A 43562-nucleotide genomic window follows, 5' to 3' on the forward strand; every position below is an offset into this window, starting at 1 on the left:
ATAATTTATTGAATAAATTAACTTTTATAGCTTTATTTTATTTTTATAATATTTCATTGGTGTATAATCTATCCCTTTTTCTTTTTAGCGTAGATTATTCTAAATAGATTGAATAAATTTCAATCCGAATCTTTTGATGAGAATTTATGTGTTTATTTTAAGGTGTTTTGTACGAGAAAATAGAAAAATGTTTACAAAAAAAAATCTGTTGAGAGAAGGCTTATTGCTTATCATATTTTTGCACGCCTATCTTGTGTCCGCTTCATATGGCTATAGCGGGGTCGATAAATTATTCTGCTCTAAAGTGGTTAAGGAACGGGATGATGCTGTTCAGATGTTAGATTCAGAAAAGTTTGAAAAAGAAAATGCGGAACGGGGATGGAACGATACAATGAAGTTATTGGGGGTAGCGGTAGAGGATTTGGAGAGAATAGCTTTTGAACAGCAGGAACTCTATTTGGTATTGCTAAAAAATATGCCAAACAACAAACTACTTAATTCTAAATATGAGATAACTCAAAAGCGAAACGCTGCAATTTTTGAGCGGATCGGAACGTTTTTTACGCTATTTGAACATGTTAAGAAAAGAACAGAAGCTTTTCGAGAGTTAGACAAAGCCAATAAGCTTAAAGATCAGTCTCAATCATTACATATTTTAGAAGTAATTTCTAGACATCATGGATATGTTGATGGACTCAATAAAGAAATTGAAAGGCTTAATCACGAAGTTGATCGTTTAAACAACAGGCTTCAAAATCTGAAGAAAATATCGCGATAAGGAAACAGAAAGTTGTTCATTGATGCAAATGGGAAAAAATGTATGAGATGATGAACAACGATTTCATTGAAAAAGGATTAAACGGTGGGATTTGCAATAGTATTCATCATATCTGTTACGGTTATTATAGGAACTCTTTGTTTTTTGTGTAACAGGAACTGTGAAAGAGCGGAAAAAGAGAGATGGAAAAGAGATGAAAACGCGCGAGAAATACGCTCCGAAAATGAAGGAAGAAAATGAGACCAGTATGACAATACAAGAAACACAATCATTGTGTGAGATACTTCAAAAACCGGATCATAAGCTTTCAGGAGTCTCTTCAGCATCTGACAAAGAATCTAACGTTTTAGCGTTTAAAGAAGCTATGGCGCTTTCATCGAAGGACTATAAAATAATCTTTTGCATATTTATTTATAAATATGACTTTAGGCTCTGTTATCCAAATGTTGGATGAGGATATAGAGAGTTTGATATCCTTACTCTTATGTGTATTTTGAGCCTATTTATTTCGATATGTTTTGGAATCGCTTCTCCGATTTATCTTCTGTTGAGATTAGCAAAAGTCTACACTTATTTGGTATGGAAGACAAAATCATGGAGCTCTTAGATTAAAAGAAGCCTATCTGTCTTGAAAGAATTCCACAATTAAACTTTCTAATTTGTTGTAACATAAAATTGTTATCTTGTTTATGAGCATTGTAAATGGTTTGACGCAAGAGAGTTTCCCAGCACTTAAAAAAATTATTAGAATTTTCCTAGAATATACTTTGTCGAGGCACGTTGGAAAAATTTATTTTCTCAATTTTATTCTGGTATCCCTTACATTAAAAACAACAAATTATATGCAATAAAAAAAGATTAGGCCGTTCTAGAGAGATTTTTTAAGATTTTGACTTTTTAAAAATGGATCCTCTTTGGGCAGTAGGATGGCAAAAAATATCTTGAAAAGAAGTCCAGATTCACAAAAATTAAGAGGTATGTTGGAAAGTCCTACCCCCTTATGTTTATTGGTATGACCCTTACATGAAAAAACGTGTGTAAAAAGAAGTTACTGTTAATATAAAGCTGAATGGTGCCCGGAAGAGGACTCGAACCTCCACGCCTTGCGGCACAGGTACCTGAAACCTGCGCGTCTACCAATTCCGCCATCTGGGCTTATAAAAGTCATCTAAGCGTGTGAAGCAATTCTGTCAATAAAATTATCTATACGACTATCAAAACATTGTTTTGGGGTACGGATAGTGGAAGCGCCCTTTATACATATCATGCATGCTTATTTTCATTTTTTATTAATCCGGTATAAAATAACGAAGTTAAACACAATATTGAAATTGGAACTGTGTGGAGAAACTTCAAAGACCATGAATAATTGCAAGAGAAACTCATCTGATGACAAATGGGAGAGAAAGTAGGAACATTGATCTTTCACGGTGAGGAGATGAGAAACCTATTCATTTTAAAGCAGAACAGCATTAGATTACATGCTCTAACTCCATTACATTTTCAAGAATTTAAGGTGTGATGATTGTCTTTGATGAAATGGTTGAATCGGGATTAAAGGTGTAAATAATAGGAATGCCGGTCGCTAATTCTTGAGATATAATTTCTTCGCTATTTAGACCTTCAAGTGCCATTATAAGAGCACGAAGAGAGTTTCCATGTGCTGCGATCAAAACAGTTTGAGAGCGCAAAATATGAGGCTGGATATGGTAAAGATAATAAGGCCAAATGCGTGCACCGGTATCGCGTAGGCTTTCTCCATTAGGAGGCGCAATCGTATAGGAACGGCGCCACATTTGAACTTGTTCTTCTCCCCATTGTTGACGGACTTCATCTTTATTTAAACCAGAAAGATCACCATAATTACGTTCATTCAAGGCGGAGCTTTTGATCATTTCTAAATCTGATTGTCCCATTTGCTCTAAAATGTGCTGAGCCGTTTTTTGGGCACGCTGTAAGGCAGATGTATAAACGATATCAAACTTTAAGCCAGTTTCTTTTAGTTTTTTTCCTGCTGCTATCGCTTCGCCATGACCTTTTTCTGTTAAATCAGGGTCTTTCCAACCGGTAAAAAGATTTTTGAGATTCCATTCGCTTTGTCCGTGACGGATGAGTACAAGTGTGCGTCCCATTATGAATTGCCTCTTTTGAGTGTTTAAAATTGATCGTTTAATCCCAAGACATCGAGCATTGAATAAAGACCATTTGCGTGGTTTTTTGCCCACAAAGCTGCTTTTAGTGCGCCATTGGCAAAGATGGAGCGTTCTTGGGCTGTATGTGAAAGAACAATGCGCTCATGGGAGCCGGCAAAAATAACACTATGTTCGCCAACAACCGTTCCACCCCGTGAACAAGAAAAGCCAATGGAGCCTTTTTTGCGTTTCCCTGTATAGCCATTGCGTTCGTTGATACCCACATCTTGCAGCATAACATGACGTCCTTCAGCCGCTGCTTGTCCAAGAAGAAGAGCGGTTCCAGAAGGCGCATCAACTTTGTTCGCGTGATGCATTTCATAAATTTCGATATCAAAATCATCGGCTTCTAATGTTTTGGCCGCTTTCTTTACAAGGTTGGCTAAAAGATTTATGCCAAGGCTCATATTTCCGGATTTGACAATTGTTGTATATTTCGCAAACTCTGCAATTTTGTCTTCTTCTGTTTTGCTAAATCCTGTGGTGCCGATAATATGGACAAGGTTTTTTTGAGCAGCGTAGTGCGCATAAAGAAGGCTGGCTTGGGGTTGTGAAAAATCAACGATACCTTCTGTGTTAGAAAAGGCATTTTCGGGATCATCAGTGATGCGAATTCCAAGAGAATCTGAGCCAATTAATATACTGGCATCTTTTCCTACAAAAGGTGAGCCTTTGCGCACAAGAACAGCACAAAGCTCTACATCTTTCCTCTGCCGGATTGCTGTAATGAGTTCTCGTCCCATTCTTCCATTTGCACCAACAACTGTAAGGCGCATTTTTATCTCCTTATAATACTTTATCACCCCGTAGTATAGGCAAATTCTCGCCTTCTTTCCAACCGTTCTTTTTCCTTTATAGAAAAAAATTTCCTACTTTAATTTATTCTTTTGTGCTGTAAAATTCTATCGTTGAGTAAGATTAAAAAATTTGCAGAGCAGATGTTTTTTGTTAAAGTGTGTGATGAATAGGGTGGGCTTTGTTTGTAAAGCCTCATGGAGATTGTACATTGCTTGGCGCTTTTATTTTTCTCGTTCTTGAGTAGGGTCCACATTCCTTATGTGAATCCTTCAAACAAAATACGCTTATGTTGCCAATTCATGCACTCATCTTAAAGAAATATGGCTCAATGTTCTAAACTCATTTCATGACAGTTCGCGTGGATGGTATAATGTTCATGAAGCATATAAGTCTATTCTGCATCACTACGCTTCATAAAAGCGCAAATTGGTATCATTATACGTTTTGCTAGCCTTTGCAACCCTTGGTATTTAAAATGATGCATAGGTATTTTATTCTTTTCTTATATAATTTTTTCATACACCAATTTCGTTTATGACGGAGTAAGAAAAAGATTTTAATTGATTCAAATGTGAGAAGGAGCATGTGTGGAAAGTATTTGAAACTTATGCTTCAATTTAAAAAATTATGATTTTAAATCAATGTGTTATTTATTAATAAAAACACATAAAAGAAATCAGAAACAGGAAAATGCTTGAAAAGTTGAATTGTTGACACACGAGCGTTGGTTGGATTCTTTATCTTTTAAGAAAGCTCATTGAAAAAATTGTTATTTTTTAAACGCATGATGGCGCTTTTTTATTAAGAGTAAATAATTATGCATGTCATGAAATGCGTTTTTTCATAGATTGGAAGAATGGAAGATAACATGGTATCGTTATTTGATTTTCCTAGCTTTTAATGGTGCTACAGCTCTTGTCTTTAAAGAGAGACTTTAAAATCCTTTGTGAAATATCTTTATCTCTATACGGATTTTTTTGTGATACGGCAAAAAAAGATTTTTTTAGGGGCATTAATAAGAGGGCTTGAAATAAGAAATGATGATGGGTTCTTATTTTTGTTTGTAAGAGGGGGCTAGAAATCAAGATCAGCATAGTGAGCACTGGCAACAATTCCGCGAACACGATCTGTTAAAAGAGAACGAAAAGAAGGTCGTGATTTGATCCGCATGTACCAGTCTTTGGCCGCAGGCGATTGTTCCCAATCAATTTCCCCTAGAAAGTCAAGGACGGAAACAGCGGCGGCTGCTGCTAGGTCAGCATAGGACAAAGTAGAACCCACTAAGCTATCGCGAGAGGCACAAAGCCAATTGAGATAGTTCATATGGGGTGGAATATTGGCCCGTGCATTGCGTAAAATTTGTGAATTGGGCGCTCCACCACCAATGGCGAGGGGCATTTCACGTTTATGGATTCGTTCTCGGACAATATGGCGCGTTGCTTCATTTTCAAATTTATTTAAAAACCAATCATTGAGGCGGCGTACTTCCGCACGATCTAAAGGATTTTCCGGAAAGAGTTTATTTTCTTGTCGTAAACTCCCATGGGTTTCATCTAAATATTCGCAGATAACAAAGGGACCTGATAATGGAACCTCGTGTTCATCAAGAAAAACAGGAACATGACCGGCGGGATTGAGCGCGAGAAATTCGTGTCTTCTAGCCCATTCATATTCTTCAATCAGTTGCGTGGCTACACCATATTCCCCAAGAATGAGGCGTATGAAGCGCGAAGCAGTGGATAGGGGAGAGTGAAAAAGTGTCAGCATAATTTACACTATCAAATAGAGTTTATAAAAATTCTTTCAAGTCATCTTTTTTATAAAGATGCTTGGCTAGAAGTACAAGATCATTACCAGCGGCTAGCAATTATGCTTAATAAATTGTTAATAATATGAATGTGTTTTTTTATGCAATGGTTTGCAAAATGGCAGTCCGTAATTCTTCTAAACCGCATGCTTTTTCTGAAGAGGTTGCAAGGATCTCAGGATAAGCTGCTGGGTGTTTGAGAAGTTTTGTTTGTGTGGTTATCATTAATTTTTCCAAGGCATTTGATTTGATTTTATCGCTTTTTGTCAAAACAATTTGGTAAGAAACAGCTGCTTTATCAAGGAGTGTAAGAACATCTTCATCATTATTTTTGATGCCGTGGCGTGAATCAATCAAGAGATATACACGTTTTAGCGTTGTACGCCCCCGTAAATAGCTAAAAATCAAATTTGTCCAAGCATCAACCAGATTTTTAGGAGCCGCAGCGAAACCATAACCCGGCATATCTACGAACGCGAAAGGGGGAAGGTCTCCTCGTTGCCCACTAAAGCCATCGGGGACGAAATAATTAAGCTCTTGAGTTCGTCCTGGTGTATTTGAGGTCCGTGCTAAACCTTTTTGCTGGACAAGGGCGTTGATTAAAGATGATTTACCAACATTGGAACGTCCTGCAAATGCGATTTCTGGTGGTCCTTCAGGGGGAAGAAAGCGTATTGCGGGAACACCACGAATAAAAACCCAATTGCGAGAAAAAATTCCAGAAAGGGAAGAATCTCTTGTCATTCTTGCACTTCTTTTGGGGACTGCTCTTCTTTTTTGGGGGCTTTTCTCCACATGGTTTTTAAATTATCAAAAAGCTCAATTTTGGCTCCTTGGCGCTTCATCATGATACCTTGCTGAATGATCGACAATATATTGTTCCATGCCCAGTAGATGACAAGACCAACAGGGAAAGAGGCAAGCATAAAAGTAAAGACGACAGGCATCCATGTGAAGATCATTGCTTGGGTTTGGTCTTGAGGAGCGGGATTCATACGCATTTGTAAAAACATCGTTATCCCCATAATCAAAGGCCATGCACCAATCATAAGAAATGCTGGCGTTGTATAGGGCAAGAGACCAAACAAGTTGAAAAGAGACGTTGGATCAGGGGCTGCTAAATCTTGAACCCAGCCAAAGAAAGGTGCATGGCGCATTTCAATGGTGATATAGAGAACTTTATAAAGCGCAAAGAATATTGGAAATTGAACCAACATTGGCCAACACCCTGCAAGGGGATTAATTTTTTCGGTTTTATAGAGTTCTATGATTGCTTGTTGTTGTTTGTTTTTGTCATCGGGATATTTTTCTTTTATCTCTAGCAAACGCGGTTGTAGCAGTTTCATGCGCGCCATAGATTGATAAGATTTATTGGCGAGAGGGAAAAGAAGTGTTTTTAAGAGCACTGTGACAAGAAGGATGGCAATACCAAAATTTCCTGTTTGCTTATAAAGAATGTCAATGAGGGCAAACATGGGTTTTGTGATGAAATCAAACCAACCCCAATCAATCAAGAGAGCAAACTTGTTGATTTTGAGGTCATTTTGATAGTGATTAATGATTTCAACTTGTTTTGCACCAGCAAAAAGACGATTTGTAACGGTTTTTGTTTCATTGGGGGCAATTGTTAAAAGCGATCCTAGCAAGTCAGATTGATAATGCGTTTGTAAACGATCAAAATAAATAAAACGGCTTGTATATTCTTTATCTTGTTGGGGAATAACCGCTACAGCCCAATATTTATCGGTAATACCAATCCAGCCTCCTGTCACTTTGGAAAAAGTCATGCTTTTTTGCCCATTATCAGGATTGGGATCAAGCTCTGCTAAGGTCTTATATTTTTCAGTTTTGAGCGCCCCCCCTGCAATACCGATCATCCCCTCATGAAGCAAATAGGTTGCATTTGTATGTTCTGGTGGTGCAGCACGGGCAACGCGGGCATAGGATGAGAGATATATCGGCTGATCACTTTCATTGCTGATAGAATCCTCAATGGTAAACATGTAATGATCATCAACAGAAAGGGTGCGGCGGAAGATTTGTCCTTGTCCATTATTATAAATCAAAGTGATGGGTGTTGTAGGGGTTAAGGTGGTATTGTTTCCCTCTATTTGCCATTGTGTATCGGATTGTGGCAAGGCTTTTGCTGGCAAAGATGCACTTGCAAAACCAAATTCAGCAAGGTAAGTCGTTTTGAATCCTTTAGGATTGAGCAAATCGATTTCCGGTGATTTTTTATCGACTGTTACACGATATTTCTTAAGGCGAAGATCATCAAATTGTGCACCAACAAGATTAATAGAGCCTTCCAGTTCATTGGTTTTGATCGCAACACGCTGTGTTTTGGCTAATACGACTTTCCGGACTTCAGGAGTCATTGGCTGTTCGATGATCGATGTTGCTTGATGCGTTGCGGTATCGTCAGAAAAATCCACTGTGGCAGTAGAAAGGGGTGATTGTTGTTTTGATAATTGCTGTTGCTGTGTGATGGCTTGTTGTTTTTGTAATTTTGCTTGTTTGGGAGCAACATGAAGAAACTGCCATGCGATGAGCACTAGGAAAGATAAGCCAATAGCGATAAAGAAATTGCGATTATATTCCATTCGTACACCCTTGTTGTCGTTGCTGATGTTTTGTTTTTGGTTTTATTCGTCGATTTAATTCATTAATCAAAGATGTGAAAGGCGCATGTAACGCATCACGATACGCTACAATGACATAGTCTGTTCCTGCTTCCATGTGGTTTGTTACACCAACTCGTACGGCTTCACGCAAACGCCTTTTGATACGATTACGTTTCACAGCATTACCATTTTTACGGGTGACAGTGAAGCCTACACGCGCAACAAGAGGAGATTTTCTTTCTGTTGTTTGTTCACGAGATTTAACTTCGAGTAAAAATAAAGGACCCCGTCGTTTTTCTCCTGTACGGACAGCCAAAAATTCTGCTCTTTTGCGAATACGGCAGGGATGTTTTTTCTTCATAAAAGAACATTTCGCAATTTCACTAAATGCTTAGCTGACCAAGCATTAGAGGTTCATAACAAAAGTTTCACAACGAAGAAATGATGAGCAATCCTCAACGGTTGTGAAAATTTAAAGGGTTAAGCAGAAAGCCGCTTACGTCCACGAGCACGTCTTGCAGCAATGACTTTACGTCCTCCAGCTGTAGCCATGCGTGCACGAAACCCATGGCGGCGTTTACGGACAAGTTTAGAGGGTTGATAAGTACGTTTCATTTATTTAAATACCGCGGAGTGCGGCCCTTCTTAATTTTCGTTTCATGAGCAGTTATGCGCGAGATGAATAATTGTATCCTATCAGACGGCTGTTAACCCATAAGAAAAAATGTAAAAAAAGTCAATCTTAGATTGTTTTTCTTACGCTTGAAAAAATATAAAGCACCTTATAACTGTTTATAACACTTTTTTATGATACATTTGAAAATGTCAGAAAATAGCGATTGAGTCTACACAAAATAAATGACGAGAGCGTTAAAGACTTAAAGGAAGTGTGACGGATTATTGTCTGCTCAATTTAAAAAATACTTTGATATTAAGAGTTTTTCTCAGTTTTGTTTTTTACAAAACCCTTATCAAAATATTCATTAAACTGTTGGCACACAGACGTGTTTGATAAGCTTTTACAGCAAATTTTGTGTCTGCGTTTTTTTATTTAAGGGTGGTTTCGTGTTTTTAAAGAGCTAAAATGTAAGTCATTTATACTTTATAATCTTTAAGTAAAGTAGAGATTTTAGGGTAATGAATCTGGTAGTATTTTTCGTTATTATGCTTGTATTTGCTTATTTGCTGGTATTTTATAGAGAGGAAAAAGCGTGGATCCTATTACAAATGAGGCTGTCCGCAACGTATTACGTAAAATCAAAGGGCCAGATCTTGAAAGCGATATTGTATCGTTGGGACTTCTTTCAGAAATATTAATTGCTGATGGCAAGGTTTTCTTTTCCATTACAGTTCCTGATGGACGTGTGCAAGAATGGGAATCATTGCGCCGTTCTGCTGAAGAGTTGGTGTGCGCTTTGGAGGGGGTGGAATCTGTTGTTGTCACGCTTACAGCAGAAAAAATAGCAAAGCGAGTGCTTCGACGCAGAGCAAGTCTCTTGCCTATAAAAATGCCCATAGAAGGTGTGCGTCATGTCATTGCTGTTGCTTCTGGAAAAGGAGGGGTGGGAAAATCGACGATGGCGATCAATATCGCCTTAGCTTTACAAGATGCAGGTTTCAAAACAGGGGTGATGGATGCAGATATCTATGGTCCGTCTTTGCCACGTTTGACAGGACTTGTTAACCAAAAACCACAACTCATGGGCGGAAAAAAGATTCAACCTCTTGAAAAATTCGATCTTAAATTGATGTCGATGGGATTTTTGGTGGAGGAAGAAAAGCCGGTGGTATGGCGTGGTCCTATGGTGATGGCCGCTGTAACGCAATTGTTACGCGATGTGCTATGGGGGCCTTTGGACGTTTTAGTTGTGGATATGCCGCCGGGTACAGGGGATGCACAATTAACGCTTGCGCAACAAGTACAATTAACAGGGGTGTTGGTTGTTTCTACGCCTCAGGATCTTGCTTTAATTGATGCACGTAAAGCGATAGAAATGTTCATGAAAGTCAATGTTCCTATTTTAGGACTGATTGAGAATATGAGTTATTTTATCGCTCCTGATACAGGAAAACGCTACGATATTTTTGGCCATGGTGGGGCGCGGGGTGAAGCAGAACGGCGCGGGGTTCCATTCTTAGCAGAAATACCGCTTGATGCAGCTTTACGATTTTCTTCCGATGAGGGGAACCCTATTTTTGTTGCTCAGCCTGATGGCGAACATGCGCAACTGTATCGTACAATTGTTGATCAAATAAAAAATAAACTCTTTTGAACATATGTTTGTTTAAGAGAGTTTGCTAAAATACACTTATGAAAGATATAAAAATAGTTGCCCTTTTGTAAGGGAAAATGAATTTTAATCCGGAGAAAATAATTTTCTATTATCATCTTTTCATTTGGTCTTTCTACGTTCAAAAGCATTGAAAGAAAGATCTTTAAAAAATGGAGATGACGTATTCTCTCATGTTTTCATTTTTCGCGGTTTTTATCGGGATAAGCTTTTTATGCAACAACAAAATTCTCAAGAATATATTTATGTTTATTATGCAAGTGCTTGTTTGAAAAGAGAATATTTCTTAATGTGTTTCATTCATTTCACGAGAGTGCTTGTGAATGATAGAACGTAAAAAATTCTGTGAACTGTAGAGATCTCATAGCATTTCTCCTTAAATAAAAAGAGAGAAGTCATATCCATTATGTTCTTTGCATCCTTAAAGTTTTCCTCTCTTTTTGCATAAAGTTGGCGAGCCTATTTGCGTTCTTTTTAAACGATTTTATCGCAATGTTTTTTCCTTTTTTAACAGACAAACAAACGTTTTTTTATTTTATGACAAGAGAAGGTACAATGGGAAAAGATTTTGTCAGTATTCTCATTTAAAATGTTAAAGGATGAATTATCTTTCTATAAGCAATTTTTATCTAAAAACATTTTGGGGCTTAACTGAGAGCTTTATCTCTATTCATTTCAATTAAAGAAATGGGTCAATTAAAGGGATAGGTATTTAAAAAAGTCCGTTTGTTCTATTCTTGAAAGATCGATTGCAGATAATTTTACCAATCCATCTTCACAAAGAGCTCAATCAATAGATCCATAATTCTTATTTTTGAGATGAGAAAAAATGTTGGTTAAGTCTTTTTAGAAGCATTCATTTTTTGTAAAGTCGCCTCAAGAGCCGTTGTTAGAGCACTTTTCCCCCCTTGATGAGAAAAATAATTTGACAAAAATTCATTTGTTCCCCCCTTTGTTGAAAACTCTTTTTCAAGCAATGCAAAATTAAGAGAGGTAGAACGATCTGTTGCTATAATTTTACGCATTTCATCTGTCAGATTTCCAAACATCATGGTAAGGAACTCTGCTGATTGTTGTTTGTTTAATCCTTGTGTTATAAACCATTGATGGGCTGTTTCGATAAAATTAAAATATACGCCCATAAGAGAACCAGCCGTCATAAAAAGATTAAACTGCTCTTCCTTATCGAGCACCAATGTGCCCCCCAATGCATCAAATAAAGTGCGTAAAAAGGGATGATCGGGATAAATGGGTGTCAAATTTTTGCATTCTGCGACAAAAGGTAACGGAACAGCACGATAAACTTTATGGTTGATCCACGCTTCTACTTCTGCAGCTTTTGCCATAGCAAGAACGGAGATAACCAGCTGGTCTGGACGAAAATGAAGAGAGCGCAAAACGCCTTCTGCAATTTGATTGGGTAAACAAAGAAAAACACAATCACTCATATCAAGCAATGCTTGGTTATTTTCAGCAATCATCACCTTATCATAAGTGCGTGAAAGATGCTCTGCTGTTTGTGCATTGCGCGGTGAAACAATAATGGAAGAAACATTAAAGGCGCTTGTCATAAGGCCATTCACCATGGAAGCACTGATTGTTCCTGTTCCCAAAAAGCCAAGTTTCATTTTTATTCCTCAGTTTTTCCTTTTAAAAGGAATCTCAACCAACACTTCAGGTATTTTAACGCACATAAATGCTAATTGAGGAAGCAACACAGAGCATTGCAAGAATAATCAACCCCAAATAGATTTTTGGCTTGTCAAACAGAACGGCAAAAGCAGAAAACCAACCAACAACAGCTGCGGCTAATGCAAATAAAAAACCTGGTTTATTCATCAGTACAATATGCATTGCCATTAAACCACCAATAATCAGCGCTCCAAAAACAATGAGCAAACCTGTTGCAAACTTTTCATAATCATCCATATTTCGCTCCTTATAGCGCTTAAATTGTTATAGACTTTTTAACGCATATACACATAAAGGCGAAATGTTTTTTATTGAGCATGGTTAAAACGGGGCCTCCTCTTATCGATCAGATGTAAAAAATGCGGGGATATGCTTTGGCCAACGCCAAGGTAAAATTGCAATCAAATCAAAGCGTACAGACAAAAGGGCATAATCTTTTTGCCGTGCGAGCCAAATATCAGCTGCTGCCTCAATTCGCTTTTCATTCATTCGGGAAACCGCTTCCATTGCTTCCATCAACGTTGAACGTGCTTTGACTTCAACAATTAATACTAAATTTCCACGTCGTGCAATTAAATCAATTTCCCCACACTTTGTTTTAAAACGCATTTCAGCTATGTGAAATCCTTTGAAACGCAGCCACCAAGCAGCCAATTTTTCTGCACGAACCCCTCGATAAAAAGACTTTTGTCTCTGTTTTTTTGGTATCGTCTTATGCATTATTTTACGTATTTTTTAAAGAAATTAATCGCTGGAAAAGTTCCTGCTTTTTCAAACCGGTCTTTTTTGCAACCAAAGCTGCTGTTTGAGCAGCAGAATGTGTCTGTGCGCCTTCTAATAACATTTCATCAACTTCTTGATCACTGATTACATTTAAAGAAGAAGATGATGATTCTCCAACAAGTACAACAATTTCTCCTCGAATTTGTGTCTGTTTTCTATAACTTTCCAACAAACTTCCTAAATTAGAAACGTCTACGGTTTCAAATTTTTTTGTTAATTCACGACAAATGGCGGCAGGTCGATCTGCCGAAAAAACAGTGACCATATCTTGTAAAGTTTCAATAAGACGATGTGGTGATTCATAAAAAATCAAAGTGGCTGGAATATCTTTTAATTGTTCTAATCGTTTTTGACGTTGCGCTTTGCGTGCACTTAAAAAACCTGCAAAGAAAAAGCTATCGGTCGGAAGCCCTGTTGGTATCAGAGCTGCTAAAAGAGCTGATGCTCCAGGGATAGGAATAATTTTATGACCCGCCTTACGGGCTTCTTCGACTAATCGAAATCCAGGGTCAGAAATAAGCGGTGTTCCCGCATCTGAAACAAGCGCTACCGTTTTGTTTTCCGCTAAAGCCGTTAAGAGCTTCGGACCTGCTTTTTGCGCATTATATTCATGATAGAGAAAAGTTTTTTTTCGAATACCGTAACGTTCCAACAAAACACGTGTTACCCGCGTATCCTCACACGCTAAAATATCAACGCCTGCCAACACTTGCAAAGCACGAAGCGTAATATCTGCAAGATTCCCGATCGGTGTTGCCACAAGATAAAGCCCTGGCTCTATGAGGGGGGCCGAATAAGCATGCGCACCTATAAAATATGCGTTCTCACACATGCCTTTTTCTCTTCATTAAATTCCCTTGACCCCAAGATCTTATCAAAATTTTATCCATACTCATAAGCTATTTTTTCTTAATTTTTATCAGGACATTTTTATCATGACAACGGCTTATTTACTCGGGTTGATTTGCTTAAATCGTTGGTTACTTTACAATAGGATAACTTTTTATATCGTGAAAGAGCAGCTATAAGGTGATTGATAGATTGCTGATCTGAGGGAAATATTTTTATCGATTGTGTTTTGTATATTGCAATTTTAGGAGAACAAACAATGATGAGGGGGGTTACATATTGGGATAGAAGGGACCCTCGCTGCCTTGCGGACAGATCCAAGTGATGTTTTGGTTGGGATCTTTAATGTCGCACGTTTTACAATGTATGCAATTTGAAGCGTTAATCACATAAGTGAGCTGATCTTTATGCTCTAGCCATTCGTAGACAGCGGCGGGGCAATAGCGTGTGGAAGGTCCTCCATAGACGGCATATTCGGAGTCCTTTTGCTTTTCTAATGAGGTTATTTTTAAATGACAAGGTTGATTTTCTTCATGGTGCGTATTGGAAAGGGCAACACTTGTAAGGCGGTCAAACGTTACAACACCATCGGGTTTTGGATAAGCTATGGGTTGAAATTTTTCTGCTGGTTCAAGACAAGCATAATCTTCCTTGCCATGGGGGAGTGTTTTAAATAAGGAAAATCCGAACAGTTGTTGCCACCACATATCAAAACCGGCAAGTTTAATTCCATATTTTGTCCCATATTTTTCCCAAAGCGGTTTGGCATTTCGCACTTTATAAAGATCTTTGCCAATGGGTCCTTTTCGCCATTGTTCTTCGATTTCTTTGACCTCATCATGGGTACGTCCTTGCGCAAGAGCGGTAGCAATTTTATCGGCGGCTAAGATGCCAGATAAGATGGCATTGTGTGATCCTTTGATGCGAGGAATATTAACAAAGCCAGCAGAACAGCCAATAAGCGCGCCACCAGGAAAGGTGAGCTTTGGTACAGATTGCCACCCTCCTTCACTGATAACACGGGCACCATAGGAAAGACGCTTTGCACCTTTGAAGGTTTCATAGAGTTTTGGATGTGTTTTAAAACGTTGAAATTCTTCAAAAGGAGAAAGATAAGGATTTTTGTAATCTAAGTGTACAACAAAACCGACAGAAATGACATTGTTTTCTTGATGATAAAGAAAACCACCACCGCCGGTATTATTGTCTAAGGGCCAACCGGCAAAATGTTGCACTAAACCGCGTTGGTGTTTTTGTGGTTCAATTTCCCAGAGTTCTTTAAGACCTAGGCCAAATTTTTGGGGTTCACGATTTTTACTAAGGTTGAAAGTTTGTATCAGTTGTTTTGCAATTGAGCCGCGTGCTCCTTCCGCAATCAGAGTATATTTTGCCAATAATGCTATACCAGGTATATAATTTTTTCCAGGGGTTCCATCTTTGTTAAGTCCCATATCACTGGTGAGAACACCAATGATGGCTCCATTCTCATTCTGGATGGGTTCTGTTGCGGCAAAACCGGGATAAATTTCAACACCGAGCGCCTCGGCTTTTTTGCTTAGCCAGCGGCAAACGCTTCCAAGTGAAACGATATAACACCCGTCATTAGATAAGATTTTTGGGTGCAAGATATTGGGCAACCGTGTCGCTTTGTGAGGCTTTAGAAAAAAAAACTGGTCACGGGTAACAGGGGTTTTAAAGGGGTGGTCGTGGTCACTTCTCCATTCCGGTAAGAGTGTATCGATACCGATGGGGTCAACAACGGCGCCAGAGAGAATATGAGCCCCAACTTCGGTTCCTTTTTCAACAATTGTGACAGAAAGATCGGGATTAATTTGTTTTAGACGAATGGCAGCAGAAAGTCCTGCGGGTCCTGCTCCAACAATGACGATGTCAAACGCCATACTTTCACGCTGATCATGCAGAGCTGCTTTCATGGCTTATAAAGCTTTCTCCAATTCTGGAACAATTTGGTGTGGATTGCCCACAAGAGATGAAACAACGGTTTGCATGGCAAAAAGTTCTCTTGGTGTTGGTTCTGTTTTAACAATGACTTTATTAAACTCTATCTTTTCGTGTTGAAGATGCAGAGGGGTATTCATCGCTTATAAAGCTTTCTCCAATTCTGGAATAATTTGATGGAGATCACCGACAAGGGCGTAATCGGCAATTTGCATGATGGGTGCTTCTTCATCTTTATTAATGGCAACAATAATTTGAGAATCCATTATACCGGCTAAATGTTGGATTGCACCGGAAATGCCAACGGCGATATAGAGTTTAGGGGCAACGACTTTTCCTGTTTGTCCAATTTGCCAATCATTGGGCGCATAGCCTGCGTCAACTGCTGCGCGGCTAGCCCCTAAAGCCGCATTTAATTTGTTTGCAAGAGGAAGAAGAAGGGCCATAAATTGTTCTTGTGAACCAAGACCACGCCCGCCTGATATAATAACACGTGCAGAGGTAAGATCAGGACGATCATTTTTGTTGGTTTCTGCTTTTACAAAAGAAGAAAGATTGGGATTGGGTGCTGGTGTTAGTGTTTTAATGGGCGCAGAATTATTTTGGGAAGGCGTTGGTGTGAAAGAAGCTGTGCGAACGGTTATAATCTTTTTGGGGTCATTGCTGCGGACAGTTTCAAGGGCATTGCCTGCATAAATGGGTCGTTTAAAGGTATCGGGAGAAAGAACGGCGGTAATATCTGAAATTTGCATAAGATCAAGAAGAGCCGCTACGCGCGGCATTACATTTTTTCCAGTGCTGCTGGATGGGGCCATGATCACATCATAATCATTTGCGAGTGAGATGATTGTATCGGCGATAGGTTCTGCGAGTTGATGGGCTAAATAGTCTGCCTCAGCAATAAGAACTTGCCGCACACCATTAAATTTAGCACTCTTTTCTGCTATCGTTTGAATGTCTTCTCCGCAAACCAAAATATCGATATCGCTCTTGAGTGCGTGTGCTGCGGTGAGCGCTTTTGCGGTTTCTTCTGTCTGATGTTCGGCTAATAAAAGAATTGCCATAAATTTTTACCCTTTTATATGCGTATTGCTTTTACTCTAGTACTCTAGAGAATATTAAATGCAGTTTTTTTGTTTTAGTGCACCGACAAGCTCTGCTACATTAGCAACTTTGATTCCAGATTGACGGGGGGTGGGCTCTTCAACACTTAAAATTGTGAGCCGTGCTTTCGTATCAATGCCAAGATCAGCTAGAGCTTTTTGTTCAATGATTTTCTTTTTTGCTTTCATGATATTGGGCAGAGAAGTATAACGCGGTTCATTGAGCCGGAGATCGGCAGTCATAACCATGGGAAGGGGAAGACGAAGGGTTTGTGTTCCATTATCGACCTCACGGGTAACTGTAGCATGTCCATTTTCTATGTTAAGATGTGAGGCAAAAGTTGCTTGCCCCCAACCAAGAAGAGCGGCGAGCATTTGTCCTGTTTGATTATTATCGTCATCAATCGCTTGTTTTCCTAAAAAGACCATATCGGGTTTTTCTTCATCAACAATGGCTTTGAGAACTTTAGCGATGCTTAAGGGTTCAAGTGTTTGATCCGTTGTGACAAGAAGGGCGCGATCAGCCCCCATGGCAAGTCCTGTTCGTAAAGTTTCTTGGGCGGCTTCTGGTCCAATCGAAACAAGAACAACTTCTGAAATTTTACCAGATTCTTTCTGGCGAATTGCCTCTTCAACGGCTATCTCGTCAAAAGGATTCATAGACATTTTTACGTGAGACAGATCAACGCCTGTGCTATCAGGTTTGACGCGTATCTTGATGTTATAATCAACAACACGTTTGACAGCGACAATTATCTTCATGATGATCCTCTTTGTTTGTATGGTTACAAGTTTATAGCAATACGCGCAAGAAACCAAATTGTTTAAAATGAAGTCTTATTTATAACTTGTGTTTTCTTTCATATACGCTTTTTTCATGTTTACTTGTACTTTCTTGTCGTCATTTTCAATCTTCATTTCTTCGTTCATTGCCATAATTGCCTTATTTGCTTGAATAAAAAGTAAAAAAATCAATCTGTCTTATGAGAATATTCTTTTTTCATTTTATGGGCTCTGTTTATGATGGTGCAAGAGGAGCTTTATGCACTGAAAAATTAGGTGAAAAAAATAAAAATGGGGGAATGATTTTATCCTTCAAATCGTGAGGAGAGAAAAATTAAAAATCTTTCTTTCAAATACTCAAGATGAATATTAGGCCAATATTTTAGAAAAATAGTGGGAAAATATTTCTAACAAGAAAGTTTTTGGGCGTTCTTAAAGCTCTATTTACTAAAATAGAGTACACTTTCTTATCATTTCTTACGATTCTTTTCAAAAAGGTTAATGAGGGGTAGGCGTTTGTGAATACGAAGGGTCATACGATCGACCAGGCAACCAATCAGGTTCGAGGTGATCAATTTTCTTCTTTTATTGAGCAAAAGGAGAGAATAGAGGCGCCTGTGGAAGTAACAATGTCAGACATTGCTCAAAATTTACGCACTGTTTATGCTCAAATGAAAATGAAGCATTTGCCCCATTCTTTGAATCAGCAGGGGGGCGTCGAAGAGCATTTTAAATCTTATTTAGATGATATTAGTCGGGCCATTTTGGCTGAACATTATATCCGTCGTCAAAGGGAAAAAAGGCTTTTTGAGTCTTTAGAGCAGATTAAAATACTTATTCAAAGTTTGCAGAATGAAAAAAGAAGCTTAAAAGAAGCAGAGGCAACACGACGGGTGTCGCATTCAAAATTATCTGATTCCGTTGTGCAAAAACTTGCTCATATGGAATGTGGTGAGGGAAATCAAGAACGCTTATTCCTTCAAAAGGTGCAAAACTTTTCAAGACAAAACAATATAACCCCACTCCAAACAAATGTTGAAGATGCGTTGCAGCAAGAAAATAAAAGCTCTTTGCCCAAGGATACACTTTTGCCTAGGGATGATGCTTTGAAGTCTTCTTTTAAAAAGAGAGAAGGAGCAGTGGAGCGTACGGTGATAGAAGAAACGGGTATGGGGGGAATAGCATCTCACCATGGCTCAGCATCTCATCATTGCATTGAGGATGATTTTTCTTCTGCCTTAAAGGGGCAGTCTCGGCGACATGTCTCGTTTTTATCTTATTTCGTAAAAAAAAGTCTTCTTTGTTTTTTAACCGTTGCATTTATGGTTGCGATAACGTTATGTTTTTATAGCTTTTTAAAAGGAGCGCGTTTTTTTTAGTTTTTATGATGTTGATGTTAATAGATGTGAAATGTCTTGCGCATTCGTCATTGTGCGAAAGCGGTAGTAATTAAAATTGTTCTTTTAAACACGCAACAGAGATAGATTATTGGACAAAGAGGATAAGTTGGAGAAAGATTCTCCAATTGTTTAAAAGCCTCAAATTATCTTAAAGGTTCTGTCAGTGAGTATTTATTTACCAATTGCTGAAATGTCACTTAATATGCTGATCTTGATTGGTATGGGAGTCGTTGCTGGTTTTTTTTCAGGTCTTTTTGGTATTGGTGGTGGTTTTCTCATCACGCCTTTATTGATTTTTTATAATATTCCTCCTGCTATTGCTGTTGGAACAGGTGCTAACCAGATGATTGCATCATCTGTAACAGGGGCGATTACACATTTTAGACGACGTACGCTTGATATCAAACTTGGTATTCTTTTGGCGATTGGAGGAGGGGTTGGTTCGTTAATCGGGATTCAGATTTTTTCTGTTTTTAAAAGGTTAGGCCAATTAGACCTAATGATTTCGCTTCTTTATGTGATTCTTCTTGGAAGTATAGGAAGCTTGATGATTGTTGAAAGCTGGTATGACATGATGCGCAAGCGTAAGGTAGAAAAAGCTCATGTACATCTTGCAGGCCGACATCGACATAACTGGATTCATCGCTTACCGTTAAAAATGCGCTTCCGAGCATCGATGATCTATGTCAGCATTATTCCAGTGTTGGGGATTGGCCTTATTGTGGGGTTGTTGTCTTCTATTATGGGGATTGGTGGGGGGTTCTTTATGATCCCCGCATTGATTTATCTGCTGCGTGTTCCAACCAATGTCGTGATAGGGACTTCACTTTTTCAGATTACATTTGTGTCTTCTTTTACAACAGTTTTGCAAAGTATGACTCATCAGTCCGTTGATATTGTCTTGGCTTTTTTGTTAATGCTTGGAGGAAGTATTGGCGCACAATATGGAACACGAGCTGGACGGAAGTTAAAGGCTGAACAATTGCGTATGGCACTTGCATGTTTGGTGTTGATTGTGTGTATGCGCCTTGCTTTTCAATTATTTGTACGCCCTGATAATCTTTTCTCTCTGGATATTCTTATGAGATAAAAATGGGTCGATTATTTTCTTTATGCATCATTGCAGGTTGCTTTTGTTTTGTTTCTTTTTCTACATGGTCACATGTTGGGACGACAGCAACATTCATTGATCACGTTGATCACGAAACTGTCCAAATTATCGTCACAACGAATACGATTACTGTGGATGCAAATTTTGCTGGTCGTGATCTTTATATTGCTGGTGTCTTGGAAAATATCGATCCATTATATTCTCGACAGAACCGTTATGATGTTGTTGTTAGCTTGGAAGGACAAACCCGGTCAATGGTCATGCGGGAAAAAAAACGCAATGCCGGTGTATGGGTTAATACAGATTCCCTTATTTTTAAAAATGCTCCTCTTTTTTACTCTATGGTTACAACGCGTGAAATCGATGATATTACCAGCATTGAAGATTATAAACGTTTGGGGTTAGGGGTACGCTATTTGCCATTGCAGACAGATGAGAGAGATCAGAAAAAAATACAAATCTTTCGTGATGAACTTATAAAGCTGCAAAAAGCTAAAAGCCTTTATTATGAAGAAGTAGGCGGTGTTCGTTTTGGTTCTGATAAACTTTTCACAGCGCWTTTTCKTTTACCCGCCAATATTCCTGTTGGGCATTATAAGGCGCGTGCTTACCTTTTTCGTGATGGGCAGTTTATTGATAGTGCAACAACGACTCTTGAAATTGTTAAAGCACATATCGCTTATACAATTTTCGATATAGCACATAAGTATCGTTTCCTATATGGTATTGTTGCGGTGATGATCGCTGTGAGCACAGGGTTTTTATGTCGTTTGATTTTTCGAAAAGACTAGTACAAGAAAAATCTTTAAAGCGTTCATTTCTTATGAAAAATGCGTAAGATGAGAAAAATAGGTACAACAACAATAGCGCCCATCATGGTTATATGGAAGAAGTTTGTAAGCGTTATAAATCCTGTTGCCCATAAAGATTGAAGAAAATTTATTATTTTCTGTATGAATTTTTGAGGTGTCCATCCAAAAAAATTCATTACGATGCCAATGAAGAATGAAAGGATCAGTAATTTTAGACTGACACGGCTGAATGTTCCGCCAAGAAATGCATGAAAAGAATTTGACAATTTTTGCTTTCGGTTCATTTTAATATACTTTCAAATAGTATTATCATCGTAGAGTGATTGTTATTATCATAAAGGAAAAATATTTTTTATTTTTTTCTTATTTTTCACCACTTTAGTACTGGTGTAATATTAGTATTGGTTGTTGAAATACACGCGTATTTTATTGTATTTTTCGCGATGTTTTCATGGCAGTTCTTTTTATTTAAGTGAAGAAAATTCCTTTTGTTTCTAAGAATTTGTAAGGGGATTTTTATAACGCTTTGAATATTTTTCATCAGGGTAAATGTTCTCGTCCGTTGAAAGTTTTGTAACGGACTTATTATTGTTTTGTGTATAGAAATAATATTTCAAGGCAGTTTACTTAAAAAAGACTATCTATTCTGATCAGGGTGTGCTTATATAGGTATTATATTGAGATATTTCAACCTTAGTGAATTGAAAAGATGTTTTTTGCTGAAACATGCAAGCAATGAATTGAGTATTGTTAAAGGGGCAAAGATATTAAAATAGGATGTTGCAAAAAGTTTTATTCTGTACGCGTACGTGAGCAAATATCAAGGGTGCGTGGTGCTCATGCTCTTTTTGTTTTGAAATATATATAATGGGAAGCTTATTATTTAGCGGGGAAGTATGGAAAAATTTAAAATTCTTCTTGCAGAAGGAGGAGAGGTGGTTGAAGTTGAAAATGGATGAATTTTCCTGTTTTATTGAAAGCTCAAACCGTTGTTGAGGCTTTTTGTTTTTAAGGGTTATTAAGGCGCTTGTGCTAACGGGGGCCTTTGATAATGTAAAAAATGCTAGAAGAAAGAAGGGATAGCCTTACTCGACAAGAGAGATAAAATCTTTGTCCTATAGTCTTCAATGATAGACGTTGTGATATCATCCGTAGATTTTGTTATCGGTTATACCATTTATTATATATTAAATTGTTTTTTGGTGCATATTGGAAGGGTGGCTTATAAGTATGGTAGGGGCAGTGTTTGGTAAGGAGTATTGTTTAAAAGCTGTAAACCTTTGTCTCTTGGAGCCTATGGTTCATCTAAACTTGTTATTTTGCACGTTCTTGTTGCGTGGGGAATTTATACAATAAACGTTAAAAGGAAAAGTCTATGAACTTGAAAAGAAAAATATTGAAAAGTAGCGGCTCTCTTGTTTCTGTTCTTATGGTACTTGGAGTTGTGGCACAACAGGCTTCAGCAAAAACACCGGCTGATACTCTTGTCATGGCTTGGAATATTGATGGAATTGCTACATTTGATCCCGCGCAGCTTACGGATGTGTATGGAAGTGAAATTGTTCGCAATGTTTGTGATAATTTAGTGATTGGTGCTACAGATAATCCTGCTAAAATGGTTCCATCTTTGGCAACGCATTGGGATGTTTCAGGGGATGATCACAGTACGGTAATTACTTTTCATTTGCGCGATGGTTTGAAGTTTAATGATGGAAGATCAGCTAACGCCAATGACCTTGTTTGGGGGATGAAGCGAATTGTCAAATTAAAAATGGGCAATGCCGCAATTTTTAATGAATATGGAATTACAGAGAAAAATGTTGATGATGCTTTGCAAGCCGTTGATGAAAAAACGGTGGTGATGAAATTTGATAAGCCTTATCCAGCAGAGCTTATTCTCAATAATATTGTTGCAAGTCCTGCAACAGCTTTGCTTGATCGTAAAACAATTATGAAGCATGAAAAAAATGGCGATTTGGGAAATCAATATTTAAAAACGCATGCTGCTTGTGTTGGTCCTTATCAGTTGAAAAGTTGGCGCCCTGGAGAGTCCCTTTTGTTGCGTGCAAGCGCCCATTATTGGGGAGAAGCCCCGAAACTGAAACAGATTCTCATTCGCCATGTTGCAGAGCCTGGAACACAACGTTTGTTGTTGCAAAAGCACGATATTGATGTTGCGCGTAATTTGACCCCTGAAGATCTTGCGGATCTTAAAAAAACAACAGATGTTAAAATCGAGGAAGTCTTAGAGCCATCCATGATGTATTGGGGCTTCAACATGACAAACCCCATTTTTGCTAAGGAGAAAGTCCGCTTGGCAATGCGCTATCTCATAGATTATGAAGGTCTTGGCAATAAACTTCTCAAAGGTGTTGGTGTTCCACGGGCAAGTTTTATTCCTCTTGGCAATCTTGGGGCTTTAGATGAAAAAGAAGGGCAACCCTTTAAGCTTGATATTCAAAAAGCCAAGCAACTTTTAGCAGAGGCTGGTTATCCGAATGGATTTGAGGCGAATTTTCTTGTCTCAAGTTCTTCCCCCTATACTTTGTTGCTTGCTCAGTCCATTCAAGATAATGCTGCACAGGCAGGGGTGCGTCTTAAAATTGAGCGTTTGGCAGGCACACAGTTGTTTTCTAAACTTTATGCACGGGCTTTTGATACGATTTTTGTTGGATGGAATAATGATTCTGCGGATCCTCATACCATGGCTTCACGTCTTGTTTATAATCCGGATAATCGGTTTGAGGCAAAAAATACAGCTTACCCTAGTTGGCAGCATGGGTATTTTGATGCCAAGATGAATGAAAAAGTTGAAGAGGCATTGTTTCAAAAAGATTCACAAAAACGGGCAAAGCTCTATGCTGACTTACAACGTGAGTTGATGCAAAAAGGTCCTTATGCGTTTATCTATCAGAAATATACGGTTATCGGGATGACACCTGATGTCAAAAAATGGGTTTGGAATAGTGCGCCACAAATTTTTTATAGTCAAATTGAAAAATAAGCGTGGTTTCAATGCTTTAAAATAGATAAAAAGCCCATGGTATCTTCGGCGTTTTGTATAAGTTTTTAAGCTTTGCAATACGTCGAATTTATGGCGGAGGGGTATGTGTGTTGTTGAACGTCTTTTAAAGATGTTCTGTTACGAGGGATTTTTCTCACTGAAGAGATGTTTGCGTGAATATTAAGATTGGCACTTTCAATCTTAAGTGAAGTCAAAAAAGTAATAAAATTGTCGGTTAAAGAAACGGGCACACTGGATATAAGCGGAATTTAGTATTTTGTAAAAATGGGGGACCTTAAAATGTGCTACTGAGAAAAAATTTAATTATATGCAGGTGCGTTGGGGGAATATGGAATTATTGTGGAGCTGATGCTTCAAATTATACCGCCTTTCCTTAAAAAAATGATGAAATGCTGGGATTGTCCTTTCGTGTGGAGTCCTAGAAAGCCCAAATTTCCTTGTGAAAAAGGAGAGGAGTGGTTATGGTTAGAGCACTATAGGTATGAGGATTGTAAAAATATCAAAGGATGATTGAGGCTTTTAAAGCAACCGAAGTTGGTGCTCTGGAAACTTTTTTGAGAAAATCGCAGAAAGACTTTTAAAGCAAAAGTTCTATTTGATGCGATAAAGAAAATCTTTGGCTTGTAGGGTCAAAGTTATAGGTGTTGTGACATCACCAACAGGCGTTGTCATTTGTGGTATCACTCATTGTTTATCAGAGTTTATCAGAACATTGTTTGTTTTCTCTTTTGCTTTAGCTGACCGATATCGCCTAGGGGGCTGCTTCTACTGTTTAAAGGGTTTGATATTTTATCTTTAGGGGGTGTGTTTTAAAAACTTAATTTTTTTATTTTTGCACGTTCCTGTTGCAAGGAAAATTATACAATAAAGTTTAAAGAGATAAGTCTATGAATTTAAAAAGAAAGATATTAAAGAGGAGCAGTTCTTTTATTTCTGCTTTTATTGCTTTTGGGATGTTTGTGCAGCCAGTCTCAGCCAAAACGCCTGCCGATACACTTGTGATGGCTTGGGATCTTGATGCGATCAGTAACTTTGATCCTGCACAGCTTAATGATCGGTATGGCGCTGAAATTGTGATCAATGTTTGCGACAATTTGGTTGATTCTGCTAAAAATGATGGCGCTAAAATCGTTCCTTTGTTGGCAAAGGATTGGGATGTTGCAAGCGATGACCAGAGTACGGTGATTACTTTTCATTTGCGTGATGGTTTGAAGTTTAATGATGGTCGGCCTGCTGGTGCTCATGATCTTGTTTGGGGGATGAAGCGGGTTGTCAAATTGAAGCTATCGAATGCGGCAACTTTTAATGAATATGGGATTACAGAGAAAAATGTAGATGAGGCTTTTCAAGCACCCGATGAGAAAACAGTGGTGATGAAATTTGATAAACCTTATCCAGCAGACCTTATTCTAAGCAATATTTCTAGGAATCGTACGGTTGCTCTGCTTGATCGTGAAACACTTATGAAACACGAACAAGATGGTGATATGGGAAATCGCTATTTGGCAAGTCACGCTGCTTGTGTTGGTCCTTATCAGTTAGAAAGTTGGCGTCCTGGAGAAGGGATTTTGTTGCGTGCAAGTACCAATTATTGGGGAGAGGCACCCAAATTAAAGAAGATTCTCATTCGTCATATTGCAGAGCCTGGAACACAACGTTTGCTGTTAGAAAAACACGATATTGATGTCGCCCGTAATTTAACGCCAGAGAATATAGCAGATCTTCAAGCAACAACAGATATTAAGATTGAAAAAGTGTTGGCGCCATCTCTGATCGTATGGGGATTTAACGTGACAAATCCAATTTTTGCCAATGAAAAAGTGCGTTTGGCAATGCGCTATCTGATCGATTATGACACTTTGGGAAAGACTCTTCTTAAAGATGTTGGCATTCCACGGGCAAGCTTTATTCCTCTTGGTAATTTTGGGGCTTTGGATGAAAAAGAAGGACAACCCTTTAAACTTGATCTTCAAAAAGCTAAGCAGCTTTTAACGGAAGCAGGTTATCCAGATGGTTTTGAAGCCAATATTTTTGCAGGGAAATCTCCTTATCCTTTTGCTTTGCCTATTGCTCAGTCTATACAGGATAATGCAAAAAAAATAGGTGTGCGCTTTAAGATTGAACATTTTATCGGTACGCAGTTGTTTTCAAAACTTTATGCACGTGGCTTTGATACAATTTTTATAGGATGGAACAATTCTTCTTCGGATCCTCATACCATGGCTGCACGTTTTATTTCAAATCCGGATAATCGGTTTGAGGCTAAAAACACAGGTTATCCTAGTTGGTGCCACGGTTATTTTGATGAAGATATGAATAAGAAGGTGCAAGATGCTCTGTTTCAAAAAGATCCACAGAAACGGGCAGAAATGTATGCTGATTTACAGCGTGAATTGATGCAAAAAGGTCCCTATGCTTTTATTTATCAGACGTATAATATTATTGCTATGACACCCGATGTAAAAAAATGGGTGTGGAATGGAGCGCCACGTATTTTTTATGCTGACATTGAAAAATAAGTGTGTCTTCAATGCTGTCAAATAAATAAAGGGTACCATCATGATATCTTCGACGTTTTGTATAAGTTTTTAAGCTTTTCCAATACGTCGAAGGTCGTGAATAAAAGGGGGATATGTTTTTATTCTCTTTAAAGCTGTATTTGCATGGATGTTTAAGACTGAAAAATTCAATTTCTCTGAATTGAAAGGGGATCAATTTATTTGCTGAAAAAATTAGGACAATAAATGTCGTGGAATTTAGCTTTGTTAAAGGAGTAAAGACATTTTCAATGTGGAAGAAAAGTCTTGTTATGGGGATATGGGGAATATCAGGTTTTTATAGAGCTCATGTTTCCTTTTACTTTGGAAGATGATGAAATGCAATTGGAGGGTGGTGTTGTTTTATGGGGGTGATGAAAAATTCAAATTCCCTCTTGAAAAAGAGGGACAATGATCAATTTTGGGAAAATTACAGTTTCTCTGAGGATCATCAAAATATCCAATTTTTATTGCGGCTCTTGAAAAAACTGAAGTTGGCGTTTTAGCAATATTTTTGAGAAAGTCGAAAAAAGAAATTGGAAGAAGAAAGTTTGTTTGATGAGGCAAAAGGAAGCTTTGACTGATATGTCCCAAATTGTAAGTGCTGTGATATTGCCAACAGGTCCTGTTATGCTTGATATCTTCATGTTATATCAGACCATTTTCTGTTGCCTATTTGGGGTTTGCCTATACCTCGCTTAGAGGGACTGAGTGTTTGGTAAACGGCGGTGATTGTTGCGTTTTTTATTTTATTTCGAGGAGGTATGTTTTCTTAGTCTGACCTTATTATTTTTTGCACGTTATTGTTGCATGGAGAACTTATACAATAAATTTTAAAAGGAAAAGTCTATGAACTTGAAAGGAAAAATATTGAAAGGGAGCAATTCTTTTGTTTCTGCTGTTTTTGCACTGGGGATTTTTGTGCAACAAGTTTCAGCAAAAACACCTGCCGATACGCTTGTAATGGCTTGGAATCTTGATTCAATAAGTACATTTGATCCTGCGCAAATTAATGACCGTTATGGTAATGAAGTTCTTGTCAATGTTTGTGATAATTTAGTGGAACCTGCTAAAGATAATGCCGCTAAACTTGTTCCCTCTTTAGCAAAGAGTTGGAATGTTTCAGGTGATGATCAGCATACGGTGATTACTTTTCATTTGCGTGATGGTTTGAAGTTTAATGATGGTCGTCCTGCGAATGCCAATGATCTTATTTGGAGCATGAAACGGGTTGTTCAATTGAAGATGGCTACTGCGGCGACATTTAATGAATATGGTATTACAGAGCAGAATGTTGATGAGGCTTTTCAAGCACCCGATGAGAAAACGGTAGTGATGAAATTTGATAAACCTTATCCAGCAGAGCTTCTGCTTAGCCATTTTGCCACTAGCCGTACTCTTGCTTTGCTGGATCGTGAGACACTCATGAAACACGAAAAAAATGGTGATATGGGGAACCGCTATTTGGCAGGCCGTTCTGCTTGTGTTGGTCCTTATCAGTTAGAGAGTTGGCGTCCTGGAGAAGGGATTTTGTTGCGTGCAAGCGCCCATTATTGGGGGGAGGCGCCTAAATTGAAGAAGATTCTCATTCGCCATGTTGCGGAGCCTGGAACACAACGTTTGTTATTGGAAAAACATGATGTCGATGTTGCACGTAATTTGATGCCAGAGGATTTGGCTGATCTCCAAGCAACAGCGAATATTAAAGTTGAAAGAGTGTTAGAGCCATCCGTAATCATATGGGGGTTCAATGTGACAAATCCAATTTTTGCCAATGAAAAAGTGCGTTTAGCGATGCACTATTTGATTGATTATGAAGGACTTGGTAAGACCCTTCTCAAAGATGTTGGTGTTCCACGGGCAAGCTTTATTCCTCTTGGGAATCTTGGAGCTTTGGATGAAAAAGAAGGACAACCCTTTAAACTTGATCTTCAAAAAGCCAAGCAGCTTTTAACAGAAGCAGGTTATCCAGACGGTTTTGAGGCTAGGATTTTTGCAGGGGCATCTCCTTATCCTTTTGCTTTGCCTATTGCTCAGTCTATACAGGATAATGCAAAAAAGATTGGGGTGCGTTTTAAAATTGAACGTTTTGTAGGGACACAATTGTTTTCAAAACTGTCTGCACGTGCCTTTGATACGATTTTTTTCGGCTGGAATAATGACTCTGCTGATCCTCATACAATGGCTTCACGCCTTATTTATAATCCGGATAATCGGTTTGAGATTAAAAACACAGGCTATCCTAGTTGGTGCCATGGCTATTTGGATGAAGATATGAACAAGAAGGTTCAGGATGCGTTGTTTGAAAAAGATCCACAAAAACGAGCACAAAGGTATGCTGATTTGCAGCGTGAATTCATGCAAAAAGGACCTTATGCTTTTATTTATCAGACATATCATACGATAGCGATGACCTCTGATGTTAAAAAATGGGTTTGGAATAGTGCACCACGTATTTTTTATCATGCAATTGAAAAATAAGAGTGTCTTCAATACTGCCAAATAGATAAAGAGTATTCTCATGATATCTTCGACGTTTTGTATAAGTTTTCAAGCTTTGCAATACGTCGAAGGTTATAAATAAAAGGGGAGATGTTGTTGAATGTTTTTTCAAGACATTTTGGTTTAAAGAGTTTTTTCTTTCTCATTAAAGATGGGTCTGTATGGATGTTAAGATTGAATATTTCAACTTTTCTGAATGGAAAAGAGATCAATTTATTGGCTGAAAAATTAGTGCAATAACTGTTGCATCATTGAGCCTTGCTAAAGCAGAAAAGATTTTGCACTATGCAGGAAAAGTTTTGTTATGGGGGATATGAGGAATATCAGATTTTTAGGGGGCTTATGCCCATGTTTCCTTTTGCCTTGAAAGATGATAGAGTGCAATGGGAGGGTGCTGTTTCACAGAGTGATGAAAAAATTAAAATCCTTTCTTGAAGAAGGGATAAAGGTTGTTGTACTTGGGAAGTTGACGAATTTTTCTACTTTATCGAAACATCAAATTCTTATGAAGGCTCTTTATTATTAATGTCCTTAAACCAATAGGGGAGGGTGGTGTGATGACATTAAAAAACGCTAGAAGAGAAAAAATGTCAGAAAAAAGAAGAGATAAATTTGTCCAACAAAACAACAAAGCAGAGATGAAACTTTTTCTATAGTCTTCAGTCAGAGACATGAAGATATCATGAAACGGCTTTTGTTATTGGTGATTATTCATTGTCTATCAGATTATTTTGCTTTGTATGTTTGGGGGTAGCCTATAGGGGGATAAAAGAAATGGGTGGCAAATGATGCTGTCCTTGAAAATTTAAAACTTTATCTTTCAAAGCCTGGGATTGGCTTGGTTTCATGATTTTGCACATTTTTGCTGCATGAGAAATTTACATAATAAACTTTAGAGGGAGAAATCTATGAATTTAAAAAGAAAAATATTGAAAAGGAGCAGCTCTCTTGTTTCTGCTCTTATGACATTGGGTATGGTTGCACAACAGGCTTCAGCCAAAACACCCGCTGATACCCTTGTTATGGCTTGGAATCTCGATGCTGTCAGTACTTTTGATCCTGCGCAAATCAATGATGTTTATGCAAGTGAAATTATTGAAAATGTTTGTGATAATTTGGTCAGTACTGCTGAAGAAGATCCAACAAAAATAGTTCCGGCATTAGCAACACATTGGGATGTATCAGGCGATGATCACAGTACGGTACTTACCTTTCATTTGCGTGATGGCTTGAAATTTAATGATGGTCGATCAGCCAACGCTCATGATCTTGTTTGGGGGATGAAGCGGGTTGTCAAATTAAAAATGGCCGATGCGACAACGTTTAATGAATATGGAATTACAGAGAAAAATGTTGATGATGCTTTGCAAGCCGTTGATGAAAAAACGGTGGTGATGAAATTTGATAAGCCTTATCCAGCAGAGCTCCTCCTTAATAATATTGTTGCAAATCATGTCACTGCTTTGCTTGATCGTGAGACAATTATGAAGCATGAAAAAAATGGCGATTTGGGAAATCAGTATTTAAAAACGCATGCTGCTTGTGTTGGTCCTTATCAGTTGAAAAGTTGGCGCCCTGGAGAAGCTCTTTTGTTGCGTGCAAGCGACCATTATTGGGGAGAAACCCCGAAACTGAAACAGATTCTCATTCGCCATGTTGCAGAGCCTGGAACACAACGTTTGTTGTTGCAAAAGCACGATATTGATGTTGCGCGTAATTTAACCTCTGAAGATCTTGCAGACTTACAAGAAACAACAGATGTTAAAGTTGAAAAGGTGTTGGTGCCAAGTATGATGTATTGGGGATTTAATATGACAAATCCCATTTTTGCTAAGGAAAAAGTACGCTTGGCAATGCGCTATCTCATAGACTATGAAGGCTTTGGCAATAAACTTCTCAAAGGTGTTGGTGTTCCACGGGCAAGTTTTATTCCTCTTGGCAATTTTGGAGCTTTAGATGAAAAAGAAGGGCAGCCTTTTAAGCTTGATATTCAAAAAGCCAAGCAACTTTTAGCAGAGGCAGGTTATCCGAATGGCTTTGAGGCGAGTTTTCTTGTCTCAAATTCCCCTTCTACTTTAGCTCTTGCTCAGTCCCTTCAAGATAATGCTGCACAGGCAGGGGTGCGTCTTAAAATTGAACGTGTGGCGGGTACACAGCTATTTTCAAAGGTGGATGCACGAGCTTTTGATACAACTTTTATTGGGTGGAATAGTGGGTCTACGGATCCTCATACCATGGCTTCACGTCTTGTTTATAATCCGGATAATCGGTTTGAGGCAAAAAATACAGCTTACCCTAGTTGGCAGCATGGGTATTTTGATGCCAAGATGAATGAAAAAGTTGAAGAGGCATTGTTTCAAAAAGATTCACAAAAACGGGCAGAGCTCTATGCTGATTTACAACGTGAATTGATGCAAAAGGGACCTTATGCGTTTATCTTTCAAAAATATAATGTGATAGCGATGACACCTGATGTTAAAAAATGGGTTTGGAATAGCGCGCCCCATGTTTTTTATGGTGAAATTGAAAAATAATTTCTTATTTGTAAAATACAAAAAGCGCGCAATCATGATACCCTCAACCTATTGCAAAGTTTTTCAATCCTTTGCAATAGGTTGAAGCATATGGGGAATGTTTCGATGTTATGGATAGTGGATATCATGGATAATGTCTGGATATCTTGTAGAGAGAATGTACTTTTAAAATATTCTCTTTTAAAGAGATCTGTTATTCTCATTAAAGATGTGTGAATGTTAAGATTGAATATTTCAACTTTTGTGAATTGAAAAATGGTCAATTTATTGAGTGAAAAGACAAGTGGAACGAATGTTGCGGAATTTACTGTTTCCGAAATAGCAGGCGCTTTAAAGCGTGTTGTTGAGGAAAAGTTTGGCTATGTACGGGTGCGTGGAGAGATCTCTGGTTACCGTGGGGCTCATGCTTCAGGACATGCTTATTTTGCTTTAAAAGATGATAAGGCGCGGTTGGAAGCTGTTGTTTGGCGTGGCGTGATGGAAAAGCTCAAATTTCCTCCTGAAGAGGGAATGGAAGTGGTTGCTGTTGGTAAGCTTACGACTTATCCAGGGTCATCAAAATATCAAATTGTCATTGAGGCTCTTGAACCAACAGGGGTTGGTGCTTTGATGACACTTCTTGAAAATCGTAAGAAAAAGTTTTCAGAAGAAGGCTTATTTGATGAAGCAAAGAAAAAGCCTTTGCCTTATATGCCTCGAATTATAGGTGTTGTAACATCCCCAACGGGGGCCGTTATTCGCGATATTATTCATCGTATATCTGATCGTTTTCCATTGCATATTTTGGTTTGGCCTGTCCGTGTTCAGGGGGAAACAAGCGGCAGTGAAGTGGCTGCTGCTGTTGAGGGCTTTAATGCTCTTGCTTTAGAAGGGCACATTCCAAAACCTGATCTTATTATTGTGGCACGGGGAGGGGGAAGTTTAGAAGACTTGTGGGGGTTTAATGACGAAGCTGTTGTTCGTGCTGTTTATGCTTCTGATCTGCCCGTTATTTCTGCTGTTGGGCATGAAACAGACTGGACTTTGATTGATTATGTTGCTGATTGGCGTGCTCCAACCCCTACAGGAGCTGCAGAAAAGGCTGTTCCCGTCAAGCTTGATCTTGAAGTATGTGTCGCATCACTTGGGGCACGTTTGCGTAAAGGACTTGCGCGTTCTTTTGATTTTCATCAACAAAAGTTGCGTGCAGCCAGACGCGGTCTTCCCACTGCTGATCAACTTTTTTCTCTACCACGGCGTGGTTTTGATGAAATTTCAAGTCGATTACAGCGTGCTCTTTGTGTGAGTTACGATAAAAAACGTTTTTCTTTTCATGCTCTTCATCTGCGTCTTTCGCCCCGTTTGTTAAAGAGTGAAAAAGCACAACGCCATACAAAGGAATATACAGCACGCCTTCATCGTGCTTTTATGCGCAGTGTAGAAAAACAACGCGCGGCCTTAGAGTTGGCATGTCGGCTTTTAAAAAGCACTTCTTATCAGAATATTTTAGAGCGCGGTTTTGTTTTGGCTTTGGGGCAAGACCATAAACCTATTAAACGGTTGATGCAGTTTCCTGAAAGTGGACAAATAAATTTACGCTTTTTTGATGGCGATATCCGTGTTGCAACACAAGAACCTGTTTCTACGACACGTTTAAAACACAAAAAGATAAAGTCGCCAAGCGATGATCAAGGAACTCTGTTTTAATACGGTGAAGATTATGCTGGCTGAAGGCCTTCTTAAAGGAGTGGATGGAAAAGTTCGTTGTGCATGGGCAGGAACGGATCCACTTTATTGTGCTTATCATGATAATGAATGGGGAAAACCTGTTTTTGAGGATATGCCTTTATTTGAAAAAATTTGTCTTGAAGGTTTCCAAGCTGGGCTTTCTTGGTTTACAATTTTAAAAAAACGCTCTTCTTTTCGCGTTGCATTTGATGATTTTGACTTTAAAAAAATTAGTCATTATGATGAAGTGAAAGTGCAAATATTGATGCAGAATAAAGGTATTGTTCGTCATCAGGGGAAAATTCGATCAGTGCTTAATAATGCACTGAGAGCACAGGAAATCATAACAGAGAGGGGGAGCTTGTCTCACTATTTTTGGTCTTTTCAGCCACCACTATCGGAGCGTTATGAAAAGATAGATTTTCAAACATTGTTGGCAAATCCTATAACTCCTGCTTCTCTTCGTCTTTCTCAAGATTTAAAGAAACGCGGTTGGACATTCGTTGGTCCCACGATTTGTTATGCTTTTATGCAGTCTGTAGGGATTGTCAATGATCATCTTGAAGGGTGTTTTTGTCGGTAAATTGGTAAAATTTCTGTCAGAAGAGCAATGATCAATAAGATCATCATAATAAATATGCAGGTTATACAACTCTATTGTATAAGACAATTGAAGCATACAAACGATACAATAGTGATGATTTTTTTATTGTTGTTGGCTATTAAAATAACAAAAGTATACTTTTAAGAATGGAAAACAAATGCAAAAAAAGTGTAATATATTAACTATCATGTGTCTGACGTTAGAGAGTGATGCTATCTTGTACGTCAAACAGGACGCTCCCCAGTTGCCAATTCACGAGCTTTCTTAAAGAAAACATTTCTTAGTGCTCTTAAGTCTATTTTGTATTGATCCTTGTGAATGGGTATCACGATGGAAGTTGTTGAGCATCAGCATTTTACGTTTATGAAGGAATGAGCTGGTACTATCATGTGACACTTTGCCTGCTCTAAAATATTGCGACAGCGCTTAGCGTTTGAAATGGTTTAGAAGAGATATTTTTATTTCCGTTCATGACATGAATGTCATAATTTCAGGAATGGATATTTTATTGATGGATGCAAAGAGGTTTTTAGATGGGGGCTGTTGTTGCATTGTTATATTTTTCTTGGATTGTATGATCGTTGGTTTATTTATGTGGTGGTTTATTATTCAAGACATGCCTGAGGCAATACAAAACACCATGTAGCGATGAAAAATTGACGTTAAATAATTTAAGCTGCTTGTGTTAGGTTTTATTATCTGATAGCTTTCTTTTATTAGAGAGGGGTTTTGCTGTGTGTGAGCTCCAGTTTGGGGGAGGATAATTCAGCTCAGACAGACGGGTATTCACTACATTGCTTCATTAAATCTCTGTATGTTGCTGTTTGGAACTAAGCGTTTTGTACAGCATGTTGTTTGCTATTTTATTTTTATAGCGGCAAAGCAATGATGCTAACTAAAGTTTAGAAGGATTTATATTGGTTATGTCTTTGGGGAAATCGTATAGTGAATTTTGTTTTGATGAATGAGAAAGAACCTGCTCGTGTGTATTCTTTTATTACAAACTTTATCTTTCAGAAGATAAAGTTTGGAAAGAAAAGTTCTTCTCATTGTTCCTTTATCTTTGTTAGCACGTTTGGCTTTTTTCTCGGCTACAAAGCTTGTCTTTTTAATGATTAATTGGGGGGATAGGGTTTATTATCGTGTACAAAAAAATATTATGAAAAAAATATCATACTGGTTAGCAAACACATATTCTATTGTTCGCTATGGTTTGATTGAGACGGTCAGTCAATGAATTGATAAAATGGATAGAATTTAAAAGTCGATGACTCTGTATAGGTGATGAGAAGGTATTTGTTCAATCTTTATGATTATAGATTTGCTCTTTATGATTATAAATTTTCCCAGTCATTTCAGTGTCATTAATTGATAAAAAAATAAAGGGGAAAGTTTATGAACTTAAAGAAAAAAACATTGAAAATGGGTGGCTCTCTTATTTGTGTTCTTATGGCACTTGGAGTTGTGGCACAACAGGCTTTAGCAAAAACACCTACCGATACTCTTGTTATGGCTTGGAACCTCGATGCTATTAGGACCTTTGATCCTGCGCAAAGCAATGATATTTATTCAACTGAAATTATTTACAATATTTGTGATAATTTGGTCGGTACTGCTGAAGATGATCCAACAAAAATAGTTCCAGCATTAGCAGAAAATTGGGATGTTTCAGGGGATGACCATAGTACGGTCATTACCTTTCATTTGCGCGATGGTTTGAAGTTTAATGATGGAAGATCAGCTAACGCCAATGATCTTGTTTGGGGAATGAAGCGGGTTGTCCAATTAAAAATGGCCGATGCGACAACGTTTAATGAATATGGAATTACAGAGCAAAATGTTGATGATGCTTTGCAAGCTCCCGATGAAAAAACGGTGGTGATGAAATTTGATAAGCCTTATCCAGCAAAGCTTCTTCTGAATAATATTGTTGCAACGCGTGTGACAGCTTTGCTTGATCGTAAGACAATTATGAAGCATGAAAAAGATGGCGATTTGGGAAATCAGTATTTGAAAGCGCATGCTGCTTGTGTTGGTCCTTATCAGTTGAAAAGTTGGCGCCCTGGAGAGGCTCTTTTGTTGCGTGCAAGTGCCCATTATTGGGGTAAAGCCCCGAAACTGAAACAGATTCTCATTCGCCATGTTGCAGAGCCTGGAACACAACGTTTGTTGTTGCAAAAGCATGATATTGATGTTGCGCGTAACTTGACCCATGAAGATCTCTTAGATCTACGAAAAAAAATAAATATTAAAGTTGAAAAGGTGTTGGTACCAACCATGATGTATTGGGGATTCAACATGACAAATCCCATTTTTGCTAAGGAAAAAGTACGCTTGGCAATGCGCTATCTCATAGACTATGAAGGTCTTGGCAACAAGATTCTCAAAGATGTTGGTGTTCCACGGGCAAGTTTTATTCCTCTTGGCAATTTTGGAGCTTTAGATGAAAAAGAAGGGCAGCCCTTTAAGCTTGATATTCAAAAAGCTAAGCAACTTTTAGCAGAGGCTGGTTATCCGAATGGCTTTGAGGCAAATTTTCTTGTTGCAAATACCCCTGCTATTTCAGCTCTTGCTCAGTCCCTTCAAGATAGTGCAGCACAGGCAGGGGTGCGTCTTAAAATTGAGCGTTTGGCAGGTACGCAATTGTTTTCAAAGGTGGATGCTCGAGCTTTTGATACGAGTTTTATTGGGTGGAACAGCGGGTCTATGGATCCTCATACCATGGCTTCACGTCTTGTTTATAATCCGGATAATCGGTTTGAGGCAAAAAATACAGCCTATCCTAGTTGGAAAAATGGGTATTTTGATGCCAAGATGAATGAAAAAGTTGAAGAGGCGTTATTTCAAAAAGATTCACAAAAACGGGCAAAACTCTATGTTGATTTACAACGTGAATTGATGCAAAAGGGACCTTATGCGTTTGTCTATCAACAATATAGCGTTGTTGCGATGACACCTGATGTTAAAAAATGGGTTTGGAATAGTACGCCGCGTATTTTTTATAATGAAATTGAAAAATAAGCGTGTCTTTTCGTATCGTCAAAGATAAAAAGAGCTTGATTATCATTGCATGATGAAAATATTCTCCTACATAGGAACTCTTCAGTTTTTTTAAGAAGGATGAAATTGGGGGGGGGCCGTATATGACATGAGGTCATCTATAAAGAGGGATGAAGAGAGGAAGTATATTGGGGAGGGTTTTTGTTTGTGGTTACAGATTTTCTTCATTCTGAATAATAAATTGATCTATGAGAAAATTACTTTATAGATGCTTAGTTTGATTAAATGAAGTTGAAGTTTGATGCCATGCTGTTTAAAAGATGAAAAAGCAAAATCATCATCACTTTACGTGAAAAGGTATAAGAATACACAAGAAAGAGATAAAATGGGGAAAAAAGGATGTTGAAAAGAATTTGTGTTTTATTAAGCACAATGGGTTTTTTTAACGGGGCTATCGTATCAGCATTTAGTGCTTCATCTAAAGATATATTGGTGATGGCATGGAATATCGATTCAATGAGCAGTTTTGATCCAGCGCAAACCGTTGAGGTTGTGACAAGTGAGTTATTGACGAATATTTGCAGTGCGCTCGTGCAATATGATGAGCATGATCCTACAAAAATTCGTCCGGCTATGGCACAATCTTGGGATGTTTTAGATAATGGCAAAAGGATAGTTTTTCATCTGCGTGATGATTTAAAGTTTGATGATGGAAGAACAGCAACGGCGCAAGATCTCGTATGGTCGATGCGGCGGATTATTAAATTAGGTTTGAGTTATGCTCAATCTTTAATGGATTATGGGTTTACAAAAGATAATATTGAAACAAATATTCAGGCTCTTGATGATAAGACTGTACAATTAAAATTAGATAAACCCTATCCTATTCAGCTTATCTTGACTGTTATTGGACAATCTTATGCTTCTGCTTTGCTTGATCGGAAAACAATTGAAGCGCAGAGTATCAACGATGATATGGGAAATAAATATTTAGCAACACATTCGGCTTGTGTTGGACCTTATAAATTAGCAAGTTGGTCTCCGGGGGATAAGGTTGTGTTAGAGGCTACACAACATTATTGGGGCAAGGTGCCTAAAATTAAGCAGATTGTTGTGCGGCATGTGGCGGATTCAGCAAGTCAAAGACTTCTTTTGGAAAAAGGTGATGTGGATATAGCGCGGGATCTTTCTTCAGAGGATATTTTAGACCTTGAAAAAAAAGGTGGTCCGGTCAAAATTAGTCGTGTTTTGCGTCCGCAGATTATTTATCTATCGTTAAACAATAAGAACGCAATTTTTGCAAATGAAAAGGTCAGGTTAGCACTTCGTTATTTGGTTGATTATGAAGGTCTTGGAAAAACTGTTTTGAAGGGGATTGCTATTCCACGGGCAACGTATATGTCTTTGGGTGTTCCAGGTGCTTTGGATGAAAAAGAAGGCCTACCTTTTAAGTTAGATTTTAAAAAAGCAAAACAGTTAATGACTGAAGCTGGTTATCCTAACGGTTTTAAAGCGAACCTTCTCGTTGGAAGCCTTAGTTATATGTCATCTGTTGCACAATCTATTCAAGCCAATGCGCGCAAAATTGGTGTTGAGCTTACAATTGAAAAAATGGCACAAAATCAATTGTTAAGTCGTGTCCGGGGCGGAAATTATGATACGGCCCTTATGGGATGGGGGAGTGCTGATCCTGATGGACATCCGGCTTCATTAAATCACGTGTTTAATCCTGATCCAACATTTACGAAAAAACATAATATGTATTTGGCTTGGCGTGCTGGATATTATGATGAAAATATTAATAAAATGGTGATGGATGCTTTGTTTGAGCAAGACCCTCATAAGCGCATTATGCAATATCGTACTTTACAGCATTATGTGCTAGAGCATGGTCCTATGGTTTATTTGTTTCAGACATATTATACCGTTGGTATGGGACCTGATGTCAAAAAATGGGTTTGGAACAGTTACAGACTTTACTACAATGAAGCAGAAAAATAAAAAAGAAGCATGTTATGGAGAAGGCTTGTATAACATGCTTAATAAGAAGTTGTTTCATTCTATAAAAAAAGGTATTCGCTTTATGTTTTATCACTACAGAGGGGATTTTTATAATGGTTTTGCCACTTTCAGAGACTGAAAGAGCTGTATCAGAAAAGCAGAAAAAATTATTTTTATGGGATTTTTTGTCCAAGGGATTAAAACTCCTTATTTCAGTTTTTATCACACTGCTTGGGTTGGTAACGATTACTTTTTTTCTTGGTCATCTTCTTCCTCTTGATCCTGTTCTTTCTATTCTTGGTGATAATATCAGTCAGGAAGCTTATGATGCCATGTATTATAAGCTGGGTCTTGATAAGCCATTGATTGTTCAATATTGGAAATATCTTCATAATGTATTTTTATTTGACTTTGGAGATGCTTTAACGTCTGGGCGTCCTGTTTTAGCTGATATTATGCGCGTATTTCCTGCAACATTAGAGCTTGCAACTGTTGCTATTGTTATCGGCACAACTCTTGGAATTCCCTTTGGTGTTTTTGCAGCAATGTATCGCGATTCATTTATTGATTATGTTGTCCGTGTTTTTACACTCTTGAGTTATTCTACGCCGACATTTTGGCTTGGGCTTATGGCGTTGTTAATATTTTATGCCAAGCTTGGCTGGGTTGGTGGTCCAGGGCGACTTGATTTTCTTTATGAATATTCTTTTGAACCCAAAACAGGATTTTTTCTTTGGGATACCGCGAGCCAAGGACAATGGGAGGCTTTTGGGAATGTCTTTAGTCACATTATTATGCCTGCTTTGATCTTAGCTTTCGGTGCTATGGCTTATATTAGTCGTATGACCCGTGGGTTTATGATTGAGCAGCTTAATCAAGAATATATCATTACTGCACGTGTAAAGGGATTATCGTGGGCGCGAACCGTTTGGGGACATGCCTTTCGGAATGCTGCGGTTCAAGTTATTACCGTCGTTGCACTTTCTTATGCTTTTTTATTAGAAGGGGCTGTTTTGACGGAGACCGTTTTTGCTTGGCCTGGTTTTGGGCATTATTTGACAAATGCTCTTCTTGCTGGAGATATGAATGCAGTTGTAGGATGTACTTTACTTGTAGGATTTATCTTTGTTGCCATTAATTTATTTTCTGATTTGCTTTATCGCATTTTTGATCCAAGGACACGTTGAATATGACAGTCAGTAATCATCACAAATCGCAATCATCATCTTCTTTGAGCTCTTGGTTAAACGACCCTGTTCCACGGTCTATAATTCAAGCAAACATACAAAGAATTTATCACGCACTGGTGAAGTTTTTTCATAACTTTTCAGCTGTATTTGGTCTGTTTATTATTTGTATTATTATCATATGTGCGCTTTTTGCTCCTTGGATTGCGACGCACGATTTTTTGAGCAATGATCTAGGGCATCGGTTGCAGCCCCCCTCTATGGAACATTATTTTGGGACAGATGAATTAGGACGTGACATTTTTAGTCGTCTTGTTTTTGGTTCTCGTATTACTCTTTATGTGGTTTTTCTCACAACAATTATTGTGGGCCCAATAGGGCTTATTGTTGGAACGGTATCTGGTTATATGGGGGGATGGGTTGATACTGTGCTCATGCGCATTGTCGATATTTTTCTTGCTTTTCCAGGGTTAATTTTAGCTCTTGCCTTTTCAGCGGCGTTGGGACCAGGGATTGAAAATGCTTCTATTGCAATTTCAATTGCAGCATGGCCACCAATCGCACGTTTGGCGCGCGCTGAAACTTTGACAATACGTTCTTCAGATTATGTTTCTGTGATTCGCTTGCAGGGGGCTTCTCCTTTGCGGATTATTTTGTTTCATATTGCGCCCATGTGTATTCCTTCAGTGATTGTACGATTAACTTTAGATATGTCTGGAATTATTTTAACAGCTGCTGGTCTTGGATTTTTGGGGTTGGGAGCACAACTTCCAAGTCCTGAATGGGGGGCGATGCTTTCCTCAGGGCGGGAATTTATGATGACAAATTGGTGGTTGGCGGCAATACCAGGCTGTGCAATATTGTTTGCAAGCCTTGCTTTCAATCTTTTAGGTGATGGTCTTCGTGATGTATTGGATCCACGCAATGGGTAATAAGTTATTAGAAGTAGAAAATTTACGTATTTCTTTTCCTACAACGCGCGGCGTTGCAGAAGTTGTGCGCGGTGTTAGCTTTTCTGTTGGAAAAGAAAAAATTGGCATTGTTGGTGAATCCGGATCTGGAAAATCGATGACTGGACGCGCAATACTAAAGCTGAGTCCAAAATCAGCCATTGTTAAAGCTAAAAAAATGCGCTTTGAGGATGTCGATTTATTGACGGCAAGTGAACCTCAGATGAGAAAAATCCGCGGTAAGCGTATTTCAATGATTTTACAAGATCCTAAATATTCACTTAATCCACTCATACGGATTGGGGAACAGATTATGGAGGCGTATCGTATTCATTACCGTGTTTCAAAAGCTGAAGCGCGGGAGCGAACCATATCTATGTTAGAATCTGTTCATATTCGTGATCCTGAACATGTCATGCGTCTTTTTCCTCATGAAATATCTGGGGGGATGGGGCAGCGCGTGATGATTGCCATGATGCTCATTCCAAAACCTGACTTAATTATTGCCGATGAACCGACATCTGCGCTTGATATTACGGTCAGACGACAAGTTTTATCCGTATTAGATGAACTTGTGACAAAGTCTGGAACGGGGCTTATCTTCATTAGTCATGATTTAAATATGATTGCTGATTTTTGTGATCGTATTTTGGTGATGTATGCAGGGCGTGTTTTAGAAGAGTTACCTGCTTCTGATTTATCTCACGCTTGTCATCCTTATACAAAGGCTTTGCTGGCGAGTTTGCCAAGGCTGGATAATCCTGTTGATGTTTTGGCTGTTCCGGAGCGTGATCCTGATTGGTTGTATAATCCTACGATTGTTAATGGTGTTGAGGAGGCTCCTCATGACAAATTGTGAGAATATTGTTGATGTTTCTAATTTATCTGTAACTTTTGGGCATAGGCATAAGGCTGTCACCGTTGTTAAAAATGTTAATTTTCATATTAAGCGTGGTGAAGCTTATGGTTTGATTGGTGAATCTGGATGCGGAAAATCAACTATTTTGAATACATTGGTGGGTCTTATTCCAGAGTATAGTGGAAAGTTTCTTTTTGATGGACAAGAAGTCGAGAAAAAGAGAAATAAGGATTTTTTACGTTGTATTCAAATGGTTTTTCAAGATCCTTATGCTTCGCTGCATCCACGAAAAATGGTCCATACGGTTCTTTCTGAATCGCTCAAAATCCATGGTATGGATAATAAAAGAGAGCGGGTGGAGGATGCTTTAGATTCCGTTGGTTTAGATTCTTCATTTCTTTATCGTTATCCTCATGAGTTGTCTGGAGGACAGCGTCAGCGTATTGCTCTTGCACGCGCTTTAATTATTGAGCCAGAAGTTTTATTGCTTGATGAGCCAACATCTGCATTGGATGTGTCTGTACAGGCTGAAATTTTAAACTTGTTAAAATCGTTGCGTGAGAGAAAAAAGCTTACTTATTTGATGGTATCCCATGATCTTGCTGTTGTTGCACATATTTGTGAACGCGTTGGCATTATGCATAAAGGGATTATTCTTGAAGAACTTAGCAATGATGAATTGCGTAATCTCCATGCGCAACACGATTATACAAAGGAGTTTTTTGAAGCCAGTATTGAGCCTGTTGTTCATAGAGAGCAAAGAGCATGATCAATTTCATATAAGAGAAAATGCAACTTTATGTGTTTTGAAGTGTCTAGAAATGTTTGGCGGCATTGTTAAAAGGGAAGAGCATAGTAGGATTTTTTTAGTCATGAATTTGCTGGGCAGTGTTTGAGCGATAATATTTTAAATCCTATGAGAACGCCCATTTTGAAATATACGAGTGACCTATAACATATATCCTTTGTGTGATAATATTGCACTATTTTTTGCGTATCATTTTATGTTCAAAAGTTTTATTTTGGGATTTTAAGCAGTAAATTTGTGAGAAATAACAAAAGAGAGTAATACTGTCTTTTCTAGAAAGGCGTCTCATTATTTTACAGTATCATTTTGTTTTTGATTGTTCTCTTTTTACAATTTTAGGCATTATTTAGCGAAAAATTCTAAGTTTTATTCTTTATAAAAGAAGATTTTTTGTAAAAAATATCCAATGGTCGATGACAGTCTTCAAATATTTTAATGTTTTCTATTTTAAAAAAGAGCTTATAATAATAAGTCAAAAAGGCAGCATATTGCTGCCTTTTTATCACATTAAATAGGCTGTTTTTACAGTTTTGCTTTAAAACTGATAGCGTACTCCACCTGAAAAATTTGCTCCACTTATACCCGTTTTTTGCAGTTTTTGTTGATAGCTGACATCACCATGAAGGGAGAGCTTAGCAGACAATTGTGCATTGATGCCAACGCCACCTTCAAGGAAAGAACCCATAGGGTCACGTTTATAATCTTTATCAATATGGAGCGCCTGATCATCACCAAAGGTTTTGATCAAGTTTACTTTTCCATAAAAAGACATAGGACGGCTGTTTTCACTGGCAACGGTTTTCGTTAAACGTCCACCAACACGGATCAACCATTGAGAAGGATTTTGCATGTCAATGGTCAGATTA

At 38.2% G+C, this 43562-nt stretch carries 37 protein-coding genes and 1 tRNA gene; 20 read left to right on the forward strand and 18 right to left on the reverse strand.

The genetic code is table 11. The features are described 5' to 3' along the window. Window positions 1-187: 187 nt before the first annotated feature. Together CER18_RS07245 and CER18_RS07250 are read left to right on the forward strand one after the other, a co-directional pair. A complete protein-coding gene (locus CER18_RS07245; protein WP_100129365.1) occupies window positions 188-778 on the forward strand; it encodes a hypothetical protein in 591 nt (196 codons plus the stop codon). 193 nt (window positions 779-971) lie between these two features. Next, entirely contained in the window at window positions 972-1232 is a 261-nt protein-coding gene (locus tag CER18_RS07250; RefSeq protein ID WP_143242716.1) for a hypothetical protein, read from the forward strand. A 616-nt stretch (window positions 1233-1848) separates the two neighbouring features. Here the strand turns inward: CER18_RS07250 and CER18_RS07255 are convergent. From CER18_RS07255 to rpmH, 8 genes are all read right to left on the reverse strand, one after another. Further along, window positions 1849-1933: transfer RNA gene (locus CER18_RS07255), tRNA-Leu, on the reverse strand. Between the two features lie 356 nt (window positions 1934-2289). Continuing rightward, entirely contained in the window at window positions 2290-2910 is a 621-nt protein-coding gene (locus CER18_RS07260; RefSeq protein ID WP_100129367.1) for a 2,3-bisphosphoglycerate-dependent phosphoglycerate mutase, read from the reverse strand. Between the two features lie 23 nt (window positions 2911-2933). Then, complete coding sequence (gene dapB / locus CER18_RS07265) at window positions 2934-3746, reverse strand: 4-hydroxy-tetrahydrodipicolinate reductase (RefSeq protein ID WP_100129368.1); 813 nt, start codon at window positions 3744-3746, stop codon at window positions 2934-2936. Between the two features lie 1096 nt (window positions 3747-4842). Beyond that, on the reverse strand, window positions 4843-5535 hold the full coding sequence (locus CER18_RS07270; protein WP_100129369.1) for a glutathione S-transferase family protein: 693 nt from the start codon (window positions 5533-5535) through the stop codon (window positions 4843-4845). A 139-nt stretch (window positions 5536-5674) separates the two neighbouring features. Then, window positions 5675-6319 (reverse strand): ribosome biogenesis GTP-binding protein YihA/YsxC, encoded by a 645-nt coding sequence (yihA, locus tag CER18_RS07275; RefSeq protein WP_100129370.1) that lies wholly within the window; start codon window positions 6317-6319, stop codon window positions 5675-5677. Next, window positions 6316-8178 carry a membrane protein insertase YidC gene (yidC, locus tag CER18_RS07280; protein ID WP_100129371.1) on the reverse strand — a complete coding sequence of 621 codons (1863 nt, stop codon included), beginning with the start codon at window positions 8176-8178 and terminating at the stop codon, window positions 6316-6318. The genes yihA and yidC overlap by 4 nt, the downstream gene beginning before the upstream one ends. Continuing rightward, window positions 8168-8560, reverse strand: coding sequence for a ribonuclease P protein component (gene rnpA / locus CER18_RS07285; RefSeq protein ID WP_100129372.1), 393 nt, complete (start codon window positions 8558-8560; stop codon window positions 8168-8170). Before rnpA ends, yidC begins: the two co-directional genes overlap by 11 nt. 119 nt (window positions 8561-8679) lie before the next feature. Then, entirely contained in the window at window positions 8680-8814 is a 135-nt protein-coding gene (rpmH, locus tag CER18_RS07290; RefSeq protein ID WP_005864709.1) for a 50S ribosomal protein L34, read from the reverse strand. Window positions 8815-9410: 596 nt separating this feature from the next. Here rpmH and CER18_RS07295 point away from each other — a divergent pair. Next, window positions 9411-10472, forward strand: a complete 1062-nt coding sequence (locus CER18_RS07295) for an Mrp/NBP35 family ATP-binding protein (protein ID WP_100129373.1) — start codon at window positions 9411-9413, stop codon at window positions 10470-10472. An 854-nt stretch (window positions 10473-11326) separates the two neighbouring features. Here the strand turns inward: CER18_RS07295 and CER18_RS07300 are convergent. The 8 genes from CER18_RS07300 to CER18_RS07330 all read right to left on the reverse strand — a co-directional run bounded on the left by CER18_RS07300 (window position 11327) and on the right by CER18_RS07330 (window position 17638). Next, a complete protein-coding gene (locus CER18_RS07300) occupies window positions 11327-12118 on the reverse strand; it encodes a pyrroline-5-carboxylate reductase (protein WP_100129374.1) in 792 nt (263 codons plus the stop codon). Between the two features lie 55 nt (window positions 12119-12173). Beyond that, window positions 12174-12419: a hypothetical protein gene (locus CER18_RS07305; protein WP_100129375.1), complete on the reverse strand. Its 246-nt coding sequence runs from the start codon at window positions 12417-12419 to the stop codon at window positions 12174-12176. A 102-nt stretch (window positions 12420-12521) separates the two neighbouring features. After that, complete coding sequence (locus tag CER18_RS07310; RefSeq protein WP_180299404.1) at window positions 12522-12890, reverse strand: YraN family protein; 369 nt, start codon at window positions 12888-12890, stop codon at window positions 12522-12524. 16 nt (window positions 12891-12906) lie between these two features. Next, window positions 12907-13797 carry a 16S rRNA (cytidine(1402)-2'-O)-methyltransferase gene (gene rsmI / locus CER18_RS07315; protein ID WP_100129377.1) on the reverse strand — a complete coding sequence of 297 codons (891 nt, stop codon included), beginning with the start codon at window positions 13795-13797 and terminating at the stop codon, window positions 12907-12909. 289 nt (window positions 13798-14086) lie between these two features. Next, complete coding sequence (locus tag CER18_RS07320; protein ID WP_100129378.1) at window positions 14087-15748, reverse strand: electron transfer flavoprotein-ubiquinone oxidoreductase; 1662 nt, start codon at window positions 15746-15748, stop codon at window positions 14087-14089. Between the two features lie 3 nt (window positions 15749-15751). Then, window positions 15752-15913 (reverse strand): hypothetical protein, encoded by a 162-nt coding sequence (locus CER18_RS10065; RefSeq protein WP_180299403.1) that lies wholly within the window; start codon window positions 15911-15913, stop codon window positions 15752-15754. A gap of 3 nt (window positions 15914-15916) precedes the next feature. Continuing rightward, entirely contained in the window at window positions 15917-16837 is a 921-nt protein-coding gene (locus CER18_RS07325) for an electron transfer flavoprotein subunit alpha/FixB family protein (RefSeq protein ID WP_100129379.1), read from the reverse strand. A gap of 54 nt (window positions 16838-16891) precedes the next feature. Then, window positions 16892-17638, reverse strand: coding sequence for an electron transfer flavoprotein subunit beta/FixA family protein (locus CER18_RS07330; RefSeq protein WP_100129380.1), 747 nt, complete (start codon window positions 17636-17638; stop codon window positions 16892-16894). A 539-nt stretch (window positions 17639-18177) separates the two neighbouring features. On the opposite strand from CER18_RS07330, the gene CER18_RS07335 reads away from it, so the two are divergent. The 3 genes from CER18_RS07335 (at window position 18178) to CER18_RS07345 (ending at window position 20961) form a co-directional block, all read left to right on the forward strand. Beyond that, entirely contained in the window at window positions 18178-19038 is an 861-nt protein-coding gene (locus tag CER18_RS07335; protein ID WP_100129381.1) for a hypothetical protein, read from the forward strand. A 184-nt stretch (window positions 19039-19222) separates the two neighbouring features. Then, on the forward strand, window positions 19223-20149 hold the full coding sequence (locus tag CER18_RS07340) for a sulfite exporter TauE/SafE family protein (protein ID WP_100129382.1): 927 nt from the start codon (window positions 19223-19225) through the stop codon (window positions 20147-20149). A 2-nt stretch (window positions 20150-20151) separates the two neighbouring features. Then, window positions 20152-20961 (forward strand): TIGR02186 family protein, encoded by an 810-nt coding sequence (locus CER18_RS07345; protein WP_100129383.1) that lies wholly within the window; start codon window positions 20152-20154, stop codon window positions 20959-20961. Window positions 20962-20984: 23 nt separating this feature from the next. Here the strand turns inward: CER18_RS07345 and CER18_RS10520 are convergent, their stop codons facing one another. Next, window positions 20985-21266 (reverse strand): DUF6460 domain-containing protein, encoded by a 282-nt coding sequence (locus CER18_RS10520; protein WP_100129384.1) that lies wholly within the window; start codon window positions 21264-21266, stop codon window positions 20985-20987. 1091 nt (window positions 21267-22357) lie between these two features. Between CER18_RS10520 and CER18_RS07355 the strand changes: the two genes are divergently transcribed. The 14 genes from CER18_RS07355 (at window position 22358) to CER18_RS07415 (ending at window position 42657) form a co-directional block, all read left to right on the forward strand. After that, the gene (locus CER18_RS07355) at window positions 22358-23986 is read left to right on the forward strand and encodes an ABC transporter substrate-binding protein (RefSeq protein ID WP_100129385.1); all 1629 of its coding nucleotides are present in this window, start codon (window positions 22358-22360) and stop codon (window positions 23984-23986) included. A 908-nt stretch (window positions 23987-24894) separates the two neighbouring features. Next, complete coding sequence (locus CER18_RS07360; RefSeq protein WP_100129386.1) at window positions 24895-26526, forward strand: ABC transporter substrate-binding protein; 1632 nt, start codon at window positions 24895-24897, stop codon at window positions 26524-26526. A gap of 867 nt (window positions 26527-27393) precedes the next feature. Next, window positions 27394-29025: an ABC transporter substrate-binding protein gene (locus CER18_RS07365; protein WP_100129387.1), complete on the forward strand. Its 1632-nt coding sequence runs from the start codon at window positions 27394-27396 to the stop codon at window positions 29023-29025. Between the two features lie 306 nt (window positions 29026-29331). Beyond that, window positions 29332-29481 carry a hypothetical protein gene (locus CER18_RS10290; protein ID WP_208439240.1) on the forward strand — a complete coding sequence of 50 codons (150 nt, stop codon included), beginning with the start codon at window positions 29332-29334 and terminating at the stop codon, window positions 29479-29481. Between the two features lie 473 nt (window positions 29482-29954). Further along, complete coding sequence (locus CER18_RS07370; protein WP_100129388.1) at window positions 29955-31580, forward strand: ABC transporter substrate-binding protein; 1626 nt, start codon at window positions 29955-29957, stop codon at window positions 31578-31580. Between the two features lie 255 nt (window positions 31581-31835). Further along, window positions 31836-33266, forward strand: coding sequence for an exodeoxyribonuclease VII large subunit (gene xseA / locus CER18_RS07375; RefSeq protein ID WP_100129389.1), 1431 nt, complete (start codon window positions 31836-31838; stop codon window positions 33264-33266). Next, window positions 33244-33870, forward strand: coding sequence for a DNA-3-methyladenine glycosylase I (locus tag CER18_RS07380; RefSeq protein WP_100129390.1), 627 nt, complete (start codon window positions 33244-33246; stop codon window positions 33868-33870). Before xseA ends, CER18_RS07380 begins: the two co-directional genes overlap by 23 nt. Before the next feature lie 1048 nt (window positions 33871-34918). Continuing rightward, the gene (locus tag CER18_RS07385; protein ID WP_100129391.1) at window positions 34919-35128 is read left to right on the forward strand and encodes a hypothetical protein; all 210 of its coding nucleotides are present in this window, start codon (window positions 34919-34921) and stop codon (window positions 35126-35128) included. A gap of 158 nt (window positions 35129-35286) precedes the next feature. Beyond that, a complete protein-coding gene (locus CER18_RS07390) occupies window positions 35287-36912 on the forward strand; it encodes an ABC transporter substrate-binding protein (RefSeq protein WP_100129392.1) in 1626 nt (541 codons plus the stop codon). A 378-nt stretch (window positions 36913-37290) separates the two neighbouring features. Beyond that, window positions 37291-38892: an ABC transporter substrate-binding protein gene (locus CER18_RS07395; protein WP_100129393.1), complete on the forward strand. Its 1602-nt coding sequence runs from the start codon at window positions 37291-37293 to the stop codon at window positions 38890-38892. Window positions 38893-39005: 113 nt separating this feature from the next. Beyond that, window positions 39006-40079: an ABC transporter permease gene (locus CER18_RS07400; protein ID WP_100129394.1), complete on the forward strand. Its 1074-nt coding sequence runs from the start codon at window positions 39006-39008 to the stop codon at window positions 40077-40079. Window positions 40080-40081: 2 nt separating this feature from the next. Beyond that, window positions 40082-41011: an ABC transporter permease gene (locus CER18_RS07405; RefSeq protein ID WP_100129395.1), complete on the forward strand. Its 930-nt coding sequence runs from the start codon at window positions 40082-40084 to the stop codon at window positions 41009-41011. Further along, window positions 41004-41888 (forward strand): ABC transporter ATP-binding protein, encoded by an 885-nt coding sequence (locus tag CER18_RS07410; RefSeq protein WP_100129396.1) that lies wholly within the window; start codon window positions 41004-41006, stop codon window positions 41886-41888. Before CER18_RS07405 ends, CER18_RS07410 begins: the two co-directional genes overlap by 8 nt. Further along, window positions 41875-42657 carry an ABC transporter ATP-binding protein gene (locus CER18_RS07415; RefSeq protein ID WP_100129397.1) on the forward strand — a complete coding sequence of 261 codons (783 nt, stop codon included), beginning with the start codon at window positions 41875-41877 and terminating at the stop codon, window positions 42655-42657. Before CER18_RS07410 ends, CER18_RS07415 begins: the two co-directional genes overlap by 14 nt. A 574-nt stretch (window positions 42658-43231) precedes the next feature. Here the strand turns inward: CER18_RS07415 and CER18_RS07420 are convergent. Then, window positions 43232-43562, reverse strand: a 331-nt coding sequence (locus tag CER18_RS07420; protein WP_143242717.1) for an autotransporter outer membrane beta-barrel domain-containing protein, incomplete at its 5' end; no start/stop codon positions are given.

The organism is Bartonella tribocorum (genome assembly GCF_002777915.1).
GTDB lineage: Bacteria > Pseudomonadota > Alphaproteobacteria > Rhizobiales > Rhizobiaceae > Bartonella > Bartonella tribocorum_A.

Coding starts and splice junctions, on each gene's coding strand:
- CER18_RS07405 (WP_100129395.1), top strand. CDS start 40,082: ATGACAGTCAGTAATCATCACAAATCGCAATCATCATCTTCTTTGAGC.
- yihA (WP_100129370.1), bottom strand. CDS start 6,319: ATGACAAGAGATTCTTCCCTTTCTGGAATTTTTTCTCGCAATTGGGTT.
- CER18_RS07365 (WP_100129387.1), top strand. CDS start 27,394: ATGAACTTGAAAGGAAAAATATTGAAAGGGAGCAATTCTTTTGTTTCT.
- CER18_RS07410 (WP_100129396.1), top strand. CDS start 41,004: ATGGGTAATAAGTTATTAGAAGTAGAAAATTTACGTATTTCTTTTCCT.
- CER18_RS10520 (WP_100129384.1), bottom strand. CDS start 21,266: ATGAACCGAAAGCAAAAATTGTCAAATTCTTTTCATGCATTTCTTGGC.
- CER18_RS07245 (WP_100129365.1), top strand. CDS start 188: ATGTTTACAAAAAAAAATCTGTTGAGAGAAGGCTTATTGCTTATCATA.
- CER18_RS07390 (WP_100129392.1), top strand. CDS start 35,287: ATGAACTTAAAGAAAAAAACATTGAAAATGGGTGGCTCTCTTATTTGT.
- CER18_RS07330 (WP_100129380.1), bottom strand. CDS start 17,638: ATGAAGATAATTGTCGCTGTCAAACGTGTTGTTGATTATAACATCAAG.
- CER18_RS07325 (WP_100129379.1), bottom strand. CDS start 16,837: ATGGCAATTCTTTTATTAGCCGAACATCAGACAGAAGAAACCGCAAAA.
- CER18_RS07380 (WP_100129390.1), top strand. CDS start 33,244: ATGATCAAGGAACTCTGTTTTAATACGGTGAAGATTATGCTGGCTGAA.
- CER18_RS10290 (WP_208439240.1), top strand. CDS start 29,332: ATGCAGGAAAAGTTTTGTTATGGGGGATATGAGGAATATCAGATTTTT.
- CER18_RS07395 (WP_100129393.1), top strand. CDS start 37,291: ATGTTGAAAAGAATTTGTGTTTTATTAAGCACAATGGGTTTTTTTAAC.
- rpmH (WP_005864709.1), bottom strand. CDS start 8,814: ATGAAACGTACTTATCAACCCTCTAAACTTGTCCGTAAACGCCGCCAT.
- CER18_RS07260 (WP_100129367.1), bottom strand. CDS start 2,910: ATGGGACGCACACTTGTACTCATCCGTCACGGACAAAGCGAATGGAAT.
- rnpA (WP_100129372.1), bottom strand. CDS start 8,560: ATGAAGAAAAAACATCCCTGCCGTATTCGCAAAAGAGCAGAATTTTTG.
- CER18_RS07400 (WP_100129394.1), top strand. CDS start 39,006: ATGGTTTTGCCACTTTCAGAGACTGAAAGAGCTGTATCAGAAAAGCAG.
- CER18_RS07250 (WP_143242716.1), top strand. CDS start 972: ATGAAAACGCGCGAGAAATACGCTCCGAAAATGAAGGAAGAAAATGAG.
- CER18_RS07300 (WP_100129374.1), bottom strand. CDS start 12,118: ATGAAACTTGGCTTTTTGGGAACAGGAACAATCAGTGCTTCCATGGTG.
- CER18_RS07320 (WP_100129378.1), bottom strand. CDS start 15,748: ATGAAAGCAGCTCTGCATGATCAGCGTGAAAGTATGGCGTTTGACATC.
- CER18_RS07370 (WP_100129388.1), top strand. CDS start 29,955: ATGAATTTAAAAAGAAAAATATTGAAAAGGAGCAGCTCTCTTGTTTCT.
- CER18_RS07270 (WP_100129369.1), bottom strand. CDS start 5,535: ATGCTGACACTTTTTCACTCTCCCCTATCCACTGCTTCGCGCTTCATA.
- CER18_RS07415 (WP_100129397.1), top strand. CDS start 41,875: ATGACAAATTGTGAGAATATTGTTGATGTTTCTAATTTATCTGTAACT.
- CER18_RS07360 (WP_100129386.1), top strand. CDS start 24,895: ATGAATTTAAAAAGAAAGATATTAAAGAGGAGCAGTTCTTTTATTTCT.
- CER18_RS10065 (WP_180299403.1), bottom strand. CDS start 15,913: ATGAATACCCCTCTGCATCTTCAACACGAAAAGATAGAGTTTAATAAA.
- rsmI (WP_100129377.1), bottom strand. CDS start 13,797: ATGTGTGAGAACGCATATTTTATAGGTGCGCATGCTTATTCGGCCCCC.
- CER18_RS07305 (WP_100129375.1), bottom strand. CDS start 12,419: ATGGATGATTATGAAAAGTTTGCAACAGGTTTGCTCATTGTTTTTGGA.
- CER18_RS07355 (WP_100129385.1), top strand. CDS start 22,358: ATGAACTTGAAAAGAAAAATATTGAAAAGTAGCGGCTCTCTTGTTTCT.
- dapB (WP_100129368.1), bottom strand. CDS start 3,746: ATGCGCCTTACAGTTGTTGGTGCAAATGGAAGAATGGGACGAGAACTC.
- xseA (WP_100129389.1), top strand. CDS start 31,836: ATGGTCAATTTATTGAGTGAAAAGACAAGTGGAACGAATGTTGCGGAA.
- yidC (WP_100129371.1), bottom strand. CDS start 8,178: ATGGAATATAATCGCAATTTCTTTATCGCTATTGGCTTATCTTTCCTA.